The organism is Rhizobium sp. BT04, from assembly GCF_030053135.1.
GTDB lineage: Bacteria > Pseudomonadota > Alphaproteobacteria > Rhizobiales > Rhizobiaceae > Rhizobium > Rhizobium binxianense.
This window is the reverse complement of sequence record NZ_CP125652.1, coordinates 2,020,003-2,075,000: the sequence shown is the minus strand read 5'-3', so window position 1 is coordinate 2,075,000 and position 54,998 is coordinate 2,020,003. Positions and strand designations below refer to the sequence as shown.

The window sequence follows — 54,998 nt, the reverse complement described above, 5'->3', positions numbered from 1 at the left end:
GGGGCTGAAGCCATGCACCGAAGCTGAGGATTTGCGAGCAATCGCAAGTGGTAGCGGAGCGTTCCGTAAGCCTGTGAAGGGATACCTGTGAGGGGTCCTGGAGGTATCGGAAGTGCGAATGTTGACATGAGTAACGATAAAGAGGGTGAGAGACCCTCTCGCCGAAAGACCAAGGGTTCCTGCTTAAAGTTAATCTGAGCAGGGTTAGCCGGCCCCTAAGGCGAGGCAGAAATGCGTAGTCGATGGGAACCACGTTAATATTCGTGGGCCTGGTGGTAGTGACGGATTGCACAAGTTGTTCTGGTTTATTGGATTATCAGGGCAGCGGAGCGGTTCCAGGAAATAGCTCCACCGTATAGACCGTACCCGAAACCGACACAGGTGGTCAGGTAGAGTATACCAAGGCGCTTGAGAGAACTATGTTGAAGGAACTCGGCAAATTGCACGCGTAACTTCGGAAGAAGCGTGACCCCATTTTACGCAAGTATGATGGGGTGGCACAGACCAGGGGGTAGCGACTGTTTATCAAAAACACAGGGCTCTGCGAAGTCGCAAGACGACGTATAGGGTCTGACGCCTGCCCGGTGCTGGAAGGTTAAGAGGAGAGGTGCAAGCTTTGAATCGAAGCCCCAGTAAACGGCGGCCGTAACTATAACGGTCCTAAGGTAGCGAAATTCCTTGTCGGGTAAGTTCCGACCTGCACGAATGGCGTAACGACTTCCCCGCTGTCTCCAACATAGACTCAGTGAAATTGAATTCCCCGTGAAGATGCGGGGTTCCTGCGGTCAGACGGAAAGACCCCGTGCACCTTTACTATAGCTTTACACTGGCATTCGTGTCGGCATGTGTAGGATAGGTGGTAGGCTTTGAAGCGGGGACGCCAGTTTCCGTGGAGCCATCCTTGAAATACCACCCTTATCGTCATGGATGTCTAACCGCGGCCCGTCATCCGGGTCCGGGACAGTGTATGGTGGGTAGTTTGACTGGGGCGGTCGCCTCCGAAAGAGTAACGGAGGCGCGCGATGGTGGGCTCAGACCGGTCGGAAATCGGTCGTCGAGTGCAATGGCATAAGCCCGCCTGACTGCGAGACTGACAAGTCGAGCAGAGACGAAAGTCGGTCATAGTGATCCGGTGGTCCCGCGTGGAAGGGCCATCGCTCAACGGATAAAAGGTACGCCGGGGATAACAGGCTGATGACCCCCAAGAGTCCATATCGACGGGGTTGTTTGGCACCTCGATGTCGGCTCATCGCATCCTGGGGCTGGAGCAGGTCCCAAGGGTTTGGCTGTTCGCCAATTAAAGCGGTACGTGAGCTGGGTTCAGAACGTCGTGAGACAGTTCGGTCCCTATCTGCCGTGGGTGTAGGAATATTGACAGGATCTGTCCCTAGTACGAGAGGACCGGGATGGACATATCTCTGGTGGACCTGTTGTCCTGCCAAGGGCATAGCAGGGTAGCTATATATGGACGGGATAACCGCTGAAGGCATCTAAGCGGGAAACCCACCTGAAAACGAGTATTCCCTATCAGAGCCGTGGAAGACGACCACGTTGATAGGCCGGGTGTGGAAGTGCGGCAACGCATGAAGCTTACCGGTACTAATAGCTCGATCGGCTTGATCGTTCTCATTGACTATGCTCATCAGCCAGAGGCTGATGATGCTTGACCTTCTGTCCTCACGCGCTGAAAGCGCTGCGGACGGCGCGCCAAACGATTGGCGACGCGCTTTGCGCTTGCGGCCTCTGGCCGACGGTGCCTTGCGAAAGGTAAGACGTGTTCAAAAAAAAACAGGCTAACGCCTGCCAGCTTCTCAAACATTAAGTTGCGCTTTGCCGACCTGGTGGTTATGGCGGGGTGGCTGCACCCGTTCCCTTTCCGAACACGGCCGTGAAACGCCCCTGCGCCCATGGTACTTCGTCTTAAGACGCGGGAGAGTAGGTCGCTGCCAGGTCTGCAAAACGCAACTTTTTGAAAACAATCTTCTCATTCACAGACAACGGCCCATAGCCGAAACAAAAGGGCCGCTCTCAAAGCGGCCTTTCGTGTTAAAATATATCTCGCGGGGTGGAGCAGCCCGGTAGCTCGTCAGGCTCATAACCTGAAGGCCGCAGGTTCAAATCCTGCCCCCGCAACCAAATTCCAAGTAGACACCAGAGCGATATCGCTGGCGCGAAGACGTCATCTTCGCTGGCGATGGTAGCTCCTCGTCCTGCGGACCATAACCTGAAGGCCGCAGGTTCAAATCCTGCCCCCGCAACCAAACAAAAAGGCCCGCTGCAAAGCGGGCTTTTTGTTTGGTAATGGGTCGAGGAGTTAACGCCTCTTCAGGGGCCCGCAAGAAGGCGAAGCCGACGCGGCGGGACAGAAAACCACAAATCCTGCCAGCGAAACCAAATGCCTTGATAATAAAGACTTTTTCAGCCTCCCTCGGGAGGCCGAAGTCGTTTTAGCCCTGGCACACAAGCGGGATTGGCTGGCGCAAATCCATGCCCGGGCGGTGAAACGCTCTAGGAGCGGTGACGCGACCGGTTTAAACCGGCTCGCGGCAAGACCAAGGAGAGTGGCGAGATCGTCGTCAAACACCAGGGCTGGCCGATTTGGTGTCCAACTGAAAGCCCTCTCTCATGAGCAGAACCTTGACGAACCGCTTTGGTTCACTGATATTCAAAGTGAACCAAGGAAGGTTAGAGGCCATGACTGCCGCGTTTACCGTGCGTGTTTCGGATGAAACCGCGAGCAAGCTTACTCAGATCGCGGAAAAGCTGGATCGCTCCCGCGCCTACATGGCTGCTGAGGCCATTGAGGCTTTCGTTGAACAGCAGGAATGGCAGCTTGCCGAGATCGAGGCCGGATTGGCTGAGGCCGATCGCGGCGAATTTGCCAGCGCCGAAGATGTGGCGAAGGTCGTCGGAAAGTACGTCAAGTCCGCCCGTCAACCATGAGCGGGAAACGTATTCGCTGGACGTTTCGGGCGTTGCGGCGGCTCGATGAAATTGGCGCTTATATCCAGCATGACAATCCCGATGCGGCAGCACGCGTGGTCGCCAGAATCGTTACGGCGGCGGATATGCTTGCGGACTTACCTGCAAGTGGCCGGCCGGGGCGCATCAAGGGCACGCGCGAAGTGGTGTTGGCCGATATTCCCTACATCATCCCTTACCGAGTCGGGAGGGACATCGAGATTATCACCGTCATGCATGCTCACCAGCGATGGCCGGCGAAATTATAGCCCTCATGATGGATTCAGAAACCATTTGGGCGGAAGAATGGTTGGCTGCACATGCCTATGACGTGTTGGCTGCGCCGGAATTGATACGTGCCGTGCCGTGGTCAAAAATCTATCGTCTCAATACCGACCGGGGAAACGTGTATCTGAAATGGAGCGCGCCCGCCTACGCGCGTGAGGCGGCGTTGATGGTCCATCTGGCCGAGCGCTTTCCGTCCGATATTCCTTCGGTCGTGGCAGCAAACCAAGCCATTGGCGCATTCCTCATGTCTGATGGTGGTGAACCTCTTCGTAACAAGCTGAAGAGGTCCTATGATCCGCAGTTCGTCGGAAAGCTCCTTGGTCGATATGCGAGGATTCAGCGGACTTTCTCTCATAAGGTCGAGCCGCTTCTTGCGTTGGGACTGGATGACTGGCGCACAACCGTGTTTCCAGACCTTTACGATGGCCTGGTTCATGATGAAGTCCTGCTGGAGCGGGAAGGGTTAAGCGCGGCCGAAATTGAGAAGTTGCAAGGGACCGGTGAAAATATCCGCCGCCTTTGCCGTGCACTTGCCGGATTCAAAGTACCCGACACGCTGGAGCATTGCGATTTTCACGACAACAACGTTCTTGTGAAGGCAGACGGCGCGCTTATCAACGACTGGGGTGATGCCGTCATTTCGCACCCCTTCTTCTCCTTGGCAGGTTTCCTAGACAGCGCTGTTCGAAACCATGGCTTGGATGCCAATTCACTTGCCTATAAGCACTTGAAAGACGCCTATTTCGAAATCTGGCTTGATGTCGAAACCCCGGAAAACTTAGAGCGCATTTTTGAGATTGCCGTCATCCTCCGTCCGATCGAGTTCGCCTTCAACTTTAGCCGCGTCATTAGAATGACGACCACAGAGGAGTTCGAGCCTTATCGTGGTTACATTGCTGAGGCTCTGCGTCGGTTCTTGTCCACCGTCTTGTAACGGGCCGAATAACTGCATTGCCGTTGCGATCTGTGCGTGGCATCTTCCCGGCGGAGAATGCCACGTCTCGCCTCGAGGTCGTTGGATAACGGGTTTTCCATTTTTCGTTATGTAAGTCTGTCTTCCCAACGGAGGCTCGAATGAGTGTTGGCCTGATCGCCCTTCTTGATGATATCGCCGCGCTGGCCAAGGTGGCTGCGGCCTCGCTTGACGATATCGCCGGCCAAGCAGCCAAGGCCGGCGCGAAAGCGGCAGGCGTTGTCATCGATGATGCGGCGGTCACACCACGCTACGTCACCGGATTTTCGGCAGCACGCGAATTGCCTATTATCGGCAAGATCGCGCTCGGTTCGTTGAAGAACAAGCTTCTCATCCTGCTTCCCGCAGCGCTTATTCTGAGCCTTGTCGCACCGCAGGCGATCACCCCGCTACTTATGATCGGCGGACTTTTTCTCTGCTACGAGGGCGTGGAAAAAGTCTATGCGCTGGTGCTGCCGCATGCAGCCCACGCCCATGAATCGGCACTTGAGACAACAAGCCTCGATGCGCAATCGCTCGAAGACCAGAAGGTCGCCGGTGCGATCAAGACGGATTTCATCCTCTCGGCGGAAATCATGGCAATTACGCTCGGCGCGCTGCCGTCAGGCAATATATTCACGCAGGCCTTCATCCTTGCCGTCGTTGGACTGGGCATAACGGTCATGGTCTATGGTGGCGTAGGGCTGATCGTAAAGGCCGACGATCTGGGTCTGATGATGGCGCGGGCGCGGACGGCGCCTCCGACAGGTCCGTTCTTGCGCGCAGTCGGACGAGGGCTTGTCACTGGCATGCCTTATTTTCTGAAAGTGCTCGGCATTGTAGGAACGGCTGCGATGATCTGGGTCGGTGGCGGCATTATCGTTCACGGCCTGGAAGCCTATGGAGTAGGCGGCCTTGCGCATCTGATCCATAATGCCGGGGAGATGGTCGCGCATGCCATTCCCGTTCTGGCGTCCGTGCTGCGCTGGGTCGTCGAGGCCGCAGGCGCGGGCATCATCGGCATTGTCGTCGGCTTGATCACAATTCCGGTCGTAGGCTTCGTTATCTCGCCGACGTGGCGGTACTTCAAATCGCTCCTGCCCCGCCGCCGGCGGAAAGAGGTGCTGGCGGACGGGAAGAAATGAAGGCTCCGGCCATCGGCAAGCTGCGATAAATCTATGAGCCGGCGCACGATGTCGCCACTGCAGGTGCCGGCTCACTCTCAGAGGCCGGATTCGCCTACTCGCCCTGTCGCAAGTTGCGGAGTCGGTCAAAAAGCACGGCGAGCACGATTGCCCCACCGATAAAGCATCCTTGCCAGAATGCGTTGATGCCGAGCAGGCCAAGACTGTTGCGGATGACCTCGATAAGTGCGGCGCCGACCAAGGCTCCAAAGGCGGTGCCGACGCCGCCGGCAAGATTGGCGCCGCCGATAACCGCGGCGGCAATGACCTGAAGTTCCATTCCGGCGCCGATATTCGTGGTAACAGCGCCGAGCCAGCCGGTTTGAATGATGCCGGCAACCCCCGCGGACAGGGCAGAAATCATATAGACGATGACCTTGATCCTCGGCACCGGAACGCCGGTCAATGTCGCGGCGTGCTCATTGCCGCCGATGGCAAAGACATAGCGGCCGAACTTGGTCCAGCGCAGCACGAAGCCGGTGATGAGCGCCAGCACGACCATGTAAAGCACTGGATTGGCGATGCCGAAAACCCAGGCGCCGCCACCCAGCGCCAGCAGCTTATCGTGGTCGGGACCAAACTGGAAAACGACGGTGTTGTTGGATGCAACCATCGCAAGGCTGCGCGCAATAGACAACATGCCAAGGGTGACGACGAAAGGCGGGAAACCGAGATAGGCGATCAATACGCCGTTGAAAGCTCCCACCAGAAGAGCAGTCCCGATCGAAGCGGCGATGCCGACTTCGATGCTGTATCCCGCGTGCATGACGACCGCCAGCACCATGCTACACAAGCAAAGCACCGAGCCGACGGACAAATCGATGCCGCCGGTGATGATAACAAGCGTCATGCCGAGTGCGATGATGGCGACGAAAGTGACGTTGCGGGTGATGTTATAGATGTTCTTCGCGGTCGCAAAGGAGTCCGTCGCTATCGACAGAAAAATGCAGGCGAGAATGACCGCAATCAGCACCCAGAATGTCTGGCCGCTGAAGACCGATGCCAGCCAGCCCCGTTGCCTCTGTCCGATCGTCTGGTCAAGTGTCATTGCCATCGTCGACCTTCTTTCCTGTTGCAACGGATAGCATCGATCACACTTGTTCGATGGCGCCGGTGATCAGTCCCGTTACTTCCTCCGGCGAACTTGCCGCAATCTGCTTGTCGGCCACTTTTCTGCCCCGCCGCATGACGATCACGCGGTCGGCGACCGAAAAGACGTCGGGCATGCGGTGGCTGATCAGGACAACGACAATGCCCCGGTCACGCAATTGGCGGATTAGATTGAGAACCTCGGCCACTTGCCGCACTGAAATGGCTGCTGTCGGCTCGTCCATCAACACGATTTTCGCTTCCGACAGCATCGTGCGGCCGATCGCTACCGCTTGCCGCTGACCACCCGACATTTGCTTGACGAGATCGCGGGGCCGCGTCTCGGATTTGAGTTCGCGAAATATTTCGCCGGCGCGTTTGTACATGGCCTTGTAGTCGAGGATGCGAAGAGGCCATATGCCGCGGCGCAATTCTCGTCCGAGGAAGACATTGGCCGCCGCCGTCAGATTGTTGCAGAGCGCCAGATCCTGGTGAACGATCTCGATGCCATGCTGGCGTGCTTCCTTCGGCCGATGAAGCACGAGATCGGCGCCGTCGAGGCGCATGGTTCCATGGCTCGGTCGAAAGTTGCCGGCGATCATCTTGACCAATGTGGACTTGCCGGCGCCGTTATCGCCCATCAGGCCGACAACCTGCCCTGCTTCAAGCGAAAACGAAATATCGTTGACGGCCTGGATGGCGCCGAAATGCTTGGAAATATTGGTGAGTTCAAGAACCGCCACCAGCCTTCTGGCCTCCCAAAACTACAGGCTCTCCGTCGCGTATCTCGACGCGAGGCTCCAGCGAGTTCGCTCTTCCAATCTCCTCCCAGGAAAAGCGATTGGGAATATTTACGCAAAACCCAGCGACAGCGTCAACTCATTGTCCGGAGCATCGGCCTTATTATCGCAAAAATCTGTTTTGTCAGACAAATATCATTTGACGAGAGCGGCGCCCGAATATTAGCTATCAGTGGGAGAGAGAGCATGCTGATCCTTGTGACCGGTGCAACGGGCAAGGTCGGGCGGCGCTTCATTGCTGGGCTGCTTGACGATCCGAGATTTTCCAAAGCCCGTATCCGCGCGCTTTGTCATAACCGTTTGTGCGATGAGACCGACCGTGTCGAGGTCATCCGCGGTTCGATCGCCGATCGTCATGTGGTGGCAGCGGCGCTCAAAGACGTTACGCACGTCGTGCACCTCGCCACATGCAAAGAAACACCTGAGGATATCATGGATGTCACGGTCAAAGGTCTCTTTTGGCTGCTCGAGGAGTTCCGGACGAACGTGACGGCACGCCAGTTCATCCTGATCGGCGGCGATGCGGGCATCGGGCATTTCCACTATCGCCACGACGGCCCGATTACCGAGAAAGTCCCCCATTGTGCTTATCCCGGAAGCTATGCGCTCTCCAAGGTTCTGGAAGAGGTCATGCTGGAGCAGTTCGGCATCCAATATGGCCTCAATGGCTGTTGTCTGCGCGCGCCCTGGATCATGGAAAAGGACGATTTCAAGTATTCGCTGTCTTTTGGAGACGACGTCTTTGGCGGCCCGGACTGGAAGACGCTCGTGCCGGAAGAGGCGGCGCGCCGCTATGCGGCCATGGGGACAGTGCCGCTGCTGCTCGACGCTGACGGGCGACCGCTGAAACGCAACTTCGTGCATGTCGATGACCTCGTATCGGCCATATTGGCAGCGATCGACAACCCGCGGGCGGAGCGGCAACTCTTCAATATCTGCATGGATCGACCCGTCGACTATGCTGATGTCGCCGCCTACCTCTTGCGCACGCGCAATCTCGGTTCTGTCGAGATACCAAGCCGCTTCCATTCCAATTGGATGGACAACAGCAAAGCGAAATACCTGCTGGATTGGCGGCCAGACTACGATCTCGAAATGCTTATCGACTCGGCATGGCAATATGAGCGTTCGAAGGAGGAGCCTCGCATCGTCTGGTATCCGGGTTGATTTCGTATGGCGGGCATGCCGTGTCCGTCTGTTTCAAGGGAGGAAACTATGAGGAAGGCATTATTACTGACAGCCGCAGTTCTCGCACTGACCGCCGGGCAGGCCCTGGCCAAGAAGCAACTCGTCATCGTCGTCAAAGGCCTCGACAATCCGTTCTTCGAAGCAATCAATCAGGGTTGCCAGAAATGGAACAAGGAGAACCCGACTGCGGAATACGAGTGCTTCTACACCGGCCCGGCATCGACATCCGATGAAGCCGGCGAAGCGCAGATCGTTCAGGATATGCTGGGCAAAGCAGACACGGCTGCAATCGCAATTTCGCCGTCGAATGCAAAACTCATCGCCCAGACCCTGAAGACCGCCAATCCGGCGGTTCCGGTGATGACGCTCGATGCCGATCTTGCCGCCGAGGATGCAGCGTTGCGCAAGACCTATCTCGGCACCGACAACTATCTGATGGGCGCCCGCATCGGGGAGTACATCAAGAAGGCCAAGCCGAAGGGCGGCAAGATCTGCACGATCGAAGGCAATCCGGGAGCAGACAATATTCTCCGCCGCGCACAAGGGATGCGCGACACGCTCACTGGTCAGAAGGGCCTGACCGCGCTGAAAGGCGAGGGCGGTTGGACCGAGGTCGCCGGCTGCCCGGTGTTCACCAATGACGACGGTGCCAAGGGTGTTCAGGCAATGACCGATATCCTGGCCGCCAATCCCGACCTGGACGCATTCGGCATTATGGGTGGCTGGCCATTGTTCGGTGCGCCGCAACCCTATCGCGACCTGTTCAAGCCGATGGCCGACAAGATCGCCAGCAACGATTTCGTCATTGGCGCCGCCGACACGATCGGCGACGAGGTTGCCATTGCGAAAGAAGGCCTGGTGACTGCGCTCGTCGGCCAACGGCCGTTCGAGATGGGCTACAAGGCGCCTTCGGTCATGATGGATCTGATTGCCGGCAAGCCGGTTGAAGATCCGGTGTTCACCGGGCTCGACGAGTGCACCAAGGATACGGTCGACACCTGCATTCAAAAGTAGGTTCGCGGTTTGGCGGCGCCCGGTTCACGGGTGCCGCTGACTGTCCTCATGAGGCGGATCGGAAGATCCGTAGGGCTTGACGCGCTCTGGATTCCGCGCTTTTTGGCGGAGTCAATCGCAGGCGACTTCCTCGTTATTACGATTGTTTTGATAGTACGCGCAGACAGTCGAAAGAATGCTGAGGCAGTAGGTAAATGCCTGACAAGAAATCGGGAAAGCCGACGGCTCCGGTCGACACGGTGACGGTTGACCGCTCGGCCACCACAAGGCGCCCAAATTCTCCCCGCATGGCCGGGGCGAGTGTTCATGTGTCTCTGGCCGGCGAGATCGGGCTGCGAATTGTGCGCGGCGACTACCCGCCGGGCACGATCCTGCCGAACGAGGCAAAATGGTCTGAGGTCTTCGAAGTCAGCCGGTCGGCGGTGCGCGAAGCCATCAAGATGTTGATGGCCAAGGGCCTGTTGTCTTCCCGCCCGAAAATCGGCAGTTGGGTCGAACCCAAGGAACGTTGGAACCTGTTGGATCGAGATGTCCTGGGCTGGTATGCCGCATCGCCCGATCGTGAAGCCTTTCTGAGGGCCGTGCAGGAACTCAGGCATATGATCGAGCCGGAAGCCACGGCACTGGCTGCGGAGCGCCGGACCGAGGAGCAAATGAATGCGATCAGTCAGGCCCTGCATGACATGGATCAGGCGACGTCGCTCCAGCAGCGAACGGAATCCGATGCACGATTTCACATCGCGATCTTACGCGCCTCCGGAAATGATCTGCTGGTGCCGCTCGGTGTATTGATCGAGTCGGCGCTGAACCACCTCTTTGCCCATGTCACGCGAGAGGAAGACAATTTGCGATACGCGCTGAAACTTCATGAAAATATTGAGAAAAGCATCCGATTGCAGCGGCCGGCCATGGCGCGCAACGCGGTCCGCAAGGCACTGGCAAATACCGACCAGATCATAGCACGGTGGTCGCGATAGCGGTTTGTATCCTGCCTGGCTGACGCGTTGCCAATAACGTGATGCAGGGAAGTTCAAGCTCTCAGGGTGCTCTGTGCCTACCCAAAACCCGCGGCTTGTGCTATTTTCTCAGGCTACCTTCGGGGGCTGAGCCATGCGTAAGCTGCTTGCATCGGTGGTGTTGATTTTCACAGCGACAATAGCCGCTGCGGGGAGCCCCTTGTTCGATGCCGTTGCAACCGGAAACGCCGCCGCCGTCGAAGAGGCTCTGACTGGGGGCGCTGATGTCGACAGCCGGGCACGCGACCAGGCAACGCCTCTCATCAACGCCGCACTCGGAGACCAGCTCGCCATAGCCGAATTGCTCATCGGCAAAGGTGCTGATGTCATGGCTCGGAATTCGGGCGGCTTTACGCCGCTTCATGCCGCGGCTTTCTCCGGCAGCTTGCCGATCAGCAAGCTGCTGCTCCACCATGGCGCGACGCTCGACGACGCGGCCAATAAAGCGGGTGTGACGCCGCTGATGGTGGCCGGTGAGGAAAACCACGTCGCTCTTGCCGCGTTTCTTCTCGCCGAGGGGGCTGACGTCGGTCATGCGGAGGTTCACGGTTATACGCCGATCACGCGTGCGGTCTGGAAAGGCAACATGGACATCGTGCGACTGTTCAAGCGGCACGGCGCGTCGTGCCCTCCGGCCACCCGGCTCGGCGAGGAAGGTTACGCCAAGTGCATCGAAATCCACGATTGAACAGGAGGCGCAGATGTGTTCAAGGACCGAAAACAGTGCGCGGGGAATTGGTCGCTCTATGGCGGTGTTCCTTCTGAGCTTGGCCGCTGTCGGCGGATCGCGAGCTTTCGCCGACGACTCGGTTAATACGGGGTACTTCGGCGGCGTGGCAATCATGGGATACGACCCTGTCGCCTATTTCACCGAAGGCAAAGCGGTGAAAGGTTCCAAGGAGTTCTCCCACGAATGGCTGGGGACGCCGTGGCTGTTCGCCAATGCCAAACACCGCGAAATGTTCATCAGCGAGCCGATCAAATATGCGCCCCAGTATGGCGGTTACTGCGCGGGCGAGGTGGCTCTCGGGTCGGTCACGATCAATGTCGATCCGGAGGCATTCAAGATCATCGATGGCAAGCTTTACCTGGTCTACGACAAAGGATCGGCAGAGGAGTTTGCCGCTCATGTGGCCGAAGCAGTGCCGAAAGCCGATAGCAACTGGCCGAAGGTCGCAGCCGATCTCGAGCGGGATCAATATCACTGACGCAGATGGAACGCGACTATTTGACGGGCGAGAAATAGAAGACCTTGGTGGAGTTCACATAGGCATAGCTGGTTTCATCGGGCGCGTTTGCAGGTTTGTAGACCGGGCCGCAATCGGCTCGTCCAAATGCATTCTCGCTCTGCTCGCAGAGCATGTCGTCATTGACGAAAACCGTCCCGGTGATCATCTGCGTCGCCGAGCGGAATGCCGCCTTACCGTTGGGTTCGATTTGCATGAGTGCAGGGCTTCCTGAGGGCTCGGTTTTGCCCCGCAGAAGTTTGCCCATAACGGTGCTTGCGATTTCGTCGCCGTGCAGCCGGTCCTGCTCGTTACCCTTGAAACCGAACGGCCATTCCGGCAGACCGGCCTCGCGCAGGGCATCGATGATAGAGGTCAAATCCTGCTCGTTGCGGAAGTGGGCATTGCTGATACGCCAGCCCGCCAGGGAATCGCGCCCAGCCAGAAAGCGAAGTCCCTCAGTAACAGTCGCACGGGCGTCATCGAGGCGGCCGGCGCGGACATAGGCCATAGCGAGCGGGGTCACGAAATCGCCATTTCCCGGCGAACCGTCTCGTGCACGTTGGAAATTGTCGATAGCCTTCGTGTAGTCGCGCCGCAAATAGAAGACCAGGCCAGCCGTGTATCGGTTGATGGCGGAGAGGTTCGGATCGTGCCTGAGCGCCGTCTCGACGGCCGCGGCGGCTTCGGCATGATTGCCGGAGAACAGTTGGACATAGGCCAAGGCCATGTGCGCTTCGGCATCGGCAGCTCCGAGCGACACTGCCTGCTGCGCCGAGGTGACCGCCTGCTCGTAGCGGCGGTCCACCACCTGCATGACGGCTAGAACGGCGTATGGCGATGAAAGAACCGGGTCGAGCGCCAGGGCGCGGCTTGCCTTCTCGTAGGCCCTTTTTCGGGCCAGCGCGCTCTGGAGAACGTCGTCATATGCGCTTCGCCAGACATAGGCGGTCGCGTGCGCGTCGGCCGCGAAGGCCTCTGCAAAATCGGGGTCGAGCGCTTCGGCCTTGTCAAAAAGCGCCAGTGCTTCGAGCAGCCGCGAACGGCGGCCCGTCCGCGTCGCCTGCTCGGCACGAAGGTAGTAGTCGTATGCTTCAAGATTTGCTGTCGGCGGACGGGTAATCCGCTCCGCCTCGGATCGCGTGAGTTTCAGGCCGAGCGCTGCGGCGATCTGCCGGCTCAGCTCGTTCTGCATGGCCATCACATCCGCCGCGCCGCGATTAAACCGGTTGGCCCACAGGTGGTCGCCGCTTGCGGCATCGATCAGTTGTGCATTGACGCGGATTTGGTCGCCTATCCGCTGCACGCTGCCCTCGACGACGAAGCGCACGCCGAGATCGCGTCCAACGTCGGCCAAAACCAGGGGCTTGCCTTTATAGGCAAACACCGAGTTATGGCCGATGACGTCAATGTCCGAAAGCATGGTCAGATCGGCAATGAGGCCGTCAGTCATGCCATCGGTGAAATAATCCTGGCCGGGGTCGTTGCTCAGATTGATGAAAGGAAGCACCGCGACGGATGGACGTTGCAGCACGAACGGCCACTGCCATGCGAAGCCAATCGCAGCGGTCGCGATCAGCAGCGCTGCAAGCGTCGCCAGGATGATCGCCCTGTGGCGGGGCCGATGGGAGACGACGACCTTGCCTGCCTCAGCGGGATCCAGCAGAACACGATAGACGCGAACCGGATCGACTATGTTCTTCAGTTGCTGCTCACCGAGAGCGGAGAAGCCGACATCGGCCTTGTGTACCGTATGATCGAAGGCGGTGCCGGATATGCAAATGCCGCCGGGCTGGGCAAGAGATTCCAGGCGTGCGGCTATGTTGACGCTGTCTCCGTGGATGTCCTCTCCTTCGACGATGACATCGCCGAGATTGACGCCGATGCGGAAAAGCATCCGCTGCTCGGGACGCAGGGCCGCATTGCGTTCCGCCTTTTGCTGCTGGATTTTGACGGCGCAGCGCAAGGCGTCCACCACGCTATGGAACTCAACCAGAATTCCGTCGCCCATGGTCTTGATCAGGCGGCCGTGATGCGTGGCGATCTTCGGCTCGAAGAGTTCGTGGAGGTCGGTGTGGAAGCGGATACGCGTTCCCTCTTCGTCGATCTCGCTCAGACGGCTGTAACCGACAACATCCGCAATCAGCACTGCTGCAAGACGGCGCTCCATGCCAGCTCTTTCCGGGTGTCCGATCCTTAACCGTTATCTTACAGCAGGTGTCGTGCCGTTGCCATTACTGTTGCCCGAAGTGGTATCATGTTGGAAATGGTCCGAGCCGCAGTTTCCGTCAGCATTGGCCGACATCCGGGACAACCAAGCCTGCCTTGCGGAGTCCTTCGACACGGCGGTCAAAATCCTCGCGGTTGCGGAATGGGAGGACGCGGCGGCGGCGTTCGACGGAGAAATTGGGGTTGATCTGGAGCGCTCTCTCCCATGCCCGTCAGCCCTCCTCAGGCCGGCCGAGGTGGCCGTAGCACGACGCGAGCAGGGCATAGGCGGTTTCCGATTGGGCGTTGTGTTGGAGCCGCTGCTCGATCGCAGCAATTGCCTGCTCATATTCACCGAGAGAAAAGTGCGCATCGGCGAGAAATTGGAAAAGAATTTCCGGATGGTGCGGGTCGAGCCGCATGGATGCATTCAGTGTTTCGAGAGCGCCTGCGGGATCGCCGGAAAATATCTGGATATGGGCCATCAGCATCAGGAGTTCGGCGGAGTTGGGAGAAAGCGTGAGGCCCTGCTGCACCTGTGCTTGCGCCCGGTCCAGTTCCCGGTTCCACATGCAAGCCATGCCCAGCGCGAAGTGGCCGTTCGGCTGTTCCTCGGCCATCTCCACGGCCTGCTGCGCGAGATCCAGCCCGATCCGCAGCGACTCCTCCGGGTCGTTGCTCCAGGCGTTGATGTAGTCGAGCACATGCGTGAAGGAAATGAGTGCCTGGGCCGCCGCATAGTCCGGATCGATGGCGAGGAGCGGCCCGGTGGCCAGGCTAATCGCCGTTTTTCAGAGAGAAGGCAAAGACGTAGTCGCCAGCATCCGTCGAATAGGGTGCGCCGCCGACCGATATCAGGACATATTGCTTGCCGGTTTTCGGCGAGACATAGGTCATGGGCGTCGCGCTCGAGCCGACCGGCAGGGGATATTTCCAGAGCTCGGTACCATTCTCGGCATCATAGGCGCGGATATAATAGTCCTGGAAGCCGGCGAAGAACACGACGCCGCCGGCGGTCGCCGAAGTACCGGCGTAACCCGGCAGGCCCATCGGCATCGGCAGTTTGGTTTTGATCTTGAACGGCCCGAGCTCCTCGGCGGTCCCGGCCGGAACCTGCCAGGCGATCTTGCGGGTATTCAGATCCACCGCCGTCACGGTGCCGAAGGGCGGTTGCGTGCAGGGAACGCGGAGCCTCGAGGTCCACATTTCGGTGGCCATGCCATAGGGCGTACCGCGCTGCGGGGCGGAGGGGCCGTGTGCCGTCGTCGTGAGGGCAAAATCGACGTAGTCCTGGCGCGGAATGAGCGCGAAAAGGCTGGGCACGCGAATATCATTCATGAAGACGCGGTTGTTGGGCAAATCGACCGATACGCTGCCCCAGTTGAGGCCACCCAGATTTCCCGGCTGCTGGATCGCATATTGGGTGCCGATCGGGGTGAAATCGCCGTCGTAGCGCATCCTTCGAAAGGCGATGCGGCAGGCCAGCTGATCGAACATCGTCAGGCCCCAGGCCGTCTGTTCGGTCACGCGGTCCGCACCGATTGTCGGCATGCCGACGGAATAGGGCTGTGTCGGAGACAGTTTCTCCTCCGGCGCGCCGCCGTGCTGCGGCACCGGCTTCTCCTGAACTTCGGCAAGCGGTGCGCCGGTCTGACGGTTGAGCAGGAAAAGCTGCCCGCGTTTGGTGGTCTGCAGGAGAGCAGGCACGCTGGTGCCATTGGCATCAGGCAGGTCGATCAGCACCGGTTGAGCCGGGAGGTCATAGTCCCAGATGTCGTGATGCACGGTCTGGAACTTCCATTTCTCCCGTCCCGTCGTGACATCGAGCGCTACCAATGTGGCATTGTATTGGTCGGCGAAAGCAGGGCGATTGACGCCGTAATAATCCGGGGTGGTATTGCCGAGCGGTGCATAGATCAGACCAAGCTTGTCGTCGAACGCGGCCGTCGTCCACATGTTGGGCGTGGCCCGCGTATAGGTCTGGCCCTCCGGCGGAAGTTTGGTAATCTCGGGATTGCCGAGGTCCCATGCCCATTCGAGCTTGCCGGTGACGACATTGAACGCGCGGATGACGCCCGAGGGTTCGCCAACCTCCTGATTGTCGATGACCCAGCCTCCGACGACGATCAGATTGCGGGCGATCAGCGGCGCCGATGTCTGGAAATAATAGCCTGATTTGACTTCACCCATACCCTGGGAAAGCAGCACGGTGCCATCGTCGCCGAAGCCCTTGCAGGGCGCGCCGGTCTTGCTGTCGATCTCCAGAAGGCGGGCATCGATCGTTGTCTGCACCAGGCGCTCGTTGCAAAGACCATCGGCGGATTGGGCCTCCTGCAGTAGCTTGTAGTAACCAAGGCCGCGGCAACGCTGCCAATAGGGGGCTGACGCCTTGGGGTCGAAGGTCCAGCGGGGTTTGCCGGTATCCGCATCAAGTGCTGCGATCACATCTGTCGGTGTGCAGGTGTAAACCGTATCTCCGATCTGCAGAGGCGTGTTCTGGTCGGCGCCTTCGCTTTTCCCGCTGCGATATGTCCAGGCGAGATCGAGCTTGGCAACATTGCCCCGATTGATCTGATCGAATGGGGAATAGCGATCTCCTGCCGTGCTGCGCCCATAGGATGTCCAGTCGGAGGGCGAGTTGTCGCCCTTGGCGATCTTGTAGGCGGGGATGTCGGCGGAGGGACGGATGATCCCATGCGGCACGAAACTGAGACCGAAACCCGCGACAAAGACGAGAGCGCTGACCAGGGCGCCGCCATAGAAGAGCTTCCGGTTGGCGGTAGGTGAAAGCGACGGCGCAAAGAGAAGCGCAAAGCCGGCCAGCGCAATCGGGGACATCAACCGTGCAAAGAGCGCCCAAAAATTGAGACCCGACTCCCATAGCGCCCAGGGAAGGGTGAGGATGGCGACAGCCAGGACGATGAGGCCGCCAGATGTCTTCCGGCGCCACAGCAGAAGTGCTGCCACCAGATAGGCAAGCCCGACGATCGTATAATAGGGTGAGCCGCCAAGGCTGAGCAGCCAGACGCCGCCGCCGATCAGCCCCGATCCGATAAGGGCGAGAACAATACAGAACAGGGTGGCCAGAAATTTCATAGTTCCTCATCCAATCCGCCGCCCGATTGCCTGGATTTCCACTCCGACCGTCGCATGGCGCCTCGGGAAGCACAGGGCCATGGGCTTGACGCTCAGCTATCTCGTCGTCGGGAGAGGCGTGCTCTCTCGTTCAATTTTTTCCTGATGTACCTGTGGTCACTGACACGCGGCGCCGATCCGGCAATGATGTTGCAGCTGCTCTGTGACAACAGAGCGCCATTCCAAACAGCGTCAATACTTCTGAAAGGGGCACAGATGTTTCTCGGCGAAAAGCTTGATCTAGCGAATGGGCGACCGACAGGATTCGACTACATGCGATTACTGTTAGCCTTTTCAGTGCTTTGGATCCATACGGCCCGCGTCACGTACGGCGATGACCTTTTTCTCTGGGAATCACCCTTCCGGCCTGTCATCAAGTCAGTGCTGCCCATGTTCTTTGTCCTGAGCGGGTTCCTGGTGGCCGGCAGTCTTGAACGGTCGAAGACATTGATCTCCTTTCTCGGGAACCGATTTATCCGGATTTACCCCGCTCTCGCGGTGGAGGTGTTGCTGGCCGCCTTTATACTCGGAGCGATCTATACAGAGTATGACCTGCGTGACTACTTCACCGATCCTCAGTTCTTTACCTACCTGCTGAACGTCACCGGGCACATTCACTTCAATCTCCCCGGGGTATTCCTGGATAATCCTGATGCCGCGATGGTAAACGGGCAGCTCTGGACGGTGCCCTTCGAGCTTGAGTGCTATGCCGTGATCGCCGTGCTCTTTCTGCTCGGCGTGGTCAGGCGGCGTGTGATCGCCCTTATCGCAACGCCGGCTTTGATCATCGCTTTCGGTATTGCAAGGTATTGGAAACATGAAAGTGATTGGGCGACGATGCCCACGACCGCGTCGGGCAATCTGCTCATTTGTGCTTTTCTCGTGGGCGTGACCTTTTATCTCTACAAGGACAAGGTGCTGTGGGATCTAAGAATTTTCCTCGCGTCGGTGGCCGTGATCCTGTGGGCCTACTGGTTCACCTCCTTCGGGGACTTCATTGCCATTCCGGCCATGGGCTATGTTACGGTCTTCCTCGGTCTGACCTCACCCCGCAAACTTCGCGTTCTCAGGGGGGCCGACTACTCCTACGGCGTCTTCCTCTATGGCTATCCCATCCAACAGGCGTTCGTAGCGCTCGGGCCGTGGGCGCACAACTGGCTGTTGAATGGCATTGTCTGCAGCATCGTTGCCACTTGCTTTGCTGCCTTCTCGTGGAGCTTCATCGAAAAGCCGGCGTTGAAATTGCGGAAACAAGTCACCTGGCTTGAAAACCTCAGCCTCCAACGCGGCACGAAACGACAGCTGGCCGGGGCGGTTTCGAAATAGGTTTCCGGTTCGGGGCCGGCAATTCCGGGTACAGCTCGAGGATGCGCAGGGTTCGCCATCGCCGCGAACCCTGCTTTTTATGTGTGGCGATCATCAAGGGTGAACAGCCGGCCCGTCGTCATGCCGAATTTCGAGTAGGCCGTCGCCAATTGCTGACACCGTCGAGATCGTGTGCTTGCCCGGCAAGCGCGATCCGGCTCGCGGCGAGCACATATGCGCTCATCCTAAACCCATGTGCTGCCCCATCTTTTCCCCAAGGGACGAATATTGAGTTCGACTGGAGAATGCCGCGCTTGCATCAATGATTGCTGTATAAGCCTGCAAATGCCTAACTCTTCCCGGCCGCGATATCTGCGAATTTCTTGGCTTTTGGCGTAGAGCGCCCCTGCTGGATGAGTAGTCGAATATTCTACGACAGAGGTTCATTCGACTTGTTTGGGCGGTATTAGCGATATTTTAACGATAACCGATAAAATACTTTAATCGAACCTCGTTTCGACTTCAGGTTTCGTCATGCTTTCAGCGCTGACCGCGGCTTGAAGGAGGTGTGAAGAGAGGAGCAGATTAATGCTGAAGAGCACCCTCATCGTGGTTGCAGTCTCCGTCGTCGCCGGAGCGACAATTCGCGCCTGGGCCTTCGCAATTTTCGCATTTCTGCTGGTCGCCGCCTGGGGTGTCGTGATCCTGCTGAACGGCTCTTCCTTTGGGGAAGCGAGCGTTTCTTGCCTCGAACTGCTTGCATTGATGGAAATATGTTATCTGGCGGGGCTATTCGCCTTCTCATTGTGGGCGCATGTGCAAAAACGCCGGAGAAAGAACGCCATCGCCGAGCGCCCGCATGTGACCGGCAAACGCCCTCACGGATAGGGTAATGACTGCGGCGGGATAGGACCTTGGCGAGGATTATCTCGCTATGCGTGGTGTCAGAACGTCATAGGTCTTGCCTGGGCAGCAAGGCATGCCGGGAAAGCAGGCCGAACACCGTTTTTGCGATGATCACGAAATCCCGCGCGAGCGTCCATTTGGACAGATAGTCGACATCGAGGGAAACTCTATTTTGAGAGCTGATGTCGCTGCGCCCGCTGTTTTGCCAATGACCAGTCAGGCCTGGACGGACGGACAAATAGGCATCGGCATGTTCACCGTAACGCGGCAGCTCTTCCTTTGTAATCGCCTGGGGCCCGACGAGGCTCATGTGGCCAAGCAACACGTTGATCAATTGCGGAAGCTTCTCAAGGTTTGACCGCTCCAATACATCGCCGATCACCGTCACATGCCCGTTCACCGCTGCGGCGGATCTCACTGTCCGAAATTTGAGGCAACCAAACTCTTTTCCTTTATAGCCGATCCGACGACGGGAATTGAAAATAGCGCCCCCGTCACTTAAGGGGACGATGACAGCCACCGATAAAAGGAGCGGCGACAGAAGTAATAAGAGACTTGCCGCAATGAGGATATCCAGCGCACGCTTCAGAATTCTGCTGATCGTATGGGATTGTGACGAGTTGAAAGGATGCCTGTCCTGCCGGGCTCCGGCAAAGTCCCGCCAAGGTTGGGTTACGTTGATGCGCTGATTTTTTCCCGCCATCCGGGTCTCCGTTAGACAAATCCCAGAAATCACAGCCAAAGCTTGTTTTAATCCAAGTTTGATGTCTGTGACCGAGGTCATAATCGTGAATAATTTATTTATATCCCAAAGAAAGTCTTGTGAATACTTAAAATAATTATTTATCTACGGACGGTGCATCTTAAATATTAATTACATCTATTTTTGTTTGTCATTTATCCCCGATGTTTCTTGATTTATTCTATCGGCAAGCAGCCGCCGTTAATTGTATAAAAAGTGTCACGTAGCTTCTGAAATTTCATTCCAATAGAATTTAATAGCAATTTTAAGATATTCAAATATGAGGGTTTGTCATATTTATGTATAGTTTTAACACGAAATTTTTATATTATTATTATTTGACTTTCTAATTTAACCCACTACGAATGTTTCCGGCAGCAGTAAACCCAATTAATCTGCGTGGAGTTACTCCGAATGGACGGGATGATTGACATCCGAGGCGGCAGGACTAGAGGAAGCGCTCCGCAAACGGGCGAAGCGGTTACTTGTGGACCTGCAGGTAATGAATACGGCCGCCGGGCGGATTTGGATCACGAGTTTCCGTTTTGCCGCACGAGTGTTCGAAAATTTCGCCGCGGTGAGGTTATTGCCGGCGCTGGTGTCCTCATCGATATGTTCGCCCGCGTCCATCGCGGAATGATCAATGCAAGCACCCCGCTTGCCGATGGACGGGAGTTTATCGTGGAGATCATTCCGAAAGGCGGCTTGATCGGCGAATTGGAGGTGCTGCGCAAGCAATCTCTCAGCCTGGAATATCGGGCCTCGTCGGACTGCGAACTGCATTATTTCGACGGCCGGTTGCTGCGGGACCTGTGTGCGAACGATCCGCAATTCCAGGTGAAGATCCTGTCGAAGGCGCTGGCGCGTGTTTTCGAACTCGAGCTGAGGATCATTTCCAACGCCGGATCGAATTTGCGGCAGAGATTGGCACGGACGTTACTGCGTCTTTCTGCCTTGTACCGAACGGATGCGCAGAACAACGGCGACGAACTGATCATCTCCCAACATGACCTGGCCGCGACGCTGCCGGCCTCGCGTGAAAAGGTCAACCAGTGCCTGCGGCGCTTGCGCGAGAGCAAAGTGGTCGACGGGACGCAAGGCAAAATCCGTATTCTCAATCGGAAAGCGCTTGAAGCCTATGCCGAGGGTGAGACGTCCCTCGCCTGAACTTTGCTCTGATAAAATAAAAGGAGCAAACGGCGGAAAACTCCCACAATCCGCCGCTACAGCGTTGCCCGTCTTTTCGGGCGCGCAAGGGACGCTGCGGACTTTGGATTGTTGGACAATCCCCCACTTGACCCATCCGTTGCGGTTGCGAGCGTCAGACCTCGCTCTCTGACGCATTCCGCCAGTATTTCCACCCTTCACCCTGGATGAGCCCGTGATCGGAGAGGTCCTTCCAGCTTCTGTAAGTGCCCGTATCGTCATAGACGAAGTCGTCCATGTCCTTGCTCGAGGAATATACGGTATATTCCTCCGTGTGCTGGGATCGGTGCGCCGCGTCGGCAACCTTGTGCACGAAGGTCGACAGGAACTTGAAATGCAGAAGCGCGCCGGACACGCCGAGCGCTCCGTGCATGTCGCCCAGATTGAGAGAGAGCGGCCAGACCTGGTGTGATGACTTGAGAAAAAGACGTTCACCCTGGACGTAGACCAGCGGGATCTTGTTCAGCGCGGGGCCGTCCCAGAGTCGGTCGTGGAAATAGACGCGCCCGCGAACGCCGCCCTTGATCCATATCGTACAGTTGCGTTTGTCGAAATGCGCGACATAGCCGGATCGGTCGAAGAGATTGCAGACCTCAATCGGATTGCGGCCGGGCTCGCATATGTTTTCAAGAACGGGATGCGGGCTGTACATGTCGATCATGACAGAGCGCAGCGAATGGCCACCGGTGGAATCGATATAGGCGGTCAACTGATCGATCGGCCGTGTGTCGCAATGCGGATAGACTAGAAACTCGTCTGCATCGACATAGAGAACCCATTTCTCCCGGCAGTGCCGGTTGATGACTTCGTTGATCCAGTCGTTTCCGAATCTCGCCGCCTTGTAGGAGCCGTGAGCCGAAAGAAGGGAGACATCATCGAAGCTGGACAGCAACTCCACAGTGCCATCGGTCGAGCCGTTGTCGATGCAGATGAAGTGCTCGAAGCCGAGATCGCGATAATACTGCAGGAAGAATGCCAGCCGGTGCCCCTCGTCGCGGATGACGCAGATGACGACGTGACGCGCCTGCTTGAGCCCGCCGCGCAGCAGGTCGTAGCGAACCTGTCGAGCCTTGAGCGTCCGGCGCAGGCGGGCTTTTAGGTAATGCGAGATACTGGCGGCGGAAGCGCTATAACTCATATTGTGTCCTGAACATTATCCATTCTGGGATGAATGGATGAACAGTTGCGCGTCCGCCGGCAATCCCGACATCGCTTACGCGGAGAATCCTCAGGTCTGACGAACAACACACCATCATACGGCGTAGTCGCCGCCGACCAGTAGGCTCTGGACCCGCGGATGGGGCCTGCCTTTCTCAACTGCGTGTTCGATGCGGGCTCGTATCGATCGGTATTTATAGAGCATTTTACGGTCGAAGCTTATTCCGCGATACAGCGCGTTGTAAATCGGATGTGCTTTGCGCAGGTCGACGTAAACTTGGCTTTCCCGGTCGGTCCAAGGAAAGAAAGTGCCATGCCACGGCTTCGGATGCGCCATATAATGAACGATCGACAAGGAAGACATGTTCACCAGATGAAGGAACTGTTTGGGAAAGTTCCAGCGGTTCGAAACGAGGATGAGCGATGAACCGCAGACATAATTCAACGCGCCCTGATCATGTTTGCCCTCGCAGGCCTCGGGGTTTTTAGCAAAAAGCTCAAGCGCCTCCTGCCCGATCCAGCCGTTGCGATGGAATTTCAGGACCCCTGCGTTGAAATAGTAGCTGCTCTTTCCAGTGTCGAGGAAGTCGTGGATCGCGGTGTAATCGCGCGCCGCGAAAAACCTGCCCTCGGGCACACGGGCATTTTCCAGCCTCCCGAGATCGCTGACGATCTGCGTATCCCCATCAAGGTAGATGATCTGGGTATAGTTGACAGGCAGGATCTCGCAAAGGACCAGCTTGGCCATAGTGCTGACGCTGATGCGTCCCTGGAAATGCGAACCGTCGAGCTTGCCGAGCGACTCCTGCAGCGCTTCCGTCGCATCAATCAAGTCGACCCCGCTCGTTGCAAGCAGGGCTTTCAGCTCTTCGAAATTATCGAGATGTTCCGACATGAGGACGCAGACATCGGTCGCGGGGCTTGCGAATTTGCGAGCCTGAAGTGCGGAGAGAATAGTCGGAAATGAATACTCGACATCCGTGACGTAGACGACGCACTGATTGTTCATGTCATCATCCTTCCGATTGTGCGCAATACGAATGAGCCGGCATTGTCGTTCCCGTCGAGGGAACGGTTGTGAATTGAGCCGATGGGTCTGTCATATGAAGGCCCCGTTCGGTATATATAGCCGCGTCCAGTCCGGGCGTGGCTGAATCGGATCTGGCCATCGGCGGCTTATGTGTGTTCATTGTTGAGATATTCACCATGAAGAGTGCCTTGCCTGTCACCAGGCTGTGTTTCGACATCTTGTTTCGCGGTACGACCATCGGTGCCGGGATCCTTGTCGGAATGCAGAGGGAAGGGGTATTGCCATGTTGATCACCACAGTCGTGGCAGTCGCAATTTCGATCGCCGCCGGGGCCTCCATCCGTGCTTGGGCTTTCGCAATTTTTGCATTCCTCGTGGCAATCGGCTTCGGAAGCGTGGCTTTTGCCAATGGGTCTTCCGTGATCGCGGCGATCCTCTCCGGTTTCGCCATCCTCGTGCTCATGGAAATCGGCTATCTGGCGGGTGTGTTCGTGTCGGGGCTTTTGCGCCGCAGTGCCAGGCTGCGGCAAAATAATTCCGTCGCAGACAATGTCGCGACCACCAGCGAGCGCCAGCAAGGCTGATATTGACCTAGAGTCCTCGGCAGACGGGCTGTTTCCAGCCGCGATCCTTGAAAGACACGACGCGGCCGGCCGGCTCCGACCCAGCGCGGACACGCCGATGCTGTGACCAGACCAATCCGCGCCGGGGCGGAGTTCGAGCGCGGGCATCATCGTGTCGAAACCATCGGCGCTCTCATCAGAGAGGTCGATGTCTCCAGCGGGGGCCGGTTGGCAAGCCATCGGGTTGCGCGTCGCGGTGAGATATTGGTTACCGCCAGGCACCCGGCCGCCAGGCCCGCCGTGGTGCTGAACAGCAGGCCGAGATCGGTGCCGCTTCCCGATATCGCCGCCGAGGCGACCTGGCCGATCGATGCCATGACCGCCGCGTTTCCGATTGCGTGCGTCTGCCGATCGCCTGATATGTGCCGGCCGGACGCTCTTACAAGGCTGTACAGGAAGGTGGCGAAGAGAAGAGTGCCTGTTAATCCGACATTGGAAAGCAATGCGGCGATAAAACTCGAGGCTCGAACCGTGCCGAGCCCGGCGCCGAAGGTGGCGGTATCGACGAATGCGATCAATGCCAGCGTATTCCAGGCGGTGCGTTCTTCGCCGGATTGCGATTGCAGCTTGTCCGACAGCGTGGTGTTCACCAGGCCGACGATGGAATCCCACGCATCGGGGACAAGGCTGAGGGCAACGATGCCGCAAGGGATCAGGAACAGCGTGATCACCAGGAGTGTGACATGCGGGGTCGTGGCCGGGCCGCCGATCAGCCGTTTCAGGCAGAACAGCACGAACATGCAGACGACGAACATGCCGGCAATATAGGCGGTCGTCGACGTGCAAAGGACGATCGTCGGGCCGATGAAAAGCGTTGCAAGTCCCGCCGGGCGGCTCTCAACACGCTCCAGCCAGAGCATGAGTGTGAAGGAAAAATAGGCCAGCGCGACGGCGCCGTACATGCTTGCTTCGGGAAACGGGCCAACGATGCGCTTGAAGCCGCTGATCGTTTCGGCCGTATGCATGGTATAATTTGCATTCCTAATGACATCGAGCAGGTAGGACTGGCCGGTCAGGAAGGTTCCGATATCAATCAATGCCAGGGCAAAACAGACGATCGACGCGACGATCAGCTGCCGTGCAATGAAACGGGCATATCCGAGTCTCGCAAGCCCCGCGACGACGACAAAACAGGCGAGGTCACCGAGCAGATAGACGGACTGGCTGAGATTGGACGAACCCGGCGACAGCGGAGCGGCCACTGTCGACATCATGCCCGAGGCGTCTCGTGCCGAGGAGTAAACGAGGGTCGCGCCGGCAAAGATGCGGGGCAGGAAGAAAGACGATGCTACGGAAAACAGGATGTAGGCGGCAAACCAGAAGCCAGGGCCTGGATAGGCAATGCTGGCCAGGAGGGCCTGCGTTTGAGCCGGGCGCAGCAGCGCTGCGACAACGAGAAAGAGTACCAGAAGATGGCTTGGCTGGATGCTGCTGCCGCCGAGCGCCGGCAATTGCAGAGCCGCCGCGGCTCCCAGCAGCGTCGACAGGCAGAGGATCGTAATAGCAAAGCGCGCGCCGTTGACCACGCTGAGCACGCCGAGCAACAGAACGATGAAACCGATCGGTTCTATCGACATGCTTCAGATCCCGTTCCGGAGAGTGAGCGGCCGAGGCGAAAGCCGCCGATGTCGTCGATAATCACAGCCGCCACCTAATTCGAGCCTGTCGGCGATATCCAGCCGGCGGCCGGCCGATTATCCCCGGCCACAACGGACGATGGGGCTGTCGAGCTCTGTTTCTGCGGTGCGGTCTGCGGCGGCGGAGATGGCGCCTGAAGATTCGTGTCCAAGCCGACCTCGATGAGATCGTGCGGCAGCAATGCGGTTTGATCGTCCGCCGCGATGGTGCGAGAGGTCCCGTCGTCATTGCGACGCACGATCCTGTAGTTCTTCTGCGCTCTGCCGAGACCCGGCGCGTCGGTATTGATCTGGGCCAGTTGAGCGTCGTAGCCGGCCTGTTCGCCCAGAAGCTGGGCCACCTGGATATCGATCGCCGCCCTGCCGATTGCGAGATTGACCTGGTTGAGCAATTCCTGGTTTTCGCTGTTCTGCCTGTTGACGATGTTGATCTTCGAACGGTCGGCTTCGCTGAGGCCCTGACGGGCCGTGGTCAGTGCGACTTCGAGATCGATCAGCGTGCCTTGCGCATCCGCCACCCAGCGGTCGACCGAAACCTGACGGGAATTGCTTATCAGGCCCTTGCTCATCAGGTTGTTGACGTTATCAAGTTCCTTCTGGGCAAGGTCGATCTGCCGTTTTTGCGAACTGATCTTGGCCGCAAGCGACTCGACCTGCTGGCCATAGAGACGGGTGAGGTCGTTTGCCGCTTCGATCTGGCTATCGATATCGACACGCCGCAGCCGCATCAGGTTCAATTCCTGTGCCTTCAGCCTGTCCACATCGGCCGTTCCCAAGAGTTCTGCAGGGATCTCGAAACTCTGCTCGCCGGCGATCTCCGCGCGGAGCCGCGCCTGTCGCATCAACAGATCGCGCCGGTTGAGAACGGCCGTTCGGTAGGCGCCGGCAGCCTGGATCCGGTCGCGCTCGAAGTAGGTATTGTCCTCGCGTTCCCGCAGGAAGCCGCCGGCGATGCTGACGGCCTTCATGACAGTCATGTTGGGTTCAAAGGGATAGCGCCCGGGAGTTTGCACGGTTCCGGTCACGAAGATCGGTGCATGCTCGGCAATTTCCAGGGCGATATAGGGCTTGCCGGGAAGGTTGGCCTTTTCGGCCAGTGCGCCAGCGATGGCATCGGCGAGCTCTTCGGTCGTCTTTCCCGTCGCCTGTACATGGCCTGCGATCGGGATCGACAGGTCGCCGGTATCGTCGATGGTATAGACACCGTCTAGAGCTTCCCAGCTGGCATAGCGGGAATCCGATGAGCGCCATTCGACGACGCGCAGTCTTACCTTGTCTTCGGCTACGAGGGTGAACGTCTGCGCATGGGCGACGCTCCAGCCAGTCAGGCAGCAGAATGCCAGCAAAGCGAGTGCCGCGGAGACGAGGCGATCGGACCAGGATGTAGGCTGCATTGATCTATCTCCGTTTCGTTGCGATCGACGGGGAATGCATCTCGCGCGGCGACGGATTGCCGAATTCGAGAATGCGGGACGGAGAGGCGTGGCCGATCAGAAGATCGGACAGCGCCAGCACATTGCCGTTCAAGCGTCCCCAACGGTCGACCAGGCGGTCTTTGAACAACAGGCCCGACGCGTTCGCCAGGATGTTGCGGCCGATCTGTGCGATTGCACGGCCTTTCGACATCGTGCCCTTCCGGATCAGATAGACAGGATTGGCAACCTGCGAATAACCGAGTCTTCGGCCGGGCTGGCGCCCGGATCTGACGCCGAGATGCACGCCGCGGGCGCCTTCGACACGCACGGACCTGCCGTAGCGGGCGATGGACCGGCTGAAATCGACATCCTCGAGCCAGCCATAGAGCGGCAGCTGCTCGTCAAAAGTAAGCTCGTGCTCGAGAACGGATGCAAGGCGAACCGCCATGTTGCATCCGTAGGCGTTATAGACCTCCGTCACCTTTTCGGCGCCTTCGCCGGCGGTTTCCAGAACCTGCAGGGCCTTTGACATGCTGAGGCCGCCGTTGAGAACGCCGTCGGCCAGGACTTCGCCGGTGGCGATCGCCACGTCGGGCTTTGCCGCAAAGACGGCGGCAATCCGCGACAGGAAGGTCGCGGCGGGGATGAAGTCGTCGTCCAGGAAGATCAGAATATCCGTATCGGCCGCAGCGGCCTCGATGATCCTGTTGCGCTGGGAGGTCAGGCCGCGGCTGCCGACGATGACTTCCACGTCGGGGCGCTCGGCGAGCCCGGCGGCATCGTCGATCACGGGCACGCAGACGATCAGCCGCTCCGCCTGATCCGGCAGGCTCAGGAGATAATCGACCGTTTCCCGCAATATCGACGGGCGGCCTGCCGAAGCGATCCCCACGGCAATTCGCCATGGGCGGCGCTCGCGCGCGCCCATGGCTTCAGGGCCGCAAGGAACAGACGTCGAACTGACCGAGTCGTCCTGTCTGGTTGCTCCTGCCGAAGTCGAGGTCATGACTGCATTCTCTTCGGTGCATGGTTGATGATCACGCCAAGGATCTCGGCGCCGACATTGCGCAGGGTATCGATGACGCGCATGGTGTCGTCGATCGAGGTGCGCCCGTGCGAGGTGACGACGAGGACTCCGTCCAGCTCCGGCGCAATCGCATTGGCATCCGGCGAAGCGGAGAATGCGGAAATGTCGACGAATATCGCGTCGAACTCCTTTTTCAGGTCGGCGAAGCTCAACTGCGTGCGGCGTGAACTCAGGCGAATGGCCGGCGTCACCGCTTCGACCTTGCCTAGGGGAAGGAATTTCAGCGTCGGGGTGAGGGGCAATGCCGCCGCCTGGATCAGTTCGCCATTGTCGAGAACATCGACAAGGCCCGTGGAGCTATGGGGCGCGATCGATTTGCTGAGCGAGGATTTCTGCGCGGCCGCATCGATCAGCAGCGTCTGAGCCCCTGAGATCGACGACAGCACGGCAAGTTCGCATGCTATGGTCGAGGCCCCGCCGCCGGGATTGACGGCGACGATCCCAATGACGACCCGGCGCTTGCGTCGAAGACCGACGACAGTTGCGCTCAGTTCCGCCATGCCTGGAATAACGGGATAGGCGGCTGCGGTGCTGCTGCCCGTGCCGGCGGCGATGAAACGCCGGGAGTGTCCATTCCGGGTCAGCTTCGATGTCTCCAGCAGAGTGACCAAGGACAAACCAGCGGCTTCCGCGATCTGATGGGGGCGGACGATCCGGCGATCGCCGGCATGCCTTATCATGGCGAGCGCCAGGCCGGCGCCGAGACCAACCGCCGCCGCAAAGGCTAAGACAAGCGCGCTGCGTGGTCTGGCCTTGGAAAGAGGCAGCGTGGCCCGCGAGACGATCGTGGCGTCGGATACCGGGTAGGTGATGCGCTGTCTGGCTTCGGTCAGCTGGTTCAAGGTATTTTCATAGAGGGTGCGGCGAGCATCCGTCGCGCTCTGCAACTCGGCAAGCTTGAACTGATCGCGCGGATTGCTGGTGAAGCTGGCCAGGGCGCTGGCAGCTTCGGCCAGTCCACGCTGTTGCTCGCTGACGAATTTCTCCAGCCATTCGCTGTATTGCCGGGAGGCATTAGCCTTCATCGAGATATTCTTCTGGATATATTGCTTGGCGAGCGTGTCGGCGATGTCGACGGCCTTCTGAGGGGTCGACGCCGCAGCCGATATCTCGATGATCGTCGAACTGCCGATCCGGCGTATTCCCACCATGTTCGCCAGCGTGGCGATCGCCCGGTCGTAAATCCGCTCCTGCTCCGTCTGCGGTCGTCTTTCATGCGTTGCTGCGGCTGCCGTTTCCTGAGATACATCCGGTTCCGAAGAGATCCCCATCAACCAGTTCTTCGCCCTGTCCTGCAGCGAAGGCGTCTGGTCGACAAAGTCAGGGTCGGTATCGAGGCTAAGCGCCCTTACCGTTCCACCGACGACATCGCTGGATCTGGCAATTTCCAGCTGCCCCTCTATGAACGCGTCTTCCGCGAAAGCCCTCTGTGCTTCGGAGCCGCTCACCTGGGGGAAAATCACGAGCTGCGTGCTGGCAACGAAAGTCGGCTCGGCGGTCAGCAGGTAGCTCCCGGCCACTGCGAGGAAGGCGATCGTCGTCGCCACGATCCACAGCCAGCGCATCCTGAGAAAGAAGAACATATCCCGCAATGTCAGCGGCGAATTCCCGCCAGTGGTTGCGGCAGGCAGAGATAGCGGAGAAACACCACTGAAGATCGTGCTTGAGGTCATGTTGTCCTAATCCAAAATGGCGGTATCACGGAGTAACCAGGTACCGGGTGACCAAGTACTTGCAGCTTGGAAGGGACGGGGGAGGAACGTGTCTTCCGATGTCGGGCATGATCGGCAGCTCTCCCCTTTAATGCTCAGTAGGAGCCACGCTGGGTAAACAGAGCGGGAATGGTCTTGGCGATGATGACGAAGTCCCGGGCGAGCGACCAATTGTTGATGTAGTGAACGTCGAGGGAAACCCGATGCTCGTAGCTGACATCGTTGCGCCCGCTGGTCTGCCAGTGACCGGTCAGTCCAGGACGAACGGCCATATAGGCCCACATATGCTCGCCGTAGCGCGGCAATTCCTCGGCGGTGACCGGCCGGGGGCCGACCAGGCTCATTTCGCCACGTACGACATTGAACAACTGGGGAAGCTCGTCAATGCTCGATCGCCTCAGGATCTCGCCGACGGCCGTGATCCTCGGATCATCCTTCAGCTTGCGCGTCGCTTCCCATTCGCTTCGCGCCGCCGGATTGTTTTGCAGCAATTCGGCAAGCTGAGCGCTCGCATCGGTCTTCATCGTGCGAAACTTGAGGCATCCGAACGGCACGCCGCCGAAACCGATGCGTGTATGGGAATAGAAGATCGGGCCGCGGTCGGAGAGCTTCACGATCATTGCGACGAGCAGCAGAAGCGGGGAAAGCAGGATCAGGGCGGTGATCGCCATCAGGAAATCGAGCGCGCGCTTGGAGGATCTGCCTGCCGCATGAGGCTGGGAGGTATGGAGGCCGCCGCCTTTCGCAGACTGCCCGGCACGTGACCATGCTTCGAAACTATGTGCTTCCCATGCCATCGGGGTCTCCAAAACTTTCCGATTAAGAACCGTTCAAACTTTGCTGCGCCGCACTCTGGTTGTCTGTTACCAAGGTCATAATCCTTAATAAATTCTTTATGCTACTAAAACGGCAGAAGAGAATTTTGACCGCGCCTGGATTAACTTATTATCATTCTAAATCGCGATCTAACCTAATTAGAGGTGATTAAACAACTAAAATTCATTTGTGTTTTTGATATCATCACTTCGATTATTGCTTATTTTTAATGCATAAGGCTTTTTGATGGGCACGCTTGATTCAAGAATACGATTGTTCTTTGGTCGCTCCGAGTTTTTGATTTCGAGATTTGATATATTTTTTCTTTTTAAACTCAATGTAGACTTCGTCTTTACCACATATATCAGCGATGTTATTTGACTTGCATATTAAGGTGATTTAAATGATGCAGTGCAGCATTGCCTATGGTCATTCGAGTACTCGGAGTTATGCGCATGGATGGGGTGACACACGCATCAGATCGCAGGGCCGGCATCGGCAAGGCGGCGGTTTCGGCTAGCGGCGGCATTCATCTCGGCAGCCGCATAGTGCTCGACGATGAATTCCTTTCCTGCCGGTCGAGCGTCCGGCGCTTCCGGCGCGGCGAGGTCATCGCCGGAGCCGGCGTCCTGATCGATATGTTCGCTCGCGTGCATGCGGGGGTGGTCAGCGCAAGCACGATGCTGCCCGACGGCAGGGAATTCATCGTCGAGATCATCCCGAAATCAGGTCTGATCGGCGAGCTCGAGGTTCTGCGCAGGCAGACACTGAGCCTCGAATACCGAGCTGGCTCCAATTGTGAGTTGCATTTCTTCGAGGGCCGCCTGTTGCGCGACATGTATGCCAGCGATCCCTGCTTTCGCGAAAAGGTGTTCTCCAGGGCGCTGGCGCGTATTTCGGAGCTTGAGCTCCGGATCATTGCGAATGCGGCGTCGAGCCTGCAGTCGAGGCTGGCCAGCACGCTGCTGCGGCTGTCTGCTGTTTATGGAAAAGACGCGGCAAGCAGCGGGGACGAGCTGATCATCTCGCAAAACGATCTGGCCGCAACGCTGCCGGCGTCGCGCGAGAAGGTCAATCAATGCCTGCGGCGCTTGCGGGAAGGCAAGATCATCGACGGGGGGCAGGGCAAGATCCGCATTCTCAACCGCAAGGCGCTGGAGGCCTGTGCCAACGGCGCGGTTTCGGTGAAGTGATGCGCCCGTCGCTTTCCCAAGCCATCCGATCCACGGCAAGCCTCGGCCGCTTTCCCGGCCTCGGCACGACAAAGATCGATCGTGTGGTCATCATCGACGACTATTCGGTGGCCAGAGGCGGTGCGACAGGCCTGGCGGTGCTGTCTGCCAAGCTTTTTCGCGGGCTCGACATCCCCGTGACTTATATTTGCGGGGACGACGCCGCCAATGCGGAGCTTGTCGCGCTCGGCGTCTCGATGGTCGGACTGAACAGCCGCGACCTGCTCAGCGCCGAGCGTGCGAAGGCTTTTGTCACCGGCATTCACAACGGCGCCGCCGTCCGCATGGTGGCGAACTGGATTGCTGCGAAGGATACCGCCAACACCGTCTACCACGTGCATGGCTGGCACCAGATCCTGTCTCCCGCGATTTTCAAGGCGCTGGCGCCGGTCGCCGGACGATGCGTGGTTCACGCGCATGATTTCTTCACGGCCTGCCCCAACGGCGCCTTCTTCGACTATCAGGCGCAGGAGATCTGCCTTCGACGTCCGCTCGGCGGAAGCTGCATTGCGACGGCCTGCGACAAGAGAAGTTATTCGCACAAATTATGGCGGGTCGCCCGCGGCTCCAATGTCCTCCGGCTCTTGAAGGATCAGGCCGATTTCGGCCGGATAATCCTGCTGCACGAGAAGATGGCGAGTTTTCTCGTCGGCGCCGGGTATCGGCCCGAACGGCTGACGACGATCCGCAATCCCGTCGCGCCCCTCTCGATCAAACGCATCGAGGCTGAGGCCAACGACGAGTTTGTCTTTATCGGTCGACTGGACGAAGAGAAAGGCGTCGAGGACGCCATAGCTGCCACGCGCAGAGCCGGCGCCAGGCTCTGCGTGATCGGGGACGGACCGCTGATGCCTTTGGTCAGAGCGTCGGGAGATCACGTCAGGGCCGTCGGCTGGCAGTCGCATGCGGAGATCGGCCCGACCATCCGCCAGGCGCGGGCGTTGTTGATGCCCTCGCGCTACCCCGAGCCGTTCGGTCTCGTCGCTATCGAAGCGGCCAGGAGCGGTCTGCCCGTCATCATGTCGCGCAGCGCCTTTCTCGCCGAGGAAATGGAAAGAGCCGGCATGGCGCTTGCCTGCGATACGGCCGACGAAAGCGCCTTTGCCGAGACTTTGGCGCGATTTAGCCAGATGTCGAGGCAAGAGGTCCGCGCCATGAGCGAGCGGGCTTTCCTGAAGTCGCCGGATCTCGCCTCGACACACGAGGAATGGCGCGACGCGCTTCTTGCCGAATATCACAGCCTGATTTCGACGAATGTGGTTGCCGAACTGGCAGACGGTGCGGCGAGACAAGGAGTATTCAGTTGACCCTTAAAGCAACAACCTCTCTTCCCGACGCGCGAGCCTTTCTCGGCGATGCGCCTGTGATGGCGAAAAGACGCGTCGCCGCGGCCGGAAGCGCAGGCGAAGCCAAGCAGCTTCGCGTCGCTATCGTGCATTACTGGCTCGTTTCGATGCGAGGCGGCGAGAAGGTCGTCGAAGAACTGTGCCGCATGTTTCCGCAGGCCGATATTTTCACCCTGGTCTGCAACCGGGATCGCATCAGCGATTTTCTGAAGACGCGGAACATCCGCACCTCCTTCCTGCAGAAGATCCCCGGCGCGCAGCGGCATTATACCAAGATGCTGCCGCTGATGCCCTTCGCGCTCGAGCAGTTCGATCTGCAGGATTACGATCTGGTGCTGTCGAGCGAATCCGGGCCTGCCAAGGGCATCATCACGCGCGCCGACGCTCTCCATGTCTGCTACTGCCATTCGCCGATGCGCTATATCTGGGATCAGTTCCATGTCTATCGCCATGGCCTTCCCTGGGTAGGCCGCGCCCTGATGTCGATTACCGCACCGATGCTGCGCGCCTGGGACGTGACGACGTCTTCGCGCGTCGATGTGTTCGTTGCCAACTCCGATTATGTCGCAAGCCGCATTCGCCGCTTCTACGACCGGGAATCCATCGTCATCCATCCGCCCGTTGCCACCGATGATTTTGCGGTGGGGAAAGGGAAAGGCGAATTCTACCTTTATGCCGGACAGCTGACCACCTACAAGCGGCCGGATATTGCGGTGCGCGCCTGCACCGAGGCCGGGCGAAAGCTGGTTGTTATCGGCGAGGGCGAACAATTGCCCTATCTGAAGTCGATCGCCGGACCGACCGTCGAGTTTCTCGGTCATCAGCCCTTCAACGTGCTGCGCGACCACCTGTCACGATGCCGCGCCCTGTTGTTTCCGGGCACGGAGGATTTCGGCATCCTGCCGGTGGAAGCCATGGCATCCGGGCGGCCGGTCTTGGCCTTCGACGCCGGCGGCGCCAGGGAAACCGTGTCGTCGCCGCAGGTCGGCTTTCGCTTCGCTGAGCAGACGACGGAAGCCCTTTTGGAAACGATGGCCGCATTCGAGGAGGTCGAGGACGATATCGATCCGCACGCAATCCGCGCGCACTCGCTGAAATTCTCCTCCGCCGTATTCCGCGATCGTCTGTCCGGTCTCATCGAGCAACAGCTGTCCAGCCACGGCGACCGATCCGCAGACGTCTTCAGAAGACGGGCGGGTTGACGGGAAGGAGCGGAGCTCGCTGCCCCGCCGCTGCGACCGAAGCCATCTCAAACCCTCGACGAGGAATAGTTAAATAGATCATGTCAAGCGTATCTGAGAGGACGGCGACGGCGAGCATCTGGACCATCAGCGGAAAATTCCTGGCGCGGATGCTCGATTTCGTCAGCCTGCTTGTCCTGGCAAGGCTGTTGAGCCCGGCGGATTTCGGCCTGGTCGCCATCGCGACCTCGGTCCTGGTCATCGTCGAGGCGATCCTGGATCTGCCGTTGACGCAGGCCCTGATGCGCCAGCCGTCGCCTTCGAACGAGATGTTTGCCACGGCCTTCACTCTCAGCCTGCTGAGGGGGTTCGCCATCAGCCTGCTGATGATGATCATCTCCTGGCCGATGGCGCTGATCTACGACGATTCCCGGCTTTTCGCCCTTGTCGCCGTTCTCTCGATCGCGCCTGCCATGCGCAGCACGATCAGTCCGCGCATGGTTCTTTTCATGCAGCGGTTCGATTTTAAACGCGAGTTCGCGCTCGATCTCATCGCCAAGGGATCGACATTGCTGTTCGGGGTAGGGGTAGCTGTGGCAACAGGCAGCTATTGGGGGCTGGCGATCGGAGCGGTCGCCGGCCCGACCGCGGCGATGATCACGTCCTATGTCTTTGCGCCGATGCGACCGACATTCAGCCTTTCCGAATGGAAGCATTTTCAGGACATGATCAGCTGGAATACTGTGTCGCAGGTGCTGAATTCGATCAATTGGCAGCTGGACCGGCTGCTGCTGCCGCGTTTTACCGGTCTGTCGACCTTCGGCGCCTTCAGCGTCGCCGACAATATCGCCGGTATTCCATATCAGACCTTCGTCGGGCCCTTGCTGCGTCCGCTGATGGCGGCATTTTCCACTGTCGAAGACCGCCGCAACCTGGTTGCCGCCTATCTCAAGGCAACGAATGCGATCACCTTCGTCGCGGCGCCCATTCTCATCGCGCTTGCCCTTCTCGCCGAGCCGACCGTACGGATTCTCGTCGGTGAGAAGTGGGTATCGTCCGCGCCGATCCTGCAATGGCTGTGCCTTGTCAGCCTGCTTGGCCTTCCCACGAACATGATGCCGCCATTGGCCATGGTGATGAACAATACCCGTTATGTCGCTCTCAGGATGTTTGTCGAGTTCGCCGTCAGGGCTCCGGTCACCGTCCTGGGTATCGCCTATTTTCAGGTGGCGGGGGCGCTGGGCGCGCGGATCGTGGCAGTCCTCGTCGCCTATGGCGCATCGCTGGTCATCACGCGGCGGCTGATCGGCGCGAGTTTTGCCGCGCAGCTGAATTCGTTTTGCCGGCCGCTGGCCGCGAGCTTGCCGATGATCGCTTTCCTGGTCTGGGCGGAGCCGATGCTCGCCGCCATGCCTGTCGGCCTCAACCTTGTCGTCGGCCTGGCGCTTTGCGGCGGGGCGGCAGTGGCGATCTTCTGGGCTTTCGCGCTGCTCGTGTGGCAGATTCTGGGAAGACCCGACGGCATCGAGACCATCGTCGTCCAAAGGCTCATGCCGCGACGAAACGGGGTTCTCACTTCATGATCGAGACAAGTGCAGTCCAACGATTGGTTTGGCGTTTTCGGAGGAGCGGGATGCGTTACGGAATATCTTCTAAGGTTTTGGGTTTGCTCGTCGTTCTCGGTCTGGGGGCGTTGCCGGGCCGACCGAGTGTGGCCCAGGAACCGCTCAATATCAACGCATACCAGCTGACGTTCGAGGAGAGTTTCGACAGTCTCGACGTTTCGGCCTGGGGAGAGAAAAGCTCCCGCTGGATCGCCCATACGCCCTGGAACGGCGACTTCGGTGATGCCCGTTTCACCGATCCGGCTCCCGGCTTTCCGTTTACCACAGGTCAGGGAATTCTGAAGATCGAAGCGCGCAAGGAGGCCGACGGCACATGGCGCTCGGGGCTGCTCTCGTCGGTGAACCCGAAGGGGGAAGGTTTTTCGCAGCAGTTCGGTTATTTCGAAGCCAGAATGAAGCTGCCGCCGGGCAAGGGCGTGTGGCCGGCATTCTGGCTCATCGGGCTCGACCGGTCGAAATACACCGCCGAAATCGACGTCCTGGAATATTATGGACGCGCGCCCTACGAATTCAGCATGGGCTTCCATATCTGGCGTCAGAGCCAAGGCGGCCAGAACACCACTGGTGGCCATTGGCAAACCGTCCAGGACGGAATTCTGAACAGTGATTATCACACCTACGGCGTCGATATCCAAGCGGACAAGACGAGCTTCTACCTTGACCGTCAGTTCATCTGGAGCTTCGACACGCCGAAGGAGTTCCACATGCCGTTTTATCCGCTGGTGAATCTGGCGCTCGGCTCGGGCTGGCCGATCGATGAAACGCCGAACCCTTCGATTTTGCTCGTCGACTATATTCACGTTTACAAGCGGAAACCCGTCGACGCGGCGAATTGACGACCGATGGGTCGGTCGGCCCGCGACAGGCCGTTTCTTATCGTTAGCGGCAGCAGCTGAGACCAGTCTCCGAATCGAAGAGGTGCATTGCCTCCTCGTCAAAGAAGAGGGTGAGTTTCTCACCGTCGCGGATCGGCGTGCGCGGCGGCAGGCAGGCCGTCAACCGCTGATTTCCCGTAAGGGCGGTGACAACGAGTTCCGGGCCGGTCAGCTCTGCGACCTCGAGGGTTGCCTCAATCGACGGGCCGGTGCCGTCTGTGCGAAGCGCCTCGGGACGAATGCCGAGGATAAGGTCGCGGCCATTGCCGGCCGTCTCGCGGAAACGGGCGGGCAGGGGCAGGCTGATATCGGAGCCTGAAAGCGCCAGGCGACCGTCCCGCGCCGTCGCCTCCAGCAGGTTCATCGGCGGCGCGCCGACGAAGGTGGCGACATAGAGCGTTGCCGGATGATTGTAGATCTCCTCCGGCGTGCCCAACTGCTCGATGCGGCCGTCGCGCATGACGGCGATGCGGCTTGCAAGCGTCATCGCCTCGATCTGGTCATGGGTGACATAGACGACCGTGGTCTTCAGCATCTGATGCAGCCGCTTGATCTCGGTGCGCATCTCCATGCGCAGCTTGGCGTCGAGATTGGAGAGCGGTTCGTCGAAGAGGAAGACCTCAGGCTTGCGCACCAGCGCGCGGCCGATCGCAACGCGCTGGCGCTGGCCGCCGGAAAGCTGGCTCGGCTTGCGGTCGAGCAGCTTTTCGATCTGCAGGAGCTTGGCCGCGTCACGCACTGCCCTGTCTCGTTCCGGCGCCGGGACCTTGCGCATTTCCAGGCCGAAGCCGATGTTCCGGTGCACCGTCAGGTTGGGATAGAGCGCATAGGATTGGAAGACCATGGCGATGTCGCGGTCCTTCGGATGCACGCTGAGCACCGAGCGGCCGCCGATCCTGACATCGCCGCTCGTCGCCTCGGCGAGGCCGGCAATGATGTTCAAGAGCGTGGACTTGCCGCAGCCGGAGGAGCCGAGCAGCACGAGGAATTCGCCGCTTTCCAGCGCGATGTCGATGCCCTTCAGCGTCTCGACCTCGCCATAGGTCTTGCGGATGTTCTGAATTTCGAGTGCGCTCATCGCACAGGCTCCTCAGGAGATGACGGGCTGCCATAGTTGCGGGGAAGGGTGGATATGGCGCGCGAGGCGACTGCGGTTCCCGCCTCCAGGCAAGAAATCAGCGGCTCATCGCTGGCGAGTGCGGCGAGAAAGGCGGCGTTGAAAACATCGCCGGCGCCGATCGTATCGACGACCTCGACAACGGGTGCCGCTACCGAAACCAACAGGCCGTCCGGCCCGATCGCGAGAGCGCCGTCCGGGCCGCGCTTGACGACGATGATCGCACCCTTTGGCATATGCGACCTGATGTGACGTGCGGCCTCGACGGGATCGGCAATGCCGGCAAGCGTCGTCGATTCGACCTCATTCAGCAGCGCGATACCGCTGCGGGAGAGCCATGCGCGTGTCGCGGCGCAATTCTCGTCTGTCCAGCCGTCGAGCGGCCAGCCGGTATCGAGCGCGACGGTGATGCCATGACTGTCGGCCCAGTCGAAGAAGGCACCATATTCTCTCGTCAAATCGTCGGTCAGGAACGAGCCGCAGAGAAGGGCGTAACCGCCCTGAAGTCTCTCGCCCTCGATGACCGCGAAGACATCTGCCAGGCTGAAGCGCGGCAGATGGCCCTTCGTGGTGAAGAAGGTGCGTTCACCGTCCGGATGGGTGATGCCGACGGAGAGCGTCGTTTTCTCAGGACGTACCGGCCACTTGTCGGAACGGTGGCCGAAGGCTTCGCTCAGCCAGTGGCCGAACTGGTCACTGCCGATATTGGCGGCGATCTCGAATTCGACGCCAAGCGCTTGCCAGGCGAGCGCGCTGTTGCCGGCGGCTCCGCCGACCCGTAACTCGTCATGATCGACGATGATTTCCGTCCCGGCCTTTGGCCAGGGGGCGGCCGGTCCAAGGATCAGGTCGATGTTGACGTTGCCGATGACTGCAAGCGGCCGCATTCATTCGCTCCGGGTGATCTTGGTGGAGCGGACCGGTGTTCCGGCATTCTCCACGCGGGCGTCGGCAAAGGCGATCATCAGCCGTTGAGCGACGGGCAGCATGGCAAAGATCGCGGCAAGGCCGGTTGCCGGGGCAAAGCGGATCGTCACTGCGCCGGTGACCGGTGCTTGCTCGGATGCGTCGAACAGGATGACGGGGGCACCGGTCTCGACGGCGGATGTCGCCATAACAGTCACTAGGCTGGCCGTTTCGTCCGAGCCGCGAAAGAGCACGACGCCGATCTCCGGCGCCAGCATCTCCATCGGTCCATGGCGCAACTGGCCGCCTTCGAGCGAAAAGCAGGGGCGGCGCGACAGCTCCGTCAATCCGAGCGCCAACGCCTCGGCAACGCCTTGCAGACGGCGTCCCGACGTAACGACCGTCCCGACGTTTTCGAGTGCGGCGAGGGCATCGGCGATATCGTGGTCTTCGGGCGTCTTGAGGACTGCGAGCGCTGCATCCGGATCTTCACCGAGGGCGGCGAGGATCGCGAGATGCAGGGCGAAGGTCACCGTCAGGCTGCGGGTTGCGGCGAAAGCCAGCTCGGTGCCGCCGGCGCCGAGCAGCGACGGGGCGGTTCTTGCGAGGAAAGAGCTGCCTTCGAGCGTCAGGCCGAAGGTCTCCTGCGTGCCGCCGGTCTCGTTGAACCAACGCACGACCTCGGCGCTTTCGCCGGATTGCGAGGTGACGAAGATCGTCCTGCCGGCGATCGGCAGCGGCTGGCCGAGCTGTTCGGACAACGGCAAAGCGACGGCATCGATGCCGAGCGTCCTGTAGAGCGGCTCGACGGCGCGGTTGACGGCATGCGAGCCGCCCATGCCCATGAGCAGCAACCTGCCGGTCTTTTTCAGCGAAGCGGCGGCCGTGGCTGCCATTGGCTGGGCCGCTTCATAGGAGGCGATCGCATCGGCATGCTGGCGCGCCATTTCGCGGTCGATCGCCGCAAGTCCGGCCGGCCGGATTGTTTCTTCTGTCATCTTCATCCCTTGACGCCGCCGCTGGTGAGCCCGGAAATCAGGGCGCGTTGCATGACGAGACCGATCAGCACCGGGGGCAGGGCGGCGAGCACGCCTGCCGTGGCGATCAGTCCGTAATCGGAAACGCGGCCGCCGGCGAGATCGGCAATGGCGACGGTCAGCGTCTTGGCGCGTTGGTCCGAAGTGAAGAGCAGCGCATAGAAGAATTCATCCCAGGCCAGCAGGAAGGCAAACAGGCTCGACGTCGCCACCACGGGGGCAGCGAGCGGCAGCGTGATGATCCGCAATGTCTGGAACAGGCCGGCGCCGTCGATCATCGCGGCGGATTCGATCTCGCGCGGGATGGAATCGAAGCCCGATTTCATCAGCCAGGTGGTGAAGGGCGCAAGGATGGTCAGATAGACGAGGGCAAGGCCGAAGACGTTGTTCAGCAATCCGAGATGGGAAAGGCCCATATAGAGCGGCACGGCGAGCGCCACCGGCGGCAGCATGTAGGTGGCGATGACCATCGACAGCGACCATCCCACAGAGGGCGTGCGCGACACCGCCCAGCCGGCCGGAATGGCGAGCGCGATGGCGGCGATCGTCGCCATGCCCGCCACTTCGATGCTGTTGCGCAGCGACGAGGTGAAGGCGGCGCCGGCGCTGTTTTCGAGCGTCGAGAGCAGTACGCCGTAGCGAGAGAAATCCACCGTCTGCGGCCACCAGCGCAGCGGCTTTGCGGCAAGGTCGGCGGCCGGCGAGATGCTCATGATGAACAGCCACAGGATCGGCGCCAGGATGACGGCGGCAAGCAGCAGGGCGCAGAGATGAATGAAGACAGAAAAGAGCGGGCTCCGGCGTTCCATCAGGCCGCACTCCCGGCGGTTTTACGCACCAGAGCGGCGTAGCCGGCAGCAAGCAGCGTCACCAGCAGCGTGACGATCAATGCCAGCGATGCGCCCGAGCCTGCCCGCTGGAAGGAGAAGGCTTCCTGATAGACGAGGATCGACAGGGTGCGGGTGCTGTTGGCCGGGCCGCCGCGGGTCATCACCCAGATGATGTCGAAGACCTTGAAGGCTTCGATCGTGCGCAGCACCAGCGCCACCATCAGCGGGCCGGCGAGATAGGGCAGGATGACGAAGCGGAAGCGGGCGAAAGCGCCGGCGCCGTCGACCAGCGAGGCGGCGGTGATGTCGCGTGGCACGGCCTGCAAGGCAGCGAGCGCAATCAGCGCCACCAGCGGAAAATTCTTCCAGCAGTCGGCGACGATGAGGGCGGCCAGCGCCGTGCCCGGCTCGCCAAGCCAGGAGCGGTAGGCGTCGAGCAGGCCGAGCTGGGTCAGCGCGGCATTCAGCGCGCCGTATTCGGGATTGTAGATTAACCGCCAGAGCGTGGCGTTGACGACGGTCGGCAGCGCCCAGGGCAGGATCATCAGGGCGCGGAGCGCGGTGCGGCCGCGAAACTGCTGGTTCAGCAGCAGGGCAGCAAGCACGCCGATCACCATTTCGGCGGCGACCGAGACGATCGCGAACCATGCGGTGGTGATCAGCGTGCGCTGGAAATTCGAGCCGGAGAGCATCTTGGCGTAATTGTCGATGCCGACGAAGTTTCCTTGCGTGCCGACGAGCTTGGCATTGGTGAAGGAGAGGCCGACGGTATCGATCAGAGGCCAGCCGATGACTGATATCATGACCACGAGAAGCGGCAGCATCAAAAGCCACGCGCGGGTTGTCAGCCAAGTGCCCGACATCAAGGCGCCCCTTCTTCATTCACAGGTTATCGAGATCGAACCGGGCGACGGCCGGCGCCGCCCGGGGTTTCGTGCTTTGCTCAGAGGCCGCTATTGTCGGCGGCCGACTTCAGCGCGTCCTCGGGAGAGGACTGGCCGAGCAGCGATTCCTGGATCGCCTGCTGCAGCGCGGTCGAGAGCTCCTGATATTTCGGCGTCGTCGGGCGCGGATACATGGCCGCAAGGCCGATCTTGGCGGCGGAGATCAGCTCTTCCTGGCCCTTGGTGACACCAGGGTCCTCATAGGAGGACGCCCAGATCGGCAGGCTGAGCTTGGCATAGGCATTCTGCGTCGCCTGCGAGGTCATGAAGGTGATGTATTTCCAGGCCTCATCAGGATGCTTGCTGGCCGAGGTGATGCCGAGGCCCATCGAGCCGTTGACGGCCGAAGCCTCGCTCTTGCCGGTAACACCCGGCGCCGGCACGACGCCGACCTTGCCCGCGACCTTGCTGTCTTTCGGATCGTTGGCCATGTTGTACATGTAGGTCCAATTCAAAGCGAAGGCGGCATCGCCGTTTTCGAAGACCTTGCGGACGTCTTCTTCCAAGAATTCCTTGGAATTCGGATTGGTCAGGCCGGAGGCATAGCTGGAGACCATGTATTTCAACGCATCGAGGCCGCCGCCGGTCTGGAAGGCCGGCTTGCCGTCCTTCAGGAAATCGCCGCCATAAGCGCTGACAAGCGTGGTGTAGTCGCAGATCGCGGCCTCGGCCTGCGACCAGCTCCAGGCGATCGGCGTGGCGAGCAGGCCCTTGTCCTTGATCGTCTTTGCCTGCTCGGTCAGCTCGTCCCAGGTCTTCGGCGGCGCCTTGATGCCGGCCTTTTCAAGGATCTCCTTGTTGTAGAATAGGTATTTGGTGTCGAGGATCCACGGCATGCCGTAATATTTTCCGTCATATTGCACGGTGGTCCAGGCGCCCGGTAGTACGCCCTTCTTCATCTCGTCGGTGATGCGCGAGGTGACGTCGACCAACACCTTGTTGGTGGCGTATTCGGCCGGCCAGATGACGTCGAAGAGCACCACGTCGTAACCGCCGCCGGAACCTTGCGCCAGCACCGTCTTGTCATGCAGGCCTTCATAGGGAACGAATTCAAGATTGAGCTTGATGTCGGGGTTCGCCTTGGCGAAGGCGTCGGTCATGGCGCGCACATCGGCCTCGCTATAGGCGGCCTGCGCCATGAAGAGCGCGTTCAGCGTCGTTTCGGCGAAAGCGTGCGGTGCAAAGGATGCGCCGATCAAGGCCGCACCCAGAAGCGTCTTGGTAAGGGATTTCAGCATTGCAGCCTCCAGTTTGTGACATTTACGCATGGCCGAGGGCAGACTTTCCGCCATCGGTGTTCGAGAAGGCACGCGCGGACACGTGCCGGTTTTCGTCTCGGAGCGTCGTCGGGGCCTTGTCCGGCCTCCTGCGTTCCCTGGAACTCTCCGGTCCCTTATTAAGTCAATTGTCTTGACTTATTACTTCTTCAACATTCTATTGGAGTCAAGAGGCAATTGCACATGAATGACAGCAGGCCGATCCGGGCCAAGAGCGGCACCAATCACGAAGGCACCAGCGCCCATAACCGGCGCGTGATGATCGATGCCTTGCGGATGAACGGTGCGCTTTCACGCGCCGATCTGGCGCGGGCGACATGGCTGACCAAGCAGACCGTGTCGAATATCATCGAAGAACTCGAGCGCGACGGCCTCGTCCGTTCGCAAGAGGCGGTGAGGAAGGGCCGAGGTCAGCCCTCGACGCCTTATCGACTCGTTCCCGAGGGCGCCTTTGCGATCGGTCTGCAGATCGACCGGCATGTGACGCGGGCGGTCGCGGTCGATCTCGTCGGCAGCGTTCTCGTGCGCGATGAGGCCGGCCTTCCCACAGGAGGTCCGTCGGAAGGGGCGAAGGTCATCCTCGATCTCGTTGCCGGCGTGCGTGCAAAGCTTGCCGGGATCGTTCAGCAGTCGGAAAAGCGGCTGGTCGGCCTCGGCGCCGCCATGCCCGGACCCTTCGGCGTCGCCGGCAATGGCGACGACCCCTGGATGATGGAGGCCTGGCAGAAGTTTCCGCTGTTGGAAACGCTGACCGCCGGCACCGGGCTCGATGTCGGCCTGCAGAACGATGCGGCGGCGGCAGCGACCGCCGAGCGCATGGTGGGAGCCGCCCATGGTCTCGACCATGCCGTCTGCCTCTTCGTCGGCTACGGCATCGGCGCCGGTCTCATTCTGAACGGCGAACTCTACCGCGGCACCAACGGCAACGCTGGCGAGATCGGCATGGCGCTGCTGTTTGCCGACGGCAAATCGACGCCGCTCGAACATCGCGCCTCGCTTGCCTCGCTCTACCAGCACCTGTCGATCGATCCTGCCGATCCCGACCTGCATGCACAGATCAACGACCTCGTCCTGGAGGGCGATCCAGGCATCGAGACCTGGATCGAAGCGGCGGCAGCAGACCTGCGCTGGAGCGTCCATCTCATGGAAACGGTCTTCGATCCGCAGACGGTGATCCTCTGCGGCAGCGCCCCGGACGCACTGGTGAACAGGTTGATCGCCGCCATCGGGCCACTGCTGCCCTCGATCGCCGAACGGCGCGGCCGGACGCTGCCGCGCCTGCAGCCGGGCATGGCCGATCCCTGGTCGGTGGCGCTCGGAGCTGCCGCCGGACCGATCAGTCGTGCATTCGATCCGCATTTTGCTGCAATTTTGAAGGATTCCCTCTGATTCAGGGGCTGAAACCGGGCGTTGCACAGCAGTGCAATGGCAGAAAAGACGGCCATTTTTGCAAGTTTCATGCAACGATATCAGCGAATAAAGACGCGCTATCGCAATATAGGCAAATATTAAAAACCCTTAAAAATTATATTTATTCGAATATAAATATATCTGTTCGGCAGTGCGCTGGAGTGGCTGGCGAGGTTTCTCTAAATATAGCCTCGGCCGTGACAAATAACATCCGCGTGAAGGTTTTGTGACGGCACGATTTCGATCGTTTCATGTCATGTAATATTCATTGGCCGCGGCAATTTGAACCAGCTAATAGGGCGTGCGCTGAAAGTGCGCGTCCCTTTTACGTTCGAGGTTCTCATGCAAGCCAAGCTTCTCGGCGCCGTTGGCGCCCTTCTCGCTACAGCGTTTCTTGCTGGTCCCGCTGCCGCCGCCGATAAGACCAAGATCGACTTCTGGTTCGGCAATTCCGGTGACATTGCAAAGCGTGTCCAGGAGCAGTGCGATCGCTTCAACCAGTCGCAGGCCGACTACGAAGTCGTCTGCACCAGCCAGGGCAGCTATGATGCGTCCCTGCAGAACACCATCGCTGCCTTCCGCGCCGGCAAGCAGCCGACCATCGCCCAGGTCTCCGACGCCGGCACGCTCGACATCATGCTTTCCGGCGCCTACTATCCGGCAAACAAGCTGATGGCCGACACGGGCTACACTGTCGACTGGAAGGACTACTTCTCCGGTATCTCCGGCTACTACGCGACATCGAAGGGCGAGATGTACTCCTTCCCCTTCAACTCCTCGACCGCTCTTCTCTACTGGAACAAGGACGCCTTCGCCAAGATCGGCAAGGATCATGCTCCGGCGACCTGGAAGGAAGCAGGCGAGGACCTCAAGGCTCTGAAGGATGCAGGCTATGCTTGCCCGCTCGGCTTTGACATCTCCAACAACGAAGTCTGGCAGTACGTCGAGCAATTCGAAGCCGTGAACGGCGAAGCGATCGCCACGAAGAAGAACGGCTTTGAAGGTCTCGATGCCGAACTGGTGTTCAACAAGAACCCGCTGCTCGTCAGCTATATCAAGGACCTCAAGTCCTGGTATGACAACAAGCTCGCCGTCATTAAGAACAAGGCTGTCGGCCAGACCTTCGTCGAAGCTTTCGCTGCCGGCGATTGCCAGGTCATCCTGACCTCGGTCGGCGACCACGGCAACATCGGCCGCACCGCCAAGCAGGGCATGAACTGGGGCGTTGCCATGCTCCCGACTTACGGCGATGCAACCCGTCACAGCTCCTATGTCGGCGGCGCTTCGCTCTGGGTTCTGAAGGGTCATTCGGACGCTGAATACAAGGCTGCCGCTGCCTTCTTCAACTTCATTGCCAAGCCGGAAGAAGCGCTGACCTGGTCGACCGTGACCGGCTACATCCCGGTTCGCAACTCCGGCTTCGAATATCTGAAGAAGCAGGGCTTTTACGACAAGGCTCCTTATGCCGGCCGCGAGCTCGCCATTCAGAGCCTGACCGTTTCCCCGGCTGGCGACGCGGCCCCGCACGGCATCCGCCTCGGCGGCCTGCTGCAGGTCCGCACCGAGATCGCCAATGGCTTGCAGGCAATCTTCGTCAACAATGCCGATGTCCAGGCTTCGCTCGATGGCGCTGCCGAACGCGGCAACCAGCTGCTGCGCCGTTTCCAGCAGACCTACAAGAACGTTCAGCTTCCCTGATCGACCGATATGAGCCGCACCCGGCCCGCGTTTTGCGTGCCGGGTGTGTCCTTGTCCATTCATACCGGCTGCGGAGGCGAACGCGCCTCCCGCCTAAACCAAACCAGGCCGAAAACGACCACCCATGGAAAAGCGCGTCACTTTCTCCTCGACGACGATCGGACTGCTCTTCGCGTTTCCGATGCTGCTGCTGATCTTCGTCTTCTTCTATTGGCCGAGTGCGCAGGCGCTCTATTGGGCGTTCACGCTCGAGCAGCCATGGGGCGGCGGCAATGCCTGGGTCGGTTTCGACAATTTCAAGCAATTGCTCAGCGATCCGATCTATTGGGAGTCGATCACCCGCAGCATGATCTTCGGCTTCAGCTCGACGGCCATTGCCATGGGGATGGCGCTCATCCTGGCGCTGTTGACGGATCGTGAGCTGCGCGGCCATAAAATCTACCGGTCGGTCTTCATCTGGCCTTACGCGATTGCCGCTCCCGCTCTCGGCCTTGCCTTCCGCTTCATCCTGGCGCCGGAGGCCGGCCTTCTGTCGGTCATCAATCATGTCTGGCCCGGCCTCTGGAACCCCGCGCTCGACGGCAAGGACGCGATGATCGCCGTCATTGTTGCCTTTTCCTGGAAATATATCGGCTATAATTTCATCTTCTTCCTCTCGGCGCTGCAAGGCATTCCGCGCTCGCTGATCGAGGCCGCCGCCATGGACGGTTCGGGGCCGATGCGCCGTATCTGGGATATCCAGCTGCCGCTGCTGACGCCGACGCTGTTTTTCCTGCTCGTCATCAATATCACCGAAAGCTTCCAGGATTCCTTCGGTATCGTCGACGTCATGACGCAGGGCGGGCCGGCACGCGCGACGGAACTCATGGTCTACAAGATCTATTTCGACGGCTTCAGGGGGCTCGATTATTCCGGGGCTGCGGCGCAGTCGATCATCCTGATGGCGCTCGTCGTTCTGCTCACCATCTTCCAGTTCCGCTTCATCGAGCGGCGCGTGCACTACAAGTGAGGTCTCGGACATGATCGAACGCACGCCGATATTCAACTTCATCTGCTATACGCTTCTGGCGCTCGGCATGCTGATCGCGCTTCTGCCTTTCTTCATCGTCATCGTTGCATCGACGCTCGATTTGGAGACGGTCAATCGCGTGCCGCTGCCGCTCACCCCAGGCTCGCATTTCTGGGAAAACGTCCAGACCGCCTGGGTTCGCGCCGATCTCGGCAACAAGCTGATCCACAGCATTATCTTCGCCACAGCGGTCGGCGCCGGCAAGGTCATCCTTTCCGCCATGGCGGCCTTCTCGATCGTCTACTTCCGCTTCCGCGGCCGGTATGTGATTTTCTGGATCATCTTCATCACGCTGATGCTGCCGCTGGAAGTTCGCATCGTGCCGACCTATTCGATTGCGGCCAACGCGCTGCAGCCGTTCCAGACGATCCTCGACTTCACCGGCATAAGCTGGCTCGTTGCGCAGATCACCGGCATTCAGATCAAGCTCGAATGGGGCCTGTTGAATTCCTATCCCGGTCTCGTTCTGCCGCTGGTCGCAACCGCAACCGGCACCTTCCTCTACCGGCAGTTCTATCTGACGGTTCCAGACGAACTGGCCGAGGCCTCGAAGATGGACGGATCGGGTCCGGTTCGGTTCTTCTGGGATATTCTGCTGCCGCTGTCGCGGCCGAACATGATCGCACTGTTCACGATCATGTTCGTCTGGGCCTGGAACCAATATCTCTGGCCGCTGCTGATCACCACCGATCCGAATTTCGGCATTGCGGTGACGCAGCTCAAGACCCTGATCCCGTCCGAATTCGGCCTGCCCGACTGGAACGTCGCCATGGCCGGCACACTTATCATCATGTCGCCGCCACTGGTGCTCGTCATCCTGATGCAGCGCTGGTTCGTGCGCGGCCTTATCTCCACCGAGAAGTGAAGGAATAGTCCTGTGGCACCGATCTCAATCCGTGATGTGAAAAAGAGCTACGGCAAGAATCCCGTCGTTCACGGCGTCGACCTGGAGATTCAGTCCGGCGAATTCATCGTCATCCTCGGTCCGTCAGGCTGCGGCAAGTCCACGCTGCTGCGGATGATCGCCGGGCTCGAGGAAATCAGCGGCGGCGAAATCGCCATCGACGGCCGGGTCGTCAACCAGCTGGAGCCGCGCGAGCGCGGCTGCGCCATGGTGTTCCAGAACTACGCGCTTTATCCGCATATGAGCGTCGCCGAGAATATCGGCTACGCCTTGAAGGTTGCGGGTGTTCCGAAGACGGAGCGCAGCCGGCGCGTCGCCGAAGTCGCCAAGGCGCTCAGCCTCGAACCCTTCCTCGACCGCCGGCCGGCCGCCCTTTCCGGCGGCCAGCGCCAGCGCGTCGCCATGGGCCGTGCAATGATCCGCGAACCAAAAGTGTTCCTCTTCGACGAGCCGCTGTCCAACCTCGACGCCAAGCTGCGCATCGCCATGCGCGCCGAAATCCGCCGCCTGCATCGGCGTCTCGGCGCCACCTCGATCTTCGTCACGCATGACCAGACCGAGGCGATGACGCTGGCCGACCGGCTGGTGGTGATGAATGGCGGCAGGGTGGAGCAGGTCGGCACGCCAGAAGAGGTCTATCATCATCCGGTCTCGCGCTTCGTCGCGGGCTTCGTCGGCACGCCGGCTATGAACCTGCTCGAGGGCACGATCAACGACGAGGGCGTCTTCGTCTACGACCAGAGCCGCAAGATCGTGCTGCCGCGCGAACGCGCCGCACCGCTGAAAGGCAAACGCGTCGTGCTCGGCATGCGCGCCGAAGCCGCTCGGCTGGTGCCTCCGGATGCGCCCGGCGCCCTCACCGCAACGGCCGATTTCATCGAAGAGCTCGGCGCAAGCCGCGTCGTCCACGCCGATTTCGACGGGTTGCCCTTTGCCGTGGCGCTGACCGAGGCGGTGAAGGTGAAGTCGGGCGATCCGATCGGCATCGCCATCGACTATAACGCGATCCACCTTTATGCCGCCGATACCGGCCGGATCATCGAGAACACCGCCACCAGCGGTGCCGGCGTCGTTCACGCCTGAGCCCGCCGCAGCCGTTTCCCGTCCCGCCTGGGCGCCCGATATCAGCGATGGATCGGGTCGATCCAGGGCACGTCTTCCGGCTTTTCGACGGGCTCGATGTCGAGATTGACGACGACCGGTTCCTGGCCTGAGCGGACGAGCACGCATTCCAGCGTCTCGTCGCGGCTGGCGTTGATCTCCTGGTGCGGCACATAGGGCGGGACATAGATGAAGTCGCCGGGGCCGGCCTCGGCGGTATATTCCAGATGCTCGCCCCAGCGCATGCGGGCCTTGCCCTTGACCACGTAGATGATGCTTTCGAGATCGCCGTGATGATGGGCGCCGGTCTTGGCGTTGGCATGGATCGTCACCGTGCCGGCCCAGATCTTCTCGGCGCCGGCGCGGGCATTGTTGATCGCGGTGGCGCGGTTCATGCCCGGCGTCTGTGCGGTGTTCGGATCGAGCGAATTGCCGGGAATGACCTTGACGCCATGTTCCCGCCAGTCGACATGATGATGCTCGTGGTCGTCGCTCATGCCTTGCCTCCCGCTTCGATTTGGTCAGTCTAGGCGGGAGCGGCGCGGCGGCCAAGCGGATTTGCCCGCACGATACCCCTGCACCCCGATAGCTTCTGTGCACAAAGGAAAGAACGGAGCCGATGAGCCACCTCCCGCAGATCGACTACGACACGGCTTCGCAAGAGATTCGGGCGGCGCATGACGAGGAAATCAAGCTGCGCGGACGCATGACCAACATGAAGCGGACGCTCTTACATTCGCCGGCCGCCCATCGCATCTATGCCGAATGGTTCACGCTGCGGGCCGTGCTCGATCCTGCTGTCAGCGACCGGGAGATCTGGATCTTCTCGCATGCGATCTCGAAGACGGCGCAATCGAAAATCGCCGTCACCTTCTTTCGCCGGGCGCTGATCAACAAGGGTTTCGATCCGGACGCGCTGGAGCTTTCCGAGGCGGAAGCGCTGCTTGCCGCCTTCGGCAAGGCTGTTGTCGCCGATTCCAACGCCGTTCCCACTGAGCTCTGGGTGAAGCTGAAACAGCGCTACGACACCAAGGTGCTGGTCGATCTTGTCGCCTTCGCCGGCATCATGCTGGCCACGGCCGTTTTCAACAATGTCGTCGAGGTTGAATTCGACCCCGAGCTTGAAGCCTTTGCCGAAGGCGCCAGTTCAGCTTAACCGCCGAGTGCGGCGACCGCGGCCCTGACGGCGTCCGCGCCAGGCCTGGTCGGCCGGTATTCCAGACCTACGGCGCCATTGTAGCCATTGGCGAAGATCCAGCCGAGGCGATGGGCAAGATCAATCCGGCCGGAGCCCGGTTCATTGCGGCCGGGGTGATCGGCGACGTGGACGTGGATGATGCGGTCGGGACGGCCGTTCAGCACCTCCTCGGTGCGCTCGTCCATCACGGCGGAATGGTAGATGTCGTAGACGATGCCGATCTCGGGGCGGGCGACGTCATCGATGATGTCGAGGCCTTCGCGGGTCGAATCGAGGAAATAGCCGATATGGTCGATGCGGATGTTGAGCGGCTCGACGCCGAGGCGCACACCGCTGCCTGCCAGAATATCGGCGCCGGCCTTCAGGGTTTCGGTCAGCGCCCGGCGCTGTTCTTGCCGGCTCAGGCCCGGAAGATCGTCGCCCGCCTGGGCAATCAGCACCGGCGCGCCGAGACGTTTCGCGACGGTGACGGATTCGGCAAGGCCTTTCAGCCAGGCCCGCCGGTTGGCGGCGTCGGTCAGCGCGATCATCGGTTCGGCGACGAGGCTGGTGACAGCAAGGCCGGTTTCCTTCAGCGCCGCCTCGATCGCATTCAGATCCTTGTCGCTCCAGCGCCAGAATTCGATTGCCGTCAGGCCGGCGGTATGGGCGCGGCGGATGCGATCGGGAAAGCTGTCGCCTCCTTCGGCAAACAGCCACTCTATGCAGGCTGAATAACGTCGCATCAAAACCCTCCCATCTCTGGATGCAGGCATGCGACAGATCGGAGCCTCTCGCAATAGGCGTTGGGGCGCTTGACGCCCGAGTTCATTGGCGGAACACTCACCAGTCAGGCCGGGACCACCGGCTGTTGCGGAGGAAGACATGGATCTCGGATTGAAGGGAAAGACTGCCGTCATAACAGGCGCGTCGGTCGGCATCGGACTGGCGATCGCCGAGGGGCTGGCGGCTGAGGGCGCCAACCTCGTGCTGGCGGCCCGCGGCGGCGAACGGCTCGAGGCGGAAGCCGCCCGTATCGCCGGGAAGTACGGCGTCAGCGCCACCGCTGTTGCAGCCGATGTGGCGACGGCCGGGGGAACGGAGGCGATCATTGCGGCGGCTGCCGAAAAGGGCGGCGCCGATATCCTCATCAACAATGCTGGCACCGGATCGAATGAGACTGTGATGGAGGCGCCCGACGAGAAGTGGCAGGCCTATTGGGAGCTGCATGTGATGGCCGCCGTGCGGCTGGCGCGCGGCATCGCACCGCAGATGAAGGCCCGCGGCGGCGGTGTGATCCTGCACAATGCTTCGATCTGCGCCGTCCAGCCGCTCTGGTACGAGCCGATCTACAATGTCAGCAAATCGGCGCTGATGATGTTTTCGAAGACGCTCTCGACCGAGCTCATCAAGGACAATATCCGCGTCAACTGCGTCAATGCCGGCCTGATCCTGACGCCCGACTGGATCAAGACCGCCAAGCAGCTGACGACTGAGACCGGCGGCAATTGGGAGGGCTATCTGCAGAACGTCGCCAACGAGCACGCCGCCTCCAAGCGCTTCGGCACGCCGGAAGAACTGGCGAATGTCTTCGTCTTCCTGAGTTCGGAGCGCGCGAGCTATTGCGTCGGCTCGACCTATTTCGTCGATGGCGGCATGCTGAAGACGATCTGACCGAGCCGCCGGCGGGGCTCGGCAAGTCGATCTTTCTCAAGACTGCCGGGCCGGCCTGTGGACGTTGCCGATACAAGCTATAAATATTAGCTATTTTGTTGTATGTTCACGCTTTTGACGCTATTTGCCTGCTATTGGCAGGATGAATACTGCGATTCTACAAGGCGACGACGATGCTGACGAAAAAGGGAAAATACGGGCTGAAGGCGCTGGTCGACTTGGCGCGGCTGGCGCCGGGCGAGACTGCCTTCATCAATGACATCGCGGCCCGCAATAATATCCCGAAGAAGTTCCTCGATACGATCCTGCTCGAGCTGCGCAATGTCGGCATCCTGCGCTCGAAGAAGGGGCCGGGCGGCGGCTATTCGCTGTCGCGGCCGGCCTCGGAAATCCGCATCGGCCATGTCATCCGCACGCTCGACGGGCCATTGGCGCCGATCCGCTGTGCCAGCCGTACGGCTTACGAGGCCTGCGACGACTGTGCCGATCCTGAGACCTGTCAGGTGCGGCGCTCGATGACCGATGTTCGTGACGCGATCGCCGCCATTCTCGACAATATGACCCTCGAGCAATTCGTCACCGACGGCGGCCGCATCGAAGGCGACAAAGAGGAATTCCCGATCTCCGCCGCCAGCTGATTAGGCACCGCCGACCTTCGACATATATTCGCCTGCGGTGTGCATCAGTCTATCCCGCGGCAGCGAAAGCGCGTGAATGCGGGCATTGCGCCAATGGCGGTCGAGATTGAGGCCGATGCCGGCCGATCTTTCCCCGGCAAGTTCGAACAGCGCGTTTGCGGTGTCGAGCGCCGTTTCGCCGGCAACGACCGCGGCCGCCGAGGCGGAGAAATGCGCATCCGCCATCGCGGCCTCCACAGGATTGACCTGGGCAATGTCGAGTTTGCGGCCGGCCCGTTCCAGGGCTGCTGCCGTCGTTTCGATGTGGATGGCGCGTTCGCCGATCCGGGCAAGGACGGCCGGGCTGCGATCGCCGACCGCGGTCATCAGGTCGGTCCATGCGGCCCGCGCGATGCCTAGGCTGACGCCGGCCCTGAGCAGCAAGCCGAGCGAGATGCCGGTCGAATATCCGGACGAAGGAGCGGGCGCAATCGCATCGGCATTGACATGAAGCGTGCCGACGATCGCCGTCCCCGATCCGTTGGTGCGCTGGCCGAAGCCGTCCCAATCGTCGACCACCTGCACGCTTTCGTCGTTTGCGAGGCAGAGCGTTACCGGGCGGCTCGGCGGCACGGTGGCGGCAGCGGCGATCCAGTCGGCGAAGAGAATACCGCGCGCCTGGCGCGTGCGTCCGCTCAGGCGATAGCCCGGGCCTTCTGCCGTCAGTTCGGCCCCGTCGGCGAGGGTAGCGGCGGCAAAACGGTCTCCGAGCAGCACACGGGCAAACAGCGATGCCTTCAGATCCTCGGTAGCCTGGGTGCGGAGGGTTTCCAGCGCGCAAAAATGACTTTCCAGCGCCTCGCCGATCGAGGCGTCGGCCTCGGCAATGATCGCAACGATTTCGGCGAGCAGGGCGTTCGACACGTCGAGCCCCTGATGGTCGGGCGGAACAGTGATTGCCGTCAGTCCCGATACCGACAGCGCGTCGAGCTCGGCAAAGGGCAGGATGCGGTTGATATCGCGTTCGCTCGCCTGGTGCCGGAATGCGGCGGCGAGGTCGCGGGCCGTGGATATCGCCTCCTCTTCGCTTTCGATGCGATGCGCGGGAGGCCTCAAGTTCTCATGAAACTGCGATACCGTTCCCATCGGTCACTCTCTTCTCGACGGATACAGGATTGAGGGATTGCCCCTCGAATGATAAGGCCGGTTTTTCTACAAAACCCGAATGGTTTGAATTTTTCTACCAGCTTGATTGCCTTGTTCTCAACGCTACTTACGGTGAAATTGGGCTTCCTTGATCGAGAAACATGATGAAAATGGCACGCCAGCCGAGACCGCGTCTGACGCTGGATATTGCCGCTATCCCAACCTATGCGATCGGCGACATTCACGGTAGATACGACCTGCTTATGAAAGCCGAGGAGGCGATCCTGCGAGATGGCGAGCGGCTGCCCGGGCGTAAGCTGATCGTCACGCTCGGCGACTATATCGACCGTGGCCCGGAATCGGCGCGGGTCATTACCCATCTCATGGAACCGCTGCCTGAGGGATTCGATCGCATCTGCCTTGTCGGCAATCACGAAATCGCCATGCTCGACTATATCGATGGCTGGATCTCCTATGACGACTGGATGGGGATGGGTTCGGCGGAATTGCTCAGATCCTATGGACTCGATCCGGATCACCTGCCCCTGGTCTTTCCCACCGGCGCGAAACTCGATGCCTTCATCCGCCAGTCGCTGCCGCACACGCATATCGACTTCATGCGGGCAATGCCGGTCATGCTGGAGACTCCGAGCGTGATCTTCGTGCATGCCGGCATCAATCCGAAGCTGCCGCTCGGCGAGCAGACGGACGAGGATCTGGTCCTCATCCGCCAGCGGTTTCTCGAAAGCCGGATACCGTTGCCGAAACTCGTCGTTCACGGTCATACGCCGAACGACGAGCCCGACATACGGCCGAGGCGGCTCAATCTCGATACGCGCGCCTTTCGCAGCGGCAAGCTCACCGTCGCCCGCTTGTGGCAGGGTCAGGTGCATCTGTTTTCCACCTGACCTTCCGGCCTCAGACCGTTTCTCTCTCGGTCGGAGTGACCTCCACCGTCTTTTCAACCGGCTGCTTGCGGCGCCATCCGCGCAGCACGACGTAGAAGACCGGCGTCAGGAACAGGCCGAAGATCGTCACGCCGAGCATGCCCGAAAAGACGGCGGTGCCGAGCGATTGGCGCATTTCGGCGCCGGGGCCGGTGGCGATGGCAAGCGGCAGAACGCCGAAGATGAAG

At 59.9% G+C, this 54,998-nt stretch carries 49 protein-coding genes, 1 tRNA gene, 2 rRNA genes and 1 pseudogene (2 of these 53 only partly in view); 30 read left to right on the top strand and 23 right to left on the bottom strand.

Annotated features, from left to right (window positions below; translation table 11 throughout):
* From QMO82_RS18715 to QMO82_RS18685, 7 genes are all read left to right on the top strand, one after another.
* Nucleotides 1-1,624: ribosomal RNA gene (locus QMO82_RS18715) — 23S ribosomal RNA — on the top strand (it extends 1,266 nt beyond the left edge of the window).
* A gap of 213 nt (nt 1,625-1,837) precedes the next feature.
* Nucleotides 1,838-1,952, top strand: a 5S ribosomal RNA gene (rrf, locus tag QMO82_RS18710).
* A gap of 107 nt (nt 1,953-2,059) precedes the next feature.
* A tRNA-Met gene (locus QMO82_RS18705) sits at nt 2,060-2,136 on the top strand.
* 558 nt (nt 2,137-2,694) lie between these two features.
* Entirely contained in the window at nt 2,695-2,943 is a 249-nt protein-coding gene (locus tag QMO82_RS18700) for a CopG family ribbon-helix-helix protein (protein WP_183608328.1), read from the top strand.
* Nucleotides 2,940-3,230 carry a type II toxin-antitoxin system RelE/ParE family toxin gene (locus QMO82_RS18695; protein WP_183607723.1) on the top strand — a complete coding sequence of 97 codons (291 nt, stop codon included), beginning with the start codon at nt 2,940-2,942 and terminating at the stop codon, nt 3,228-3,230. Before QMO82_RS18700 ends, QMO82_RS18695 begins: the two co-directional genes overlap by 4 nt.
* 5 nt (nt 3,231-3,235) lie before the next feature.
* Nucleotides 3,236-4,183, top strand: coding sequence for an aminoglycoside phosphotransferase family protein (locus QMO82_RS18690; RefSeq protein WP_183607724.1), 948 nt, complete (start codon nt 3,236-3,238; stop codon nt 4,181-4,183).
* A 140-nt stretch (nt 4,184-4,323) separates the two neighbouring features.
* The gene (locus QMO82_RS18685; protein ID WP_183607725.1) at nt 4,324-5,346 is read left to right on the top strand and encodes a DUF808 domain-containing protein; all 1,023 of its coding nucleotides are present in this window, start codon (nt 4,324-4,326) and stop codon (nt 5,344-5,346) included.
* A gap of 94 nt (nt 5,347-5,440) precedes the next feature.
* Here the strand turns inward: QMO82_RS18685 and QMO82_RS18680 are convergent, their stop codons facing one another.
* Together QMO82_RS18680 and QMO82_RS18675 are read right to left on the bottom strand one after the other, a co-directional pair.
* Entirely contained in the window at nt 5,441-6,439 is a 999-nt protein-coding gene (locus QMO82_RS18680; RefSeq protein ID WP_183607726.1) for an ABC transporter permease, read from the bottom strand.
* Between the two features lie 37 nt (nt 6,440-6,476).
* Nucleotides 6,477-7,217 (bottom strand): ATP-binding cassette domain-containing protein, encoded by a 741-nt coding sequence (locus QMO82_RS18675; protein ID WP_183607727.1) that lies wholly within the window; start codon nt 7,215-7,217, stop codon nt 6,477-6,479.
* Between the two features lie 243 nt (nt 7,218-7,460).
* Between QMO82_RS18675 and QMO82_RS18670 the strand changes: the two genes are divergently transcribed.
* The 5 genes from QMO82_RS18670 to QMO82_RS18650 all read left to right on the top strand — a co-directional run bounded on the left by QMO82_RS18670 (nt 7,461) and on the right by QMO82_RS18650 (nt 11,700).
* Complete coding sequence (locus tag QMO82_RS18670) at nt 7,461-8,441, top strand: NAD(P)-dependent oxidoreductase (RefSeq protein ID WP_183608329.1); 981 nt, start codon at nt 7,461-7,463, stop codon at nt 8,439-8,441.
* Between the two features lie 48 nt (nt 8,442-8,489).
* A complete protein-coding gene (locus QMO82_RS18665; RefSeq protein WP_183607728.1) occupies nt 8,490-9,476 on the top strand; it encodes a substrate-binding domain-containing protein in 987 nt (328 codons plus the stop codon).
* Nucleotides 9,477-9,670: 194 nt separating this feature from the next.
* Nucleotides 9,671-10,453 carry a FadR/GntR family transcriptional regulator gene (locus tag QMO82_RS18660; RefSeq protein ID WP_183607729.1) on the top strand — a complete coding sequence of 261 codons (783 nt, stop codon included), beginning with the start codon at nt 9,671-9,673 and terminating at the stop codon, nt 10,451-10,453.
* 133 nt (nt 10,454-10,586) lie between these two features.
* Nucleotides 10,587-11,180 carry an ankyrin repeat domain-containing protein gene (locus tag QMO82_RS18655; RefSeq protein ID WP_183607730.1) on the top strand — a complete coding sequence of 198 codons (594 nt, stop codon included), beginning with the start codon at nt 10,587-10,589 and terminating at the stop codon, nt 11,178-11,180.
* Nucleotides 11,181-11,193: 13 nt separating this feature from the next.
* Nucleotides 11,194-11,700, top strand: a complete 507-nt coding sequence (locus QMO82_RS18650) for a YHS domain-containing (seleno)protein (RefSeq protein ID WP_272781753.1) — start codon at nt 11,194-11,196, stop codon at nt 11,698-11,700.
* A gap of 16 nt (nt 11,701-11,716) precedes the next feature.
* On the opposite strand, the gene QMO82_RS18645 is transcribed toward QMO82_RS18650, so the two are convergent.
* From QMO82_RS18645 to QMO82_RS18635, 3 genes and pseudogenes are all read right to left on the bottom strand, one after another.
* Nucleotides 11,717-13,888 (bottom strand): adenylate/guanylate cyclase domain-containing protein, encoded by a 2,172-nt coding sequence (locus QMO82_RS18645; RefSeq protein WP_183607732.1) that lies wholly within the window; start codon nt 13,886-13,888, stop codon nt 11,717-11,719.
* Nucleotides 13,889-14,006: 118 nt separating this feature from the next.
* Nucleotides 14,007-14,684 (bottom strand): annotated as a pseudogene (locus QMO82_RS18640) (tetratricopeptide repeat protein); the annotation flags it as partial.
* A gap of 19 nt (nt 14,685-14,703) precedes the next feature.
* The gene (locus QMO82_RS18635; protein WP_183607733.1) at nt 14,704-17,022 is read right to left on the bottom strand and encodes a membrane-bound PQQ-dependent dehydrogenase, glucose/quinate/shikimate family; all 2,319 of its coding nucleotides are present in this window, start codon (nt 17,020-17,022) and stop codon (nt 14,704-14,706) included.
* 255 nt (nt 17,023-17,277) lie between these two features.
* Here QMO82_RS18635 and QMO82_RS18630 point away from each other — a divergent pair, with 255 nt between their 5' ends.
* Nucleotides 17,278-18,387, top strand: coding sequence for an acyltransferase (locus QMO82_RS18630; protein ID WP_246718294.1), 1,110 nt, complete (start codon nt 17,278-17,280; stop codon nt 18,385-18,387).
* 567 nt (nt 18,388-18,954) lie between these two features.
* A complete protein-coding gene (locus tag QMO82_RS18625; RefSeq protein WP_183607734.1) occupies nt 18,955-19,254 on the top strand; it encodes a hypothetical protein in 300 nt (99 codons plus the stop codon).
* A 64-nt stretch (nt 19,255-19,318) separates the two neighbouring features.
* On the opposite strand, the gene QMO82_RS18620 is transcribed toward QMO82_RS18625, so the two are convergent.
* Complete coding sequence (locus tag QMO82_RS18620) at nt 19,319-19,975, bottom strand: sugar transferase (protein ID WP_183607735.1); 657 nt, start codon at nt 19,973-19,975, stop codon at nt 19,319-19,321.
* A 453-nt stretch (nt 19,976-20,428) separates the two neighbouring features.
* Between QMO82_RS18620 and QMO82_RS18615 the strand changes: the two genes are divergently transcribed.
* Nucleotides 20,429-21,181, top strand: a complete 753-nt coding sequence (locus QMO82_RS18615; protein ID WP_183607736.1) for a Crp/Fnr family transcriptional regulator — start codon at nt 20,429-20,431, stop codon at nt 21,179-21,181.
* A 154-nt stretch (nt 21,182-21,335) separates the two neighbouring features.
* Here the strand turns inward: QMO82_RS18615 and QMO82_RS18610 are convergent, their stop codons facing one another.
* Both QMO82_RS18610 and QMO82_RS18605 read right to left on the bottom strand, forming a co-directional pair.
* Complete coding sequence (locus QMO82_RS18610; protein WP_183607737.1) at nt 21,336-22,358, bottom strand: glycosyltransferase family 2 protein; 1,023 nt, start codon at nt 22,356-22,358, stop codon at nt 21,336-21,338.
* Nucleotides 22,359-22,472: 114 nt separating this feature from the next.
* The gene (locus tag QMO82_RS18605; RefSeq protein WP_183607738.1) at nt 22,473-23,387 is read right to left on the bottom strand and encodes a glycosyltransferase; all 915 of its coding nucleotides are present in this window, start codon (nt 23,385-23,387) and stop codon (nt 22,473-22,475) included.
* Nucleotides 23,388-23,691: 304 nt separating this feature from the next.
* Here QMO82_RS18605 and QMO82_RS18600 point away from each other — a divergent pair, with 304 nt between their 5' ends.
* Nucleotides 23,692-23,991 carry a hypothetical protein gene (locus QMO82_RS18600; RefSeq protein ID WP_210305781.1) on the top strand — a complete coding sequence of 100 codons (300 nt, stop codon included), beginning with the start codon at nt 23,692-23,694 and terminating at the stop codon, nt 23,989-23,991.
* A 146-nt stretch (nt 23,992-24,137) separates the two neighbouring features.
* On the opposite strand, the gene QMO82_RS18595 is transcribed toward QMO82_RS18600, so the two are convergent.
* The 5 genes from QMO82_RS18595 to QMO82_RS18575 form a co-directional block, all read right to left on the bottom strand.
* Nucleotides 24,138-25,607 carry a hypothetical protein gene (locus QMO82_RS18595; protein ID WP_272781760.1) on the bottom strand — a complete coding sequence of 490 codons (1,470 nt, stop codon included), beginning with the start codon at nt 25,605-25,607 and terminating at the stop codon, nt 24,138-24,140.
* Nucleotides 25,608-25,681: 74 nt separating this feature from the next.
* Entirely contained in the window at nt 25,682-27,061 is a 1,380-nt protein-coding gene (locus tag QMO82_RS18590) for a polysaccharide biosynthesis/export family protein (protein WP_183607741.1), read from the bottom strand.
* A gap of 4 nt (nt 27,062-27,065) precedes the next feature.
* Nucleotides 27,066-28,088 (bottom strand): glycosyltransferase family 2 protein, encoded by a 1,023-nt coding sequence (locus QMO82_RS18585; RefSeq protein WP_183607742.1) that lies wholly within the window; start codon nt 28,086-28,088, stop codon nt 27,066-27,068.
* A complete protein-coding gene (locus QMO82_RS18580; protein WP_183607743.1) occupies nt 28,085-29,842 on the bottom strand; it encodes a tyrosine-protein kinase domain-containing protein in 1,758 nt (585 codons plus the stop codon). Before QMO82_RS18580 ends, QMO82_RS18585 begins: the two co-directional genes overlap by 4 nt.
* Nucleotides 29,843-29,976: 134 nt before the next feature.
* Nucleotides 29,977-30,678 (bottom strand): sugar transferase, encoded by a 702-nt coding sequence (locus QMO82_RS18575; protein WP_183607744.1) that lies wholly within the window; start codon nt 30,676-30,678, stop codon nt 29,977-29,979.
* A gap of 474 nt (nt 30,679-31,152) precedes the next feature.
* On the opposite strand from QMO82_RS18575, the gene QMO82_RS18570 reads away from it, so the two are divergent.
* The 5 genes from QMO82_RS18570 to QMO82_RS18550 all read left to right on the top strand — a co-directional run bounded on the left by QMO82_RS18570 (nt 31,153) and on the right by QMO82_RS18550 (nt 36,917).
* A complete protein-coding gene (locus tag QMO82_RS18570) occupies nt 31,153-31,890 on the top strand; it encodes a Crp/Fnr family transcriptional regulator (RefSeq protein WP_183607745.1) in 738 nt (245 codons plus the stop codon).
* Complete coding sequence (locus QMO82_RS18565; protein ID WP_183607746.1) at nt 31,890-33,236, top strand: glycosyltransferase family 4 protein; 1,347 nt, start codon at nt 31,890-31,892, stop codon at nt 33,234-33,236. Before QMO82_RS18570 ends, QMO82_RS18565 begins: the two co-directional genes overlap by 1 nt.
* Nucleotides 33,233-34,477, top strand: coding sequence for a glycosyltransferase family 4 protein (locus QMO82_RS18560; RefSeq protein WP_183607747.1), 1,245 nt, complete (start codon nt 33,233-33,235; stop codon nt 34,475-34,477). Before QMO82_RS18565 ends, QMO82_RS18560 begins: the two co-directional genes overlap by 4 nt.
* Nucleotides 34,478-34,557: 80 nt before the next feature.
* Nucleotides 34,558-36,039: a lipopolysaccharide biosynthesis protein gene (locus QMO82_RS18555; RefSeq protein ID WP_183607748.1), complete on the top strand. Its 1,482-nt coding sequence runs from the start codon at nt 34,558-34,560 to the stop codon at nt 36,037-36,039.
* Between the two features lie 50 nt (nt 36,040-36,089).
* Complete coding sequence (locus tag QMO82_RS18550) at nt 36,090-36,917, top strand: glycoside hydrolase family 16 protein (protein ID WP_183608331.1); 828 nt, start codon at nt 36,090-36,092, stop codon at nt 36,915-36,917.
* A gap of 43 nt (nt 36,918-36,960) precedes the next feature.
* Here the strand turns inward: QMO82_RS18550 and QMO82_RS18545 are convergent, their stop codons facing one another.
* The 6 genes from QMO82_RS18545 to QMO82_RS18520 form a co-directional block, all read right to left on the bottom strand.
* Nucleotides 36,961-38,034, bottom strand: coding sequence for an ABC transporter ATP-binding protein (locus QMO82_RS18545; protein ID WP_183607749.1), 1,074 nt, complete (start codon nt 38,032-38,034; stop codon nt 36,961-36,963).
* Nucleotides 38,031-38,960, bottom strand: coding sequence for a PfkB family carbohydrate kinase (locus QMO82_RS18540; protein WP_183607750.1), 930 nt, complete (start codon nt 38,958-38,960; stop codon nt 38,031-38,033). The genes QMO82_RS18545 and QMO82_RS18540 overlap by 4 nt, the downstream gene beginning before the upstream one ends.
* A complete protein-coding gene (locus tag QMO82_RS18535; protein WP_183607751.1) occupies nt 38,961-39,983 on the bottom strand; it encodes an SIS domain-containing protein in 1,023 nt (340 codons plus the stop codon).
* On the bottom strand, nt 39,980-40,825 hold the full coding sequence (locus tag QMO82_RS18530) for a carbohydrate ABC transporter permease (RefSeq protein WP_183607752.1): 846 nt from the start codon (nt 40,823-40,825) through the stop codon (nt 39,980-39,982). The genes QMO82_RS18535 and QMO82_RS18530 overlap by 4 nt, the downstream gene beginning before the upstream one ends.
* Nucleotides 40,825-41,709 (bottom strand): carbohydrate ABC transporter permease, encoded by an 885-nt coding sequence (locus QMO82_RS18525; RefSeq protein WP_183607753.1) that lies wholly within the window; start codon nt 41,707-41,709, stop codon nt 40,825-40,827. The genes QMO82_RS18530 and QMO82_RS18525 overlap by 1 nt, the downstream gene beginning before the upstream one ends.
* A gap of 80 nt (nt 41,710-41,789) precedes the next feature.
* Nucleotides 41,790-43,028 carry an extracellular solute-binding protein gene (locus tag QMO82_RS18520; RefSeq protein ID WP_183607754.1) on the bottom strand — a complete coding sequence of 413 codons (1,239 nt, stop codon included), beginning with the start codon at nt 43,026-43,028 and terminating at the stop codon, nt 41,790-41,792.
* Between the two features lie 222 nt (nt 43,029-43,250).
* Here QMO82_RS18520 and QMO82_RS18515 point away from each other — a divergent pair, with 222 nt between their 5' ends.
* The 5 genes from QMO82_RS18515 (at nt 43,251) to QMO82_RS18495 (ending at nt 49,231) form a co-directional block, all read left to right on the top strand.
* Nucleotides 43,251-44,456, top strand: coding sequence for an ROK family transcriptional regulator (locus tag QMO82_RS18515; RefSeq protein ID WP_183607755.1), 1,206 nt, complete (start codon nt 43,251-43,253; stop codon nt 44,454-44,456).
* Nucleotides 44,457-44,819: 363 nt separating this feature from the next.
* On the top strand, nt 44,820-46,175 hold the full coding sequence (locus QMO82_RS18510) for an extracellular solute-binding protein (RefSeq protein WP_183607756.1): 1,356 nt from the start codon (nt 44,820-44,822) through the stop codon (nt 46,173-46,175).
* A gap of 124 nt (nt 46,176-46,299) precedes the next feature.
* Entirely contained in the window at nt 46,300-47,184 is an 885-nt protein-coding gene (locus tag QMO82_RS18505; protein ID WP_183607757.1) for a carbohydrate ABC transporter permease, read from the top strand.
* Between the two features lie 10 nt (nt 47,185-47,194).
* Nucleotides 47,195-48,109, top strand: a complete 915-nt coding sequence (locus QMO82_RS18500) for an ABC transporter permease subunit (protein ID WP_183607758.1) — start codon at nt 47,195-47,197, stop codon at nt 48,107-48,109.
* A gap of 12 nt (nt 48,110-48,121) precedes the next feature.
* Entirely contained in the window at nt 48,122-49,231 is a 1,110-nt protein-coding gene (locus tag QMO82_RS18495) for a sn-glycerol-3-phosphate import ATP-binding protein UgpC (protein ID WP_183607759.1), read from the top strand.
* 41 nt (nt 49,232-49,272) lie between these two features.
* Here QMO82_RS18495 and QMO82_RS18490 read toward each other — a convergent pair whose 3' ends face one another.
* Nucleotides 49,273-49,746, bottom strand: coding sequence for a cupin domain-containing protein (locus tag QMO82_RS18490; protein WP_047618592.1), 474 nt, complete (start codon nt 49,744-49,746; stop codon nt 49,273-49,275).
* Nucleotides 49,747-49,868: 122 nt separating this feature from the next.
* Here QMO82_RS18490 and QMO82_RS18485 point away from each other — a divergent pair, with 122 nt between their 5' ends.
* Nucleotides 49,869-50,405: a hypothetical protein gene (locus QMO82_RS18485; RefSeq protein WP_183607760.1), complete on the top strand. Its 537-nt coding sequence runs from the start codon at nt 49,869-49,871 to the stop codon at nt 50,403-50,405.
* Here QMO82_RS18485 and QMO82_RS18480 read toward each other — a convergent pair.
* Complete coding sequence (locus QMO82_RS18480; protein ID WP_183607761.1) at nt 50,402-51,172, bottom strand: TIM barrel protein; 771 nt, start codon at nt 51,170-51,172, stop codon at nt 50,402-50,404. The genes QMO82_RS18485 and QMO82_RS18480 overlap by 4 nt on opposite strands.
* Nucleotides 51,173-51,311: 139 nt before the next feature.
* Between QMO82_RS18480 and QMO82_RS18475 the strand changes: the two genes are divergently transcribed.
* Nucleotides 51,312-52,100, top strand: a complete 789-nt coding sequence (locus QMO82_RS18475) for an SDR family NAD(P)-dependent oxidoreductase (protein WP_183607762.1) — start codon at nt 51,312-51,314, stop codon at nt 52,098-52,100.
* A gap of 173 nt (nt 52,101-52,273) precedes the next feature.
* Nucleotides 52,274-52,738, top strand: a complete 465-nt coding sequence (locus tag QMO82_RS18470) for an Rrf2 family transcriptional regulator (RefSeq protein ID WP_183607763.1) — start codon at nt 52,274-52,276, stop codon at nt 52,736-52,738.
* On the opposite strand, the gene QMO82_RS18465 is transcribed toward QMO82_RS18470, so the two are convergent.
* Nucleotides 52,739-53,863 carry an acyl-CoA dehydrogenase family protein gene (locus QMO82_RS18465; protein WP_183607764.1) on the bottom strand — a complete coding sequence of 375 codons (1,125 nt, stop codon included), beginning with the start codon at nt 53,861-53,863 and terminating at the stop codon, nt 52,739-52,741. It abuts the gene before it with no gap.
* A 170-nt stretch (nt 53,864-54,033) separates the two neighbouring features.
* On the opposite strand from QMO82_RS18465, the gene QMO82_RS18460 reads away from it, so the two are divergent.
* On the top strand, nt 54,034-54,771 hold the full coding sequence (locus tag QMO82_RS18460; RefSeq protein ID WP_183608332.1) for a metallophosphoesterase family protein: 738 nt from the start codon (nt 54,034-54,036) through the stop codon (nt 54,769-54,771).
* A 10-nt stretch (nt 54,772-54,781) separates the two neighbouring features.
* On the opposite strand, the gene QMO82_RS18455 is transcribed toward QMO82_RS18460, so the two are convergent.
* Nucleotides 54,782-54,998: the 3' end of an efflux RND transporter permease subunit gene (locus QMO82_RS18455; RefSeq protein WP_183607765.1), read on the bottom strand. 2,969 nt of this gene lie beyond the right edge of the window; 217 of the gene's 3,186 nt are visible here — the last part of the coding sequence; its start codon lies beyond the right edge, outside the window; the stop codon is at nt 54,782-54,784.

Excerpts from the sequence above, each read along its gene's own strand:
- QMO82_RS18585 (WP_183607742.1), bottom strand. The coding sequence starts at position 28,088 with ATGACCTCGACTTCGGCAGGAGCAACCAGACAGGACGACTCGGTCAGT.
- QMO82_RS18500 (WP_183607758.1), top strand. The coding sequence starts at position 47,195 with ATGATCGAACGCACGCCGATATTCAACTTCATCTGCTATACGCTTCTG.
- QMO82_RS18540 (WP_183607750.1), bottom strand. The coding sequence starts at position 38,960 with ATGCGGCCGCTTGCAGTCATCGGCAACGTCAACATCGACCTGATCCTT.
- QMO82_RS18545 (WP_183607749.1), bottom strand. The coding sequence starts at position 38,034 with ATGAGCGCACTCGAAATTCAGAACATCCGCAAGACCTATGGCGAGGTC.
- QMO82_RS18685 (WP_183607725.1), top strand. The coding sequence starts at position 4,324 with ATGAGTGTTGGCCTGATCGCCCTTCTTGATGATATCGCCGCGCTGGCC.
- QMO82_RS18485 (WP_183607760.1), top strand. The coding sequence starts at position 49,869 with ATGAGCCACCTCCCGCAGATCGACTACGACACGGCTTCGCAAGAGATT.
- QMO82_RS18470 (WP_183607763.1), top strand. The coding sequence starts at position 52,274 with ATGCTGACGAAAAAGGGAAAATACGGGCTGAAGGCGCTGGTCGACTTG.
- QMO82_RS18670 (WP_183608329.1), top strand. The coding sequence starts at position 7,461 with ATGCTGATCCTTGTGACCGGTGCAACGGGCAAGGTCGGGCGGCGCTTC.
- QMO82_RS18535 (WP_183607751.1), bottom strand. The coding sequence starts at position 39,983 with ATGAAGATGACAGAAGAAACAATCCGGCCGGCCGGACTTGCGGCGATC.
- QMO82_RS18680 (WP_183607726.1), bottom strand. The coding sequence starts at position 6,439 with ATGGCAATGACACTTGACCAGACGATCGGACAGAGGCAACGGGGCTGG.
- QMO82_RS18510 (WP_183607756.1), top strand. The coding sequence starts at position 44,820 with ATGCAAGCCAAGCTTCTCGGCGCCGTTGGCGCCCTTCTCGCTACAGCG.
- QMO82_RS18480 (WP_183607761.1), bottom strand. The coding sequence starts at position 51,172 with ATGCGACGTTATTCAGCCTGCATAGAGTGGCTGTTTGCCGAAGGAGGC.
- QMO82_RS18595 (WP_272781760.1), bottom strand. The coding sequence starts at position 25,607 with ATGTCGATAGAACCGATCGGTTTCATCGTTCTGTTGCTCGGCGTGCTC.
- QMO82_RS18630 (WP_246718294.1), top strand. The coding sequence starts at position 17,278 with ATGTTTCTCGGCGAAAAGCTTGATCTAGCGAATGGGCGACCGACAGGA.
- QMO82_RS18695 (WP_183607723.1), top strand. The coding sequence starts at position 2,940 with ATGAGCGGGAAACGTATTCGCTGGACGTTTCGGGCGTTGCGGCGGCTC.
- QMO82_RS18655 (WP_183607730.1), top strand. The coding sequence starts at position 10,587 with ATGCGTAAGCTGCTTGCATCGGTGGTGTTGATTTTCACAGCGACAATA.
- QMO82_RS18650 (WP_272781753.1), top strand. The coding sequence starts at position 11,194 with ATGTGTTCAAGGACCGAAAACAGTGCGCGGGGAATTGGTCGCTCTATG.
- QMO82_RS18475 (WP_183607762.1), top strand. The coding sequence starts at position 51,312 with ATGGATCTCGGATTGAAGGGAAAGACTGCCGTCATAACAGGCGCGTCG.
- QMO82_RS18700 (WP_183608328.1), top strand. The coding sequence starts at position 2,695 with ATGACTGCCGCGTTTACCGTGCGTGTTTCGGATGAAACCGCGAGCAAG.
- QMO82_RS18665 (WP_183607728.1), top strand. The coding sequence starts at position 8,490 with ATGAGGAAGGCATTATTACTGACAGCCGCAGTTCTCGCACTGACCGCC.
- QMO82_RS18490 (WP_047618592.1), bottom strand. The coding sequence starts at position 49,746 with ATGAGCGACGACCACGAGCATCATCATGTCGACTGGCGGGAACATGGC.
- QMO82_RS18520 (WP_183607754.1), bottom strand. The coding sequence starts at position 43,028 with ATGCTGAAATCCCTTACCAAGACGCTTCTGGGTGCGGCCTTGATCGGC.
- QMO82_RS18505 (WP_183607757.1), top strand. The coding sequence starts at position 46,300 with ATGGAAAAGCGCGTCACTTTCTCCTCGACGACGATCGGACTGCTCTTC.
- QMO82_RS18530 (WP_183607752.1), bottom strand. The coding sequence starts at position 40,825 with ATGGAACGCCGGAGCCCGCTCTTTTCTGTCTTCATTCATCTCTGCGCC.
- QMO82_RS18555 (WP_183607748.1), top strand. The coding sequence starts at position 34,558 with ATGTCAAGCGTATCTGAGAGGACGGCGACGGCGAGCATCTGGACCATC.
- QMO82_RS18460 (WP_183608332.1), top strand. The coding sequence starts at position 54,034 with ATGGCACGCCAGCCGAGACCGCGTCTGACGCTGGATATTGCCGCTATC.
- QMO82_RS18525 (WP_183607753.1), bottom strand. The coding sequence starts at position 41,709 with ATGTCGGGCACTTGGCTGACAACCCGCGCGTGGCTTTTGATGCTGCCG.
- QMO82_RS18575 (WP_183607744.1), bottom strand. The coding sequence starts at position 30,678 with ATGGCATGGGAAGCACATAGTTTCGAAGCATGGTCACGTGCCGGGCAG.
- QMO82_RS18605 (WP_183607738.1), bottom strand. The coding sequence starts at position 23,387 with ATGAACAATCAGTGCGTCGTCTACGTCACGGATGTCGAGTATTCATTT.
- QMO82_RS18590 (WP_183607741.1), bottom strand. The coding sequence starts at position 27,061 with ATGCAGCCTACATCCTGGTCCGATCGCCTCGTCTCCGCGGCACTCGCT.
- QMO82_RS18615 (WP_183607736.1), top strand. The coding sequence starts at position 20,429 with ATGGACGGGATGATTGACATCCGAGGCGGCAGGACTAGAGGAAGCGCT.
- QMO82_RS18645 (WP_183607732.1), bottom strand. The coding sequence starts at position 13,888 with ATGGAGCGCCGTCTTGCAGCAGTGCTGATTGCGGATGTTGTCGGTTAC.
- QMO82_RS18620 (WP_183607735.1), bottom strand. The coding sequence starts at position 19,975 with ATGGCGGGAAAAAATCAGCGCATCAACGTAACCCAACCTTGGCGGGAC.
- QMO82_RS18625 (WP_183607734.1), top strand. The coding sequence starts at position 18,955 with ATGCTGAAGAGCACCCTCATCGTGGTTGCAGTCTCCGTCGTCGCCGGA.
- QMO82_RS18690 (WP_183607724.1), top strand. The coding sequence starts at position 3,236 with ATGATGGATTCAGAAACCATTTGGGCGGAAGAATGGTTGGCTGCACAT.
- QMO82_RS18465 (WP_183607764.1), bottom strand. The coding sequence starts at position 53,863 with ATGGGAACGGTATCGCAGTTTCATGAGAACTTGAGGCCTCCCGCGCAT.
- QMO82_RS18565 (WP_183607746.1), top strand. The coding sequence starts at position 31,890 with ATGCGCCCGTCGCTTTCCCAAGCCATCCGATCCACGGCAAGCCTCGGC.
- QMO82_RS18660 (WP_183607729.1), top strand. The coding sequence starts at position 9,671 with ATGCCTGACAAGAAATCGGGAAAGCCGACGGCTCCGGTCGACACGGTG.
- QMO82_RS18570 (WP_183607745.1), top strand. The coding sequence starts at position 31,153 with ATGGATGGGGTGACACACGCATCAGATCGCAGGGCCGGCATCGGCAAG.
- QMO82_RS18515 (WP_183607755.1), top strand. The coding sequence starts at position 43,251 with ATGAATGACAGCAGGCCGATCCGGGCCAAGAGCGGCACCAATCACGAA.
- QMO82_RS18610 (WP_183607737.1), bottom strand. The coding sequence starts at position 22,358 with ATGAGTTATAGCGCTTCCGCCGCCAGTATCTCGCATTACCTAAAAGCC.
- QMO82_RS18550 (WP_183608331.1), top strand. The coding sequence starts at position 36,090 with ATGCGTTACGGAATATCTTCTAAGGTTTTGGGTTTGCTCGTCGTTCTC.
- QMO82_RS18635 (WP_183607733.1), bottom strand. The coding sequence starts at position 17,022 with ATGAAATTTCTGGCCACCCTGTTCTGTATTGTTCTCGCCCTTATCGGA.
- QMO82_RS18600 (WP_210305781.1), top strand. The coding sequence starts at position 23,692 with ATGTTGATCACCACAGTCGTGGCAGTCGCAATTTCGATCGCCGCCGGG.
- QMO82_RS18580 (WP_183607743.1), bottom strand. The coding sequence starts at position 29,842 with ATGACCTCAAGCACGATCTTCAGTGGTGTTTCTCCGCTATCTCTGCCT.